Here is a 53,809-nt window from a genome sequence, read left to right on the forward strand (position 1 = left end):
GCGTCAGCCTACCTGCTGAAGTCGCACGGCATGCTGGAAGACCGCCTGCCGTCGCTCGAAGTGCTGGACGATGTGATGTACAAGGCCATCTCGATCGGCTTTGCCTTCTTCACCATCGCCACCATCCTCGGCGCCCTGTGGGCGGCGGAAGCCTGGGGCGGCTACTGGTCCTGGGACCCGAAGGAAACCTGGGCCCTGATCGTCTGGCTGAACTACGCAGCCTGGCTGCACATGCGCCTGATGTCGGGCCTGCGCGGCCGCCCTGCCGCATGGTGGGCCCTGGTCGGCCTGCTGGTCACCACCTTCGCCTTCCTGGGCGTGAACATGTTCCTCTCCGGCCTGCATTCCTACGGCAAGCTTTAATATCGGCTTCAGCAAACTGGTGTAAGGTTTAGCTATTACCTTGCACCAGTTGGAGCCGGCCATGTTGATTCTCCCTTCCGAAATCACGCCGCGCGAAGTATTCGAATCGCGCCGCAAGTTCATCAAGTTGGCCGCTGCCGGCGCCATTCTTGGCCCGGAACTGGTGCAGGCGGCCAATCTCCCGTCCAAGCTGAATCCTGCTTACGCCGTGATGGAAAAGCAGACCTCGCGCAAGGACGCCACCAGCTACAACAACTTCTACGAATTCGGCACCGACAAGTCCGATCCTGCCGAGAACGCGCATACGCTGCGCACCCGCCCGTGGACGGTGCAGATCGAAGGCGAAGTCAAAAAGCCCATGACCCTCGACATCGACAGCCTGCTCAAGCTGGCGCCGCTGGAGGAACGCATCTACCGGCTGCGATGCGTCGAAGGCTGGTCGATGGTGATTCCGTGGATTGGCTATTCTTTCTCCGAATTGATCAGGAAGGTCGAGCCGAGCGGCAATGCCAAGTTCGTCGAATTCATCACCCTGGCCGATCACCAGCAAATGCCGGGTGTGCGCAGCCGTGTGCTGGACTGGCCCTATGTGGAAGGCCTGCGCATTGACGAGGCGAACCATCCGCTGGCGCTGCTCACGGTGGGTATGTACGGCGACGTGCTGCCGAACCAGAACGGCGCGCCCGTGCGCATGGTGGTGCCATGGAAGTACGGCTTCAAATCGGCCAAGTCGATCGTCAAGATCCGTTTCGTGCGCGACATGCCGCGCACCTCATGGAACAAATCGGCGCCCAATGAGTACGGCTTTTATTCGAACGTGAACCCGGAAGTTGACCACCCGCGCTGGTCGCAGGCATCCGAGCGCCGCATCGGTGAAGACGGCTTCTTCACCAAAAAGCGCAAGACGCTGATGTTCAACGGCTACCCGGAAGTGGCGTCCCTGTACACCGGCATGGATTTAAAGAAGTACTACTGATGGCCTTTACTCCCATACCGCGCCAGCTAACGGCAATCAAGAGCATCGCCTTTGTGCTGGCGCTGGTGCCGTTCTTCGCCCTGGTATATCTGGTGGCGACGGACCAACTGGTCGAACCGCTGCAGTACATCACGCGCAATACGGGTTCGTGGACCTTGTACTTCCTGTGCATCACGCTGGCTGTCACGCCGCTGCGCCGTTTGTCGGGCTGGAACTGGCTGCTCAAGTTGCGCCGCATGATGGGGCTGTATGCGTTCTTCTACGCGCTGCTGCACTTCACCACTTTCCTCTGGTTCGATCATTTCTTCGACGTGCAGGAGATGTTGAAAGATGTCGCCAAACGCCCCTTCATCACTGTCGGCTTCACTGCCTTCGTGCTGCTGGTGCCGCTGGCCGTGACAAGCACCAACGGCATGGTGCGGCGCCTGGGCGGCAAGCGCTGGCAACTGCTGCACAAGCTGGTGTATGTGATTGCGCCGTTGGGCATCCTGCATTTCTGGTGGATGCGGGCGGGCAAGCACGACTTCAACAAGCCGATCCTGTTTGGGCTGATCGTGATTGTGCTGCTTGGGATGCGCGCCTGGTGGGCGCGCGCTGGTAAACCGGCAACCCGGGGTCTGACCCAAGGGTCGGACCCCCGATGATTTTGCGGATGGCGGGGTTGGTTTTGCTTTATCGGATAACCGACTCCAGCGCGAACAGGTCGGCTGGGTTTTCGCGCTGGCGCACGACGTGGACCTTGTCGCCGTCAACGATCAGTTCCACGGCGCGGCCGCGGGTGTTGTAGTTGGAGGCCATGGTCATGCCGTAGGCGCCGGCGGTCTTCATCACCAGCAGGTCGCCGGCATCGACGTTCAGCTCGCGGTCGCGCGCCAGCCAGTCGCCGGATTCGCAGATCGGGCCGACCACGTCGAACATGGCGGCAGCGGAGCCATTGCGCACCACCGGTTGCATATCCATCCATGCCTGGTACATCGCCGGGCGGGCCATATCGTTCATGGCCGCGTCGACGATGCAGAAGTTCTTCTCTTCGCCGTGCTTGATGAATTCCACGCGGGTCAGCAGCACGCCGGCGTTGCCGACGATGGAGCGGCCCGGTTCGAAGATCACCTTGATCGGTGCGCCGCCGTGCTTCTCGGCGCGCCAAGCGTCGATGCGCTTGAACAGGCGTGCCAGGTAGTCGCCGACGGGCACCGGTGCGCCGTCGCCGTAGTCGATGCCGAGGCCGCCGCCGATGTCCAGGTGGTGCAGGTGGATGCCTTCCGCGCCCAGCGCGTCGATCAGTTCAATGAGCTTGTCCAGCGCTTCCAGCAGCGGCGCGTCGTCCAGCAACTGCGAGCCGATATGGCAGTCGATGCCGGAGACGTCCAGGTGCGGCAGCTTGGCGGCGGTGCGGTAGGTTTCCAACGCGTCGTCGAAGGCCACGCCGAACTTGTTGGCTTTCAGGCCGGTGGCGATGTAGGGGTGGGTCTTGGCGTCCACGTTCGGGTTCACGCGCAGCGAGATGCGCGCTTTCTTGCCCATGTTGCCGGCCACTTCGTTCAGGCGGTGCAGTTCCGGGATCGATTCGACGTTGAAGCACAGGATGTCGTGTTCGAGCGCCAGGCGCATTTCTTCCACGCTCTTGCCGACGCCGGAGAAGATCACTTTATTCGGGTCGCCGCCGGCGGCGATCACGCGCAGCAGTTCGCCGCCCGACACAATGTCGAAACCTGCGCCGCGGCGGGCCAGCAGGTCGAGGATGGCCAGGTTGGAGTTCGCTTTCATCGCATAGCACACCAGCGCGTCGCGGCCGGCGCAGGCGTTGGCGTAGGAGTCGAAGTTTTCGGTGAGCTGGGACTTGGAGTAGACGTAGGCCGGGGTGCCGTAGCTTTCCGCGATGGCGTCGAGCGCAACGCTTTCGGCGTGCAGCACGCCGTTCTGGTATTCGAAGTGGGACATAAGCTTACTGTTGGGATGCTGGTGGTGTGGACGGAACCGGAGCCGCCGGTGGCGCCACGCCCGGTTTCGCCTCGGTGGCGGGCTTGGCGGGTCGCTTAGGCATGTAGAGGGGGCCGGTTTGGCCGCATCCGGCCAGCAGGGCTGCCATTGTAAGGACAGCAAGTGCGATTGGGGACTTCACGATTAAAATAGGGGCTTGATAGGAATCTTGGAGTGTAGCATGACCGAATCGGAATTTTTGGACCTGGCCGAAGCGACCCTGGATGCGATCGAGGCTTCGCTGGACCGCCTGTGCGAGCAGGATATGGTGGACGTGGAGTGCAGCCGCAGCGGGAACGTGCTGGAGATAGAGTTCGTGGGGAACGGATCGAAGGTGATCATCAACTCGCAGGCGCCGATGCAGGAGCTGTGGGTCGCGGCGAGGTCGGGCGGCTTCCACTATCGCCAGGTGGAGGGCAAGTGGGTGGATACGCGCCGTGGTACGGAGTTGTATGCGGCGCTGTCGGAGATTGTGACGGAGCAGGGTGGGGCGCCGGTGGTGGTGGCGCCCTGAAACCGGTAAACCGGTGCCTGACCCGCAGGGTCAGGCACCAGGCCTGTGGCAGCCGCGTATTGGTGTCTGACCCTGCGGGTCAGACACTGCACTGCCGGTTTTAGAACAGCTCGTTCTTGACAGCATCCTTCTGCTTCTCTTCCGCCGGCGTGCCGCGCGTCGCGCCTTCCAGGCTGTCGATGCCCACGCCCGGTGGATTCTCCGCATAGTAGTACTCGCCATCCTGGGCAATGATGCCCTGCGGAATCGGCCTTTCCTCAATTGGAATATTCTTCAGCGCCTTGCCCATGTAGCTGATCCAGATCGGCAGGGCCAAGCCGCCGCCGGTTTCCTTGTTGCCCAGGTTCTTGGGCTGGTCGAAGCCGATCCAGGCAATGCCCACCAGCTTGGCCTGGTAGCCGGCAAACCATGCATCGATCGAATCGTTGGTGGTACCGGTCTTGCCCGCGATGTCCGGGCGCTTCAGCGACAGGGCACGGGTGGCGGTACCGAAGCGCACCACGTCCTTCAGCATCGAATCCATCAGGAAGGCGTTGCGCTCGTCGATGACGCGGTTCTTTTCGTCGCCCGCCTTGTCCGGGTTGGCCTGCGACAGCACCTTGCCGTTGGCATCGGTGACCTTGGCGATCAGGTAAGGCGAAATCTTGTAGCCGCCGTTGGCAAATACCGCATAGGCGCCGGCCATCTGCATCGGGGTCACGCCGCCGGCGCCCAGGGCCAGCGTCAAATAGGGCGGGTTGCGCTCGGGGTCGAAGCCGAAGCGGGTGGTGTATTCCTGGCCGTACTTGGCGCCGATGCGGTGCAGGATGCGGATCGAGATCATGTTCTTCGACTTGGTCAGGCCGCGGCGCATGGTCATCGGGCCTTCGTACTTGCCGTCGTAGTTCTTCGGCTCCCAGGCCTGGCCGCCGGTCTGGCCGGCGTCGAACGAGATCGGCGCATCGTTGATCATGGTGGCCGGCGACAGGCCGCGCTCAAGAGATGCTGAGTAAATGAAAGGCTTGAACGAGGAACCGGGCTGGCGCCAGGCCTGGGTCACGTGGTTGAACTTGTTTCGGTTGTAGTCGAAGCCGCCCACCATGGCCTTGATCGCTCCATCTTCGGTGCTGGCCGAAACAAAGGCCGATTCCACTTCCGGCATCTGGGTAATCAGCCAGTCCTTGTCGTCCTGCATCACGCGGATCACGGCGCCGCGGCGGATGCGCTTGTTCGGCGGGTTTTTGTCCGAAAGCCAGCTCTTGCCCATGGCCAGGCCGGCGCCCTTGATGGTAATTTCCTCGCCGGAAGCGGTGACTGCCACCACCTTGTCGGCAGCGGCGCTCAACACCATGGCGGCCACGATATTGTCGCTGTCCGGATGCTCGGCCAGTTCGGTCTCCACGATTTCGTCGGCTTCCGACTTGTTGGCCGGCAGGTCGACATACGATTCCGGGCCGCGGTAAGCGTGGCGCTTCTCGTATTCCATCACGCCGCTGCGCAGCGCCAGGTAGGCGGCGTCCTGGTCGGCCTTGGTAATCGTGGTGAACACGTTCAGGCCGCGCGTGTACGTCTCTTCCTTGAATTGCTCGTAGACCAGCTGGCGCGCCATTTCCGCAACATATTCGGCATGAACACCAAACGCACTGCTGTCTGTTTTCACTTTTAACTGCTCATTCTTCGCCACCTCATACTGTGCGGGCGTAATATAGCCAAGCTGGGCCATGCGTTGCAGGATGTACTGCTGGCGCACCTTGGCGCGCTTCGGGTTGACCACCGGGTTGTAGGCCGAAGGCGCTTTGGGCAGGCCGGCCAGCATGGCCGCTTCCGCCACGCTAATGTCTTTCAGGTTCTTGCCGAAATAGATTTGGGCGGCCGATGAAAAGCCGTAGGCCCGCTGCCCCAGGTAGATCTGGTTCATGTAGACCTCAAGGATCTGGTCCTTGGTTAGGTTCTGCTCGATCTTCCAGGCCAGCAGCGCTTCGTAGGCCTTGCGCTTGAACGTCTGCTCGCTGGAGAGGAAGAAGTTGCGCGCTACCTGCTGCGTGATGGTGGACGCGCCCTGGCGGGCGCCGCCCGTCGCGTTGTGGACTGCGGCACGCAGGATGCCCCAGTAGTCGACGCCGCCGTGTTCATAGAAGTTGCTGTCTTCGATCGCCAGCACGGCCTTCTTCATGACGTCGGGGATGTCCTTGATATGCACCAGGTTGCGGCGCTCTTCGCCGAACTCGCCGAGCAGCACATTGTCGGCCGAGTAAATACGCAGCGGTATTTTCGGACGGTAATCGGTAATGGTATCCAGCGACGGCAGGTTGGGGTAGGCCAGGGCCAGGCCGAATACCACCAGCAGGACGCCGGCCAGGATCAGGCCCAGCAAAGAAATCAGGGCCATCAGCAGAAAACCCTTCGGCGATTTTTTTGCCGTGGTCTCGTGGTTGTTTGCAGTCATACGCAGCTTCAGTGAGTTTTATGCAAGGCATTATAAATGAGGCCCCAAGCCCTTGAGCGCACGTGATCTCTGGAAATATTGGCTGTAGGCAACAAGACAACTTAGTTTATTGATATGCCATTAATTGCAACATTGGGTGTGGCAAATCCCTCACAAAACATTAATGGTGCACTGGAGAAATACCTTTACACGGCGCTGACAATGTTGCTAGCATCTAATGTACTGTCTCATGTTTGCGGTCTAAACACGGGTTTTTAAACGAATTTGGATATGTAAATGTCTATGGAGTTGTCAGGAGTGCATCCATGTCATTGGACCTGAAAGCCCTGTTTGGCGGCGCCCAGGGCCCGCTGGTTGGCTTAGATATCAGCACCTCGAGTGTGCGTATGGTGGAATTGTCCGAAGCGGGCAAGGACGGCATGCGCCTTGACCGGTGCGCCTCGGAGCCCCTGCCGCGCGGCGCAGTCGCCGACGGCAATATTGAAAATATGGAGCAAGTGGTCGAGGCGGTGCGCCGCCTGATCAAGAAAAGCGGCACGCGCGCCAAACACGTCGCGCTGGGCATGCCGCCTGCTTCCGTGATTACCAAGAAAATCGTGCTGCCGGCCGGTTTGTCGGAGCAGCAGCTGGAGATGCAGGTCGAGTCCGAAGCTGCCCAGTACATCCCGTTTGCACTCGACGAGGTGAGCCTGGACTTCGACGTGATCGGGCCGGTTGCCAATTCGACGGAAGACATCGAAGTCATGCTGGCTGCGGCACGTCGCGAAAAGGTCGTCGACCGCGTGGCGATTGCTGAAGAGGCCGGCCTGAAAGCATCGGTGGTGGACGTCGAATCGTATGCCGCGCGAGCGGCGCTGGACCACGTCACCTCGCAGCTGCCGAATGCCGGCGCCGGCCAGGTGATTGCGCTGTTCCAGATCGGCGCCGTGTCGACCCAGATTTCGGTGATGCTCGATGGCACGACGGTCTATGAGCGCGAGCAGCCGTTCGGCGGCAATTCGCTGACCCAGGATATCGTGCGTTCCTACGGCCTGGCTTTCGAAGAGGCCGAGGCGCGCAAGAAGGCCGGCGACCTGCCGGAGAACTACCAGTCCGATGTGCTCGCACCGTGGCTGGAAGGCGCCGCGCTGGAAGTGACGCGCGCGATCCAGTTCTTCTTCACGTCGACGCCGTTTACCAAGATCGACCAGATTTTCCTGGCGGGCGGCTGCGCCGTGTTGCCGGGCTTGCTGGACATGATCGCCAGCCGCACCCGTATTTCCAGCGCCGTCATTTCGCCGTTCAAGGGCATGCAGCTGGCGTCCGGCGTGCGTGAACAGGCGCTGCGCAACGATGCGCCGGCATACCTGGTGGCCTGCGGCCTAGCCATGCGGAGGTTCGGCTGATGATACGCATTAACCTTCTCCCGCACCGGGAGGAAAAACGCGCGCTGCGCAAAAAAGCCTTTTACGCAATGCTTGGCATCGGCGCCATCGCCGGCGCGACGGTCGTGCTGATGGTGGGCGGCTATAACGCCCGTGCCATTTCGATCCAGGACTTGCGCAACGGTGAACTGAAGGGCGCCATCGCTGAACTGGACAAGAAAATCGTGGAAATTTCCACGCTGCGCCAGGAAATCGACGCGCTGAAGGCGCGCCAGCAAGCGGTGGAAGACTTGCAGGCTGACCGCAACCAGCCGGTCTACCTGATGGATGAACTGGTCAAGCAGACGCCACCGGGCGTGTTCTTGAAGTCCGTCAAGCAGGAAGGCCAAAAAGTCACGCTGACCGGCAGTGCCCAGTCGCAGGAACGGGTGTCCGAGCTGCTGCGCAACCTGTCCGGCAATTCGCCGTGGCTGGAACGTCCGGAACTGGTCGAAGTCAAGGCCGGCACGATCGGCGGCAAGGACAAGTCGAGCGGCCGCGCCATCGTCGAGTTCCAGCTGTCCGTCATGATCAAACGTCCGCGCGACAAGGACGAAAACCCGGACGGCAAGCCGGGCGCCAAACCTGGCGCCACGCCGAATGCCGCAGCCAAGTCCTGAGAACATAACCATGGCAACTGATTTGAAACATTTAGATGAGGTGCTCAAGGCCCAGTTCAGGGACCTGAACGGGGTGCACCCGGGCCTGTGGCCGATCCTGCCGCGCGTGCTGCTTGCGCTGGGCGTGGCGGCTCTGGCCGTCGCTGCCGGCTATTTCCTGTACTGGGAGTCCCAGTACGAGGAGCTGGAAGCGGGCGCGCAGCAGGAGCAAAAGCTGCGCGACGAATACAAGCTGAAGATCGCCCAGGCGGTCAACCTCGAGGAGCTCAAGCGCCAGAAGGAACAGGTCGACAAGTACGTGGTGCAGATGGAGAAGCAACTGCCGGGCAAGGCAGAAATGGCGGCCCTGCTGTCGGACATCAACAATGCCGGTACCGGCCGCGGCCTGACTTTTGAACTGTTCAAGCCGAACCGTGTCGAAGTCAAGGATTACTACGCCGAGCAACCGATCGAGCTGCGCGTCAATGGCAGCTACCACGATCTTGGGGCTTTCGCCGGCGACCTGGCAGGCATGGCGCGTATCGTCACGCTGAACAACGTCTCGCTGGATATCAAGCCCAAGGAGGGCAAGGAGTTGCCAGCCGGCGTGCTGCAATTGAATGCCATCGCCAAGACCTTCCGCTATCTTGATGCAGAGGAAGTGGCCGAGCAGCGCAAGGCGGCCAACGAGAAGAAAAAGGGAGGTAAGAAGTAATGAAGAAGTTTGCCCCCCTCGCCTGTGCCCTGCTGCTGACCGCCTGCGGTGAGAGCGACGTGCAGCAGGTGCGTACCTGGATGAAGGAAACCGAGGCCCAGACCAAGCCGACCGTCAAGCCGCTGCAGGAACCGAAGACCTTCGTGCCTTTTGCCTACGTGGCCGGCGACGTGCTTGATCCCTTCAACGCCAGCAAGCTGCTGACCGAACTGGCCAAGAGCCGCGCAGGCAGTTCCCAGGCGCCGGACCAGAACCGGCGCAAGGAATTCCTCGAAAGCTTCCCGCTGGATGCCATGAAGATGGTCGGCACCATGGAAAAGAACAATGTGGTGAATGGCCTGGTGCAGATCGACCGCACCGTCTACCAGGTCAAGAAGGGACAGTACGTGGGACAGAATTATGGTTTGATCACCGGGGTCACGGATGACGCGATCACGGTGCGTGAAATTGTTCAGGATGCGGCCGGCGACTGGGTCGAGCGCATGTCGAAGCTGGAACTGCAGGAAAGTAAGGAGAGCTCCAAATGATCGCCATCAGAACCCTGAAGCGCTTGTGCCGCCAGGCTAGCGTAGTGCTGGCCCTGGCCGGCAGCGCAGCCGTTGCGCAGGCCCAGCAAGGCAACGCGATCGAATCGATCACGGCCAACCAGCAGGGCAGCAATGTGATCGTGAAGATCGCAATGAAGGATACGCCGCAAAAGCTGCCGATCGGCTTTGCCATCACCAACCCGGCCCGTATCGCGCTCGATTTCGGCCAGACCAGCAATGCTACCGGCAAGACCAGCCAGGACCTGAATATGGGCGACCTGGCCAGCGTCAACGTGGTGCAGGCTGGTGATCGTTCGCGCCTGGTGTTCAACCTGAAGCGCACGCTGAACTACGCCACCGCCATCGACGGCAAGAACGTGATCCTGACCATTGATGCTTCCGGCGGCGTGGCGCAGGCAGTTGACGCGCGCGGCCTGCCGGTCGCGGCAGCCAAGCCTGCCGCGCCGGTAATTGTCGGCAAGCAAGCGCTGCGCGATATCGACTTCCGCCGCGGTAACAACGGCGAAGGCCGCGTGGTGATCGACCTGCCGAACAACCAGGTTGCCGTCGACGTGCGCCAGACCCCGACCGGCGTCGTGGTGGACTTCCTCAAGACTACCGTGCCGGATACACTGCGCCGCCGCTTGGACGTGACCGATTTCGGCACCCCGGTCAACCGCATCACCACCGTGCCGCACGGCGACAATGTGCGCATGACCGTGGAAGCGCACGGCCTGTGGGAGCAGAGCGTGTACCAGAGCGACACCCAGCTGGTGGTGGACGTCAAGCCGATCAAGGAAGACCCGAACAAGCTGGTGCAAGGCAGCCAGGGCTACCGCGGCGAGAAGCTCTCGTTCAACTTCCAGAACGTGGAAGTGCGCGCTGCGCTGCAGGCCATTGCCGATATCTCGGGCCTGAACATCATCACCAGCGACAGCGTGCAGGGCAACCTGACCCTGCGCCTGAAGGAAGTGCCTTGGGACCAGGCGCTGGATGTGGTGCTGCAAGCCAAGGGCCTGGACATGCGCAAGAACGGCAACGTGCTGTGGATCGCGCCGAAGGAAGAATTGCTGACCAAGGAAAAGCTGGAGCTGGAGCAGAAGGCCCAGATCGCCGACCTGGAGCCGCTCAAGTCCGAAATCTTCCAGCTTAACTACCAGAAGGCGGAAGCATTCAAGACCGTGTTCGGCATTGAAGGCGGCGGCGACACGAAGAACCGCATCCTGTCCAAGCGCGGCAGCGCCATCATCGAAACGCGCACCAACCAGCTGTTCGTGACCGATATCGCGTCCAAACTGGAAGAAGTGCGCAAGCTGATCCAGAAGACCGACATCGCCACCAAGCAAGTGCTGATCGAAGCGCGTATCGTGGAAGCGTCCGATACCTTTACCCGCAACCTGGGCGCCAAGCTGGGCTTTGCCGACATGCGCGCCATCCGCGGCGGCGACGCCGGCTGGGGTGTCGGCAACGGCAACAACCGCGTTGGCCTGACCGGCAACATCACCGGCATGGGCCAGGCACAAGGCATTGTAAAAGTGGATGATGGCCAGGGTTCCTACAACAATACCCAGTTCATCAACCTGCCAGCGGCATCGATCAACGGCGCGCAGGCTGGCAGCCTGGCAGTCAGCCTGTTCAATTCGGCTGCCAACCGCTTCCTGAACCTGGAACTGTCGGCACTCGAAGCTGACGGCGCCGGCAAGATCATCTCCAGCCCGCGTGTGGTGACCGCCGACAAGGCTCCTGCCGTGATCGAGCAGGGCGTGGAACTGCCATACCAGGTGGCGACTTCTTCCGGCGCGACCTCGATCGTGTTCCGCAAGGCCAACCTGAAGCTGGATGTGGTCCCGCAGATTACGCCGGACGGCAATGTGGTGCTGGATGTTGACGTGAACAAGGACTCGGTGGGCCAGGAAACCCGCGCCGGTTTCGCCATCGATACCAAGCACGTCAAGACCCAGGTGATGGTGGAAAACGGCGGCACCGTGGTGCTGGGCGGTATCTATCAGCAGGTCGAGCGCAACACCACGAGCAAGGTGCCAGTACTGGGCGATGTGCCGATCCTTGGCAACCTGTTCAAATCGAATACGCGCGTCAATGACAAGACCGAACTGCTGGTCTTCATTACGCCAAAGATCGTTACCGACCGCCTGTCCGCGCGTTGAGGCGAAACATAGTGTCATCAGAATAAAGGAAAGAACATGGCAAACGTAGTATTCCGAAAACTGTCCGGCCTGGTTGGCGCGCTGGCTTGCGCCAGCCTGCTGGCAGCTTGCGGCGGCGGCGGCGGCAACCCTGGCGTCAGCCCCACCAATCCCGATCCGCTGACGCCGAAGGCCTCCAGTGTGGTGGTGAGTTCCAGCTCCGATACCATTGCCGCCTCTGGCGTCGACGGCACGGAAGTGACGATTACTGCCACCGTCAAGGATGGCGGCAACCAGGCCGTGCCTGGCGCAACTGTACTGTTCAGTACCTCTGCAGGCACCATCAGCAACAGCGGTGCGACCACGGACAGCAATGGCCAGGTCAGCGAGAAGCTGAGCGTGAAAGGCGTTAACCAGCCGGCTGGCCTGGAAATCAAGATTTCCGCCGGCGTCAAAGGCGTCGACCACGTCAGCACCAACACCATTACCGTCAAGACGGTATAAGCGGCACCCACTGCAGCGCCTGCCCGGCGGCAGGCTGCTGCAGTGTAATTTGCGCTATCATGCGTGAATGCAAAATGTATACTTAGTCGGATTGATGGGGGCTGGCAAGACGACCATAGGTCGCCAACTGGCCCGCAAGCTGGGCTTGCGGTTTGTCGATTCCGATCATGAGATCGAAAGCCGCACCGGCGCTTCCATTCCCTGGATCTTCGAGATCGAAGGCGAGCCGGCCTTTCGCCGGCGCGAAGCGGAAGTCATCCGCGAACTGACCAGCCAGCAAGGCATCGTGCTGGCCACCGGCGGCGGCGCCATCCTCAACGAGGACAGCCGCACCCTGCTGCAACAGCGCGGCACCGTCATCTACCTGCGTGCGTCGATCAACTCGATCCTGGCGCGTACCGCGCACGACAAGAACCGGCCCTTGCTGCAAACGGCCGACCCCCGCAAGAAACTCGAAGAACTGCTGGCGCAGCGCGAGCCGCTGTACATGGACATGGCCGACCTGGTCATCGACACCGGCCGCCCCAACGTACAATCGATGGTGCAGAACATCATCAACCAGCTCGATGCGCTGGCCTGCCAGGCCGCGCCCAATTGCATCACCAAAGCACAACCCGCGATGAACGAACAAACCAACATCCTGCTCAACGTCGACCTGGCCGAGCGCAGTTATCCGATCGCCATCGGCCCTGCGCTGCTGGACGATGCCGGCCTGCTGGCCAAATACGTGGGCGGCAAGAAAGTCGCCATCGTCTCCAACGACACCGTGGCGCCGCTATACATGGAGCGCGTACGCGCGCCGCTGGCCGCCGCCGGCAAGGAGGTGATCGAAGTGGTGCTGCCGGACGGCGAGGAGCACAAGCACTGGGAATCGCTGATGAAGGTGTTCGACGCCCTGCTGGCCAGCAAGGCCGACCGCAAGACCACCCTGGTGGCGCTGGGCGGCGGCGTGATCGGCGACATGACCGGCTATGCCGCCGCCTCCTATATGCGCGGAGTCGACTTCGTGCAGGTGCCGACCACCCTGCTGTCCCAGGTCGATTCCTCGGTCGGCGGCAAGACTGGCATCAACCACCCGCAGGGCAAGAACATGATTGGGGCCTTCTACCAGCCGAAGGCGGTGATCGCCGACACCACCACGCTGGAAACGCTGCCGGTGCGCGAACTGTCGGCCGGCCTGGCGGAAGTGATCAAGTACGGCTGCATCATCGACGTGCCGTTCTTCGAATGGATCGAAGCGAACATGGGCCTGCTGATGGCGCGCGACAAGGGCGCGCTGGCCTACGCCATCGCGCGCTCCTGCGAGATCAAGGCCGATGTGGTGCGCCAGGATGAACGCGAAGGCGGCCTGCGCGCGATCCTGAATTTCGGCCATACCTTTGGCCACGCCATCGAGGCAGGCATGGGCTATGGCGCCTGGCTGCACGGCGAAGCGGTCGGCTGCGGCATGGTGATGGCGGCCGACCTGTCGCAGCGCCTGGGCTTCATCGACGCCGCCACGGTGGAACGCATCCGCGACCTGGTGTCCGCCGCCGGCCTGCCGATCGCGGCGCCGGACCTGGGCGCCGAACGCTGGCTGGAACTGATGGAGGTGGACAAGAAAAACGAGGGCGGGGCGATCAAGTTCATCCTGCTCGATCCGCTTGGCAAGGCGCGCATCACGACGGCGCCGCAAGACCTGCTGCTGCAAACCCTGGCCGCCTGCACGGAGTAATATGGAAGAGACGCTCGCCCCCTACGCAGCACATTCGGACAAGGGGCGCGGCCGCCGCTTTCCCGAAACACCGCATGCCTCGCGTTCGCAGTTCCAGCGCGACCGCGACCGCATCATCCATTCGACCGCCTTCCGCCGGCTCGAATACAAGACCCAGGTCTTCCTCAACCACGAGGGTGACCTGTTTCGTACCCGCCTGACGCACAGCCTGGAAGTAGCCCAGATCGGCCGTTCGCTGGCGCGCAACCTGCGCCTGAACGAAGACCTGGTGGAAGCCATCGCGCTGGCGCACGACCTGGGCCACACGCCGTTCGGCCATGTGGGGCAGGACGTGCTGCACGAATGCATGAAGGAGCATGGCGGCTTCGAGCACAACCTGCAAAGCTTGCGCGTGGTCGACCTGCTGGAGGAACAGTATGGTGCTTTCGATGGCCTGAACCTGATGTTCGAAACGCGCGAAGGCATCCTGAAGCACTGCTCGGTCAATCATGCCCGCCTGCTGGGCGACGTCGCCCAGCGCTTCCTCGACAAGACCCAGCCTTCGCTGGAAGCGCAGCTGACCAACCTGGCCGACGAAATCGCCTACAACAGCCACGATATCGATGACGGCCTGCGTTCCGGCCTGATCTCCATTGCGCAGCTGGAGGAAGTGGAATTCTTCGGCCGCCTGTGGCGCGAGGTACAGGATGCGCACCCGGGTCTGGCCGGCCGCCGCGCCATCTACGAAACGCTGCGCCGCCTGATCACCGCCCTGGCCGACAACCTGATCGCCACCTCGCAGGAGCGCATCGCCGCGCACCATCCGCAAAGCATGGAAGACGTGCGCGCCGCGCCGCCGCTGATCCGCTTTTCCGACCAGATGCGCAAGGATGCCACGGAGCTCAAGCGCTTCCTGCACGAGAACCTGTACCGCCACTACAAGGTCAACCGCATGCGCCTGAAGGCCAGCCGCATGGTGCGCGAGCTGTATGAAGCGTTCACCGCCGACCCGTCGCTGCTGCCGCCCGATTACCGCACCGAGCGCGGCGATGTGACCGGACAGGCGCGCCGCGTGGCAGACTACATAGCCGGCATGACCGACCGTTATGCCATCGCCGAGCACCGCCGCATCTATTCGCTGGAAAACCTCTAGCTTGCATCGGTGTACGTCACAGGTTAATCTTCTGGCAAGCTAAACTTGCCAGAAGAACCATGACCGACATCACTGCCTCCACTGCCACCACCCCACAACTCAGCAAGCACCGCATCGAAGCCCTGGTTGACGGCATCTTCGCCGTCACCATGACGCTGCTGGTGATCGAATTGCGTTTGCCGGAACACGCCACTACGCATAACAGCGCCGAATTGCTGGGAGTCTTGCAGGAATTGGCGCCGACCTTCATCTCTTGGGTGTTGAGTTTCCTGGTACTGGCGCTCTATTGGACCGCCAACCATCGCCTGTTCAGCTATGTGCGCCATGTGGATACGCCTTTGCTGTGGTACACCATCCTGTTGCTGGCAGGCGCCAGCCTGCTGCCCTTCGCTTCCGCAGTAAACAGCCGCTACCTGTCGCAACTGGCGCAAGCGGTGTATGCGGGAGTGATGTGCCTGATGTCGATCGGCTCGCTGCTGGTCGCCACGCGCATTTACCGCCATCCAGAGTTGTGCGCGCATCCGATGGACAAGGCGACCTATGTTGCGGCATGCACCCGCACCGGCATCATGGTCGTCATCGCCATCGTGACCGTCGTGGTGGCCGGCCAGGTCGCCGGCATTGCCAACTCGGCCTTCCTGCTGCTGTTCCTCGCGCGCCCCTTGAGCAACTTGCTGACGCGCCGCCTGCGCTAAGTTTGCGCTGGCTCAAGCCGATTCGCACCTGGGCCTGCTTGAAAGACCGGCTTCCAGGGACGATGATGGGACTTGGGAGGCGTAGGTGATCGAGGAACAAGAAAAGTCCGGCCTGGAACATGAGCGACGCTTTGCAGCACTCGAGCAAAACGTCGCCGTCATCATGTCCAACTACGCGACAAAAGAAGACCTTGCGAAGCTGGAAACGCAGCTGGCGCGCATGGGCACGCAAATGGCGCAAATGGAGACCCGCCTGATCAAATGGGTGATCGGCGCGATGGCAGCAAGTATCGTCAGCGTGATCGGAACCGCATTGAGCGTTGCCAAGCTGTTCATGTCATAACTGCTGTCAGAACATGCGCGCCTGGCTGCGCTCGCCGAGCAGGTCGAGCGCGAGCTTCTTGATGGGCGCGGGCAGGGCCGCGCCGGGCAGGACGGCGGCATCAAGCCAGGTATAGCGGCCTTCGCCGGCCAGGGCGGCGCGGCTTGAGAGGCTGACCAGCAGCGGGTGGATGTGCAGCTTGTAATGCGTGAAGACGTGCACTACCGGCAGCAGGCGTTCCAGCGATTCCATCACGCCAAACGGCTGCACCGCGGCAGCGACAGCTGAATCATCAGGCCCGGCGTCCTGCGCGGCGAAGGCCGCGTGGCCTGCCAGTTCAGGCAGGGACAGCAGGCCGCCCCAGATGCCGGCGGCCGGGCGCTGTTCCAGCAGCACCTGGCCGCGGTCCACCAGCAGCAGCATGTGCGCCACTTTCTCCGGCGTGGCCTTCTTCGGCTTGCGCACCGGCAGTTCGGCCGTGCGCCCGGTGGCGAAGGCGACGCAGCGCGGCTGCATGGGACAGCGTTCGCAGGAAGGGCTGCTGCGCGTGCACAGCGTCGCTCCCATGTCCATCAAGCCTTGCGTGTAGGCCTCGATGTCCTCGGCCGGCGCCAGCGCTTCCGCGCGTGCCCACATGGCTTCTTCTGTCTTGCGTTCGCCGGGATAAGTATCGATGCCGAACACGCGCGCGAATACGCGCTTCACATTGCCGTCCATGATGGCGGCGCGGCGGCCGGCGGAGAAGGCGGCAATGGCGGCGGCGGTGGAGCGTCCGATGCCAGGCAATTCGGCCAGCAAGGCAGGATCGGCAGGAAATACGCCGCCGTATTCAGCCACCACGCGCTGCGCGCACTTGTGCAGGTTGCGCGCGCGCGTGTAGTACCCAAGGCCGGCCCACTGCGCCATCACGTCTTCAACGGGAGCGGCGGCCAGCGAAGCGAGGGTAGGGAAGCGCAGCAGGAAGCGCGCGTAATAACCCAGCACTGCCGAAACCTGCGTCTGCTGCAGCATGATCTCGGACAGCCACACCAGGTAGGCATCGCGGGTGTTCTGCCACGGCAGGTCGTGGCGGCCATGTTTCTTCTGCCACGCAACCAGCGTGGCAGAAAAGCTCGGGTCTTCGTACTGCAATTACGCCGCTGCCTCCAGTACTACATGCTCGGCCGAGATCGCATCGTTGATGGCGGCGGCCAGCGCGGCCAGCTTGGCCTTTTGCGCCTCCAGCTCGGCCTGGGTGGTTTCGAAGGCCTCGATCTTCTGCTCCAGCGTATCGGTCGCATCGTGGATGCGTGCGATCGACTGCTGGCGGTGCTTCAGCTGCTCCTTGTGCTGGCGGATCTGCGCTTCCAGCGGCGCCATGATGACCTTCAGCCAGGCATCGGTATCGGCATTGGCGGCCTTGAAGCAGCGCTTGACGGCCGATGCCACCGAATCGAAGAAGCGCTCCATCAGCACCACGCGCGAAGTGGTCAGCATGACGGCGGTACCGAACTGCTTCTCGTAGATGCCGTGGGCTTCATTGATTTCATCGCGGTACTTGGCCAGCGAGAAGGCCATCGGCATCGGCAGGGTCAGGCCGTGCTCCGTCGAGAACTTCTTGTACATGGTTTCCATCATGCTGCGGATCTCTTCGATCTTGCGCTCCGATTCATCCAGGTTGGCGTGGATGCTGTCGAAGTACACCTTGATGGCATCGCGCAGGCCGGTGGTGAAGCGGCTGTTCTGCATTTCCGAACGCGCCTTGATCAGGTTGTCGCGCAGGATGCCCATGCCCAGGCTGGAATACAGCTCGGTGGACAAGCGGGTGAACACCGCGCGCGTGGCCTGCAGCTTGAACAGGCTTTCGTCGAATTCCTTTTTCTCGGCTTCGACGCGGCGCGCCATGTGCGCGATCACCGACTGGTTCTTGCCGCGCAGGCCTTTCAGCTCCAGCAGTTGCTCGACGATGCCGCGCGTCTTGGCCGACAGCGCCGCGTACTGGGCGCCGCTCAGTGCCGCCAGTTCGTCGCCCAGGCGACGGCGGATGATGTCCTTGCGGGCCGGGATCAGTTCGTTGAACAGCGCGCTCTCCAGCTGCTTCATGCGGCTCTTGTGCACCAGGTCATGGTCGCCGGTGATCTTGCCCAGCAGCGCTTTCTGCGCCGAGACCGGGAATACCTGGCGCGCGTCAAGGCCCAGCATATGGGCTGCGTGCTCGCGCTGGCGCGCGATGGCGGCTTCGATTTCTTCTTCGGTACGCAGCGGATCCCACATGGAGTCGATCTTGTTCAGCACCACCATGCGCCCGGCGCCATTGCCGATGTGGGTGCGCCATACTTCGATGTCGCTCTTGGTGACGCCGGTGTCGGCGGCCAGGATGAACAGCACGGCGTGCGCGTGCGGGATCATGTTCAGCGTCAGTTCCGGTTCGGTACCGATGGCGTTCAGGCCCGGCGTATCGAGGATCACCAGGCCCTGCTTCAGCAGCGGGTGCGGGAAGTTGATGATGGCGTGGCGCCACTGCGAAATCTCGACCAGGCCATTGTTGTCCAGCGTGGCGCCCATGTCGGGATCGTTCTCGTCGTACAGGCCGTAGCGCTTGGCTTCTTCCACCGGCACGTGGCGGGTCAGGCTGACCTGCTTGAACACTTCCTGCATCTGTTCCGCGGAATCGAGCTGCAGCGGCAGCACGGTCCAGGCATGCGGCTCGTCGCGGTAGTCGCTGGTCGACAGGTTTTCGGCGCGCGTTTCGATCGGCAGCAGGCGGATGCAGGCAGGGTAGGCCGGGTCGTACATCAGCTCGGTCGGGCACATCGTGGTGCGGCCGGCTGCCGACGGCAGGATGCGCTGGCCGAAATCGGCGAAGAAGATCGAATTGATCAGTTCGGATTTGCCGCGCGAAAATTCCGCCACAAAGGCCACCGACAGCTTGTCGTCGGCCAGTTTGGACAGCGTTTGCGCCAGGCGCTGTTCGGTCGCGGCATCGGACAGATCGGCCTGCACGATCCAGTCTCGGTAGTTTGCGACGGCGCCCATGACGCCTTGGCGCCATTGGCTGTATTGTTCCAGGTCCCGTACCATTAGCTTCTCGTTATTTCTGGCAATTTACACAATAAAAAGTGGATCTTTGGCCCTGCTTGATCTGGCGCACAGGCGCGCCGCAACAACGGCAGGGCACACCAGCACGATCATAGACGAAATATGTCTGTTGGAAATACCCTGATTGTCCATTTACCCCGATAAAGTCGCGCAAAGTGCTGCCTCCTTGCACAATTGCCTCAGCCAGCACGTCGCGGATGGCCTGCGCCAGGCGGTCGTAGCGGGCGGCACTGATGCGGTTGGCTGCGGTTTTCGGGTTGATCCCGGCGCGAAACAGGCTTTCAGAGCAGTAGATATTGCCCACCCCGACCACGATGTCGCCGGCCATCAGCACTTGCTTGATGGCCGCGCCGCGGGTACGGGTCTGTTCGAACAGCAGCTTGCCGGTAAATAGCGGGCCCAGCGGCTCCACGCCCAGGCCGCGCAGCAGCAGGTGCTCTTCCAGTGCGCCGTCTTCCGCCGCGTGCCACAGCACGGCGCCGAAACGGCGCGGATCGGTCAGGCGCAACACCTGCCTGCCATCGGCGCCTTCCACCATCATGTCGAAATGATCATGTTTTTCCGGCGGAATGCCGGTTGGCAGCACGCGCAGGTGGCCGCTCATGCCAAGGTGGATGATCAGCGAGCCATGCTCGAATTGCAGCAGCAGGTACTTGCCGCGGCGGCCGGTCGCGACGATGCGGCGGCCGGCCAGCAGCGCCGGCAAGTCGTCCGGGAAGGGCCAGCGCAAGCCTTCGCGGCGCAGCACCACGTCGCGCACGATACGGCCTTCGAGATGGGGTGCGACGCCGCGCCGGGTGACTTCTACTTCTGGTAATTCAGGCATGAGGGTGGTTTCTTGCAGGTTGGCGTAGAATCAAGTCTTGAGCCCGATTTGCAGGATCTTCCTTTGAAAAACGCATTCGCCATTGTAACCCTGTCGGCCCTCGTGTCCGCCTGCGCAGTCGTGCCACCGGAACAGGCTGCGCCTGAGCCCGCAGCACCCGTGGCGCCGGCCACGCCGGCCGCCGATGCCATTGCCAAGGCCGCCAGGCTCGACGAAAAGCTGCCCAACGTCGAACTGACCAGCGATTTGTTCTACAAGCTGACCAAGGCCGAACTCGATTTCAAACGCGGCCAGTGGCAAAGCGCCTATGTGACCATGATGGTGCTGGCACAGCAGACGCGCGACCCGCGCCTGGCGCGCCGCGCTTCCGAAATGGCGCTGTCGGCCAAGCAGGGCAATGAAGCGCTGGCAGCGATCCGCCTGTGGCGCGAACTCGCGCCCGATTCCGACGAGGCCGCACAGTATTTCCTCGGTTTTGCCGTCCTGGGCGACGACCTGGGCGAGGCGGAAACCCTGTTCGCGCAGCGCCTGAAAGCTTCGCCGCCGACGGGCCGCCCGCTGCTGATGTTCCAGATGCAGCAATTCCTGCTGCGCGCAAAGGACAAGGCTGCCGCCTTCGGGCTGATGGAGCGCGTCCTGCAGCCCTACCTGAATACGCAGGAAGCCCACCTGGTGCTGGCGCAAGGCGCCAGCGCCGCCAGCGATGCCGAGCGGGCGCGCGAGGAAGCGAAGAAAGCCGTGGCGATCAGGCCCGACTCGGAACTGGCCACGCTGACCATGGGGCAAATGCTGGGCGACCTCGATGGCGCGCAAAAACTGTTCGCCGAGTTCCTGCAGAAATACCCGGCCGCGCGCGAAGTGCGTTCGGCCTATGCCCGCCTGCTGGTGGAGCAGAAGCAGTACGACCAGGCGCGCGAACAGTTCCTGCTGCTGCTGAAAGAACAGCCTGACAATCCGGGCACCCTGTATGCGCTCGGCATCATGGCGCTGCAGGGACAGGACAGCAAGGCGGCCGAGGGCTATTTCAAGCGCTATGTGGAAGTGCTGGAGGCGGCTCCCGATCCTGAGCGCGACCCGAACAAGGCGCTGATGCTGCTGGCCCAGATCGCCGAAGAAAAGGGCGACCTCGATGGCGCGCTGGCATGGCTGGACAAGATCGACGGCGAAGATGCCCGCGCCGCCCTGCCGGCTCGCCTGAAACGCGCTCATCTCACGGCACGCAAAGGCGACGTCGACGGCGCGCGCGCACAGTTAAAAGAGATCGCCCCGGCCGACCAGGCCGAGCAGGTGCAGATCCTGCAAACGGAAGGCCAGTTGCTGCGCGACTCGGGCCGCGCAGTGGAAGCCTTCAAGACTTTGCAGGATGGCGTGCTGCGCTTCCCCAACAGCCCCGACCTGATGTACGACTACGCGCTGGCCGCGGAAAAGCTGGGCAAGGTCGAGGCGATGGAAACCGCGCTGCGCAAGGTGATCGAGTCGGTGCCCGACAACCACCACGCCTATAACGCGCTGGGCTATTCGCTGGCGGACCGCAATGTGCGCCTGGACGAAGCGTATGAGCTGATCGACAAGGCGCTGAAGATGGCGCCGGGCGACCCTTACATCATGGACAGCATGGGCTGGGTGCTGTTCCGCATGGGCAAGCTGAAAGAGGCAGAGCAATCGCTGCGCCAGGCCTATGCGCTGCGTGGCGATGCAGAAATCGCCGTGCACCTGGGCGAAGTGCTGTGGAAGCAGGGCGACAAGGCCGGCGCCGCCAAGCTGTGGCGCGAGGCCCGCGACAAGGATCCAAAAAACGACGCGCTGCGCAGCACGCTGGCGCGCCTCAACGCAGGAATTTAATGAGCTTCAAGACACTCGCCGCCATCGCCGGCGCGGCCGCCATCCTGTGCGGCTGCGCCACCACGCCAACTGCGCCGCCATCCGCTGCCGTTGTCGCGCCCTACGCCGACAGCCTGGCCGTGTCGGGGCGCCTGAACGTGCGCTATATCAAGAACGGCAACCCGGAGTCCTCCACCGTCAAATTTGACTGGAAGCAGGACGCGCAGAGCACCGAGGTCGCCTTGTTTGATCCCTTCGGCAGCAAGGTGGCCAATATCAGCGTGACGCCGGAGGGCGCCACGTTGCGCCAGGGCGGCAACAAGCCGCCGCTGACGGCGCCAAGCATCGACGCGCTGAGCGCGCGTGCGCTGGGATGGGCGTTGCCGGTAGCAGGCCTGCGCGGCTGGCTGCAGGGCCACGCCACCGCTGCCGACGGCAAGCCATGGTCGGCCAGCCCGGCCAACAGCGAAGTGACCACGCGTGAAGGCTGGCACCTGCAATATACGGATTGGCAGCCCGACAGCTCCCCGCCGCGCCCGAAACTGATCGACGCCGAGCACCCGGGCGGAGGCGATGTGCAGCAAATGGCCTTGCGGATCGTCATCTCCGAATAAACATGAAAAGCCTGTTGAACTGCCCGGCTCCGGCCAAGCTGAACCTGTTCCTGCACGTGAATGGCCGCCGCGCCGATGGCTACCATCTGCTGCAATCGGTATTCCAGATCATCGATCGCTGCGATACCCTGCATTTCTCTCTGCGCGACGATGCTGAACTGCATCGCTCCAACGATATCCCCGGCGTGCCCGTCGAGCAGGACCTGGTGATCCGCGCTGCCCGCATCCTGCAGGCCGAAGTCTTGCGCCGCACCGGCGCCATGCCGCCAGGCGTGAATATCACGGTCGACAAGATCCTGCCCATGGGCGGCGGACTGGGCGGCGGCTCTTCCGATGCGGCCACCACTTTCATGGCGCTGAACAAGCTGTGGGCTGCAGGACTGCAGCGCGAAGAGCTGATGGCGCTGGCCTTGCCGCTGGGCGCCGACGTGCCTTTCTTTATCTTTGGCCAGACCGGCTTTGCCGAAGGCGTTGGCGAAGAACTGCAGGCGGTTGATGCGCCTGACTGTTGGTATGTTGTCATCGAGCCCGGCGTGGCCTGTCCGACGGCGCAAATTTTTACCTCCGAGCATTTGACAAGGGATACGCCGCCCGTTAAGATGTCGGACTTTTCCAGCTACCATGCAAATCGACAAGATCTGCGGCAGTTCGGGAAGAACGATTTGCAACAAGTGGCGTGCCGCTTATTCCCGCAGGTAGCAGAAGCGGTAGAATGGCTGGGCGCTGCCGGCGACGCCAGGATGACTGGCTCCGGAGCTTGTGTGTTCGTCGCCCTCCATAGCGAAGAACAGGCCGATGCGGTGCTTGCGAAAGTGCCAGCCGCCTGGACCGGATGGAAAGCGAGGGCACTGAAACAGCATCCGATCATCGCAAAGTTGTGAAGCGTAAAAAGATTTGGTTTTTCGTGAAATAGGCTATATAATGTCGGCCTACTGACGGAAGACAGTCAGTTGAGAGTAGGGGAATCGCCAAGCTGGTTAAGGCACCGGATTTTGATTCCGGCATACCAAGGTTCGAATCCTTGTTCCCCTGCCACCGTTTTCCCTGGGTCTGTCGAGGCAGCAGTCTCCAGCCAGGGTTAAGACAAAAGCTCCTGTATCGCAGGAGTGCCTCAAGAATTCAACACTACCTCTCGGGACTCCCAATGGCTTACGAAAACCTGATGGTTTTTACCGGCAACGCTAATCCAGCCTTAGCAGAAGGGGTCGCAAAAAATCTCGGCATCCCACTCGGCAAAGCAGTCGTATCGAAGTTCTCGGACGGCGAAGTCATGGTCGAAATCAACGAAAACGTCCGCGGTAAAGACGTGTTCGTGCTGCAATCGACCTGCGCACCGACCAACGACAACCTGATGGAACTGATCCTGATGGTCGATGCCCTGAAACGTGCGTCCGCTGGCCGAATCACCGCTGCAATTCCTTACTTCGGCTATGCCCGCCAGGATCGCCGTCCGCGCTCCGCCCGTGTGGCCATTTCGGCAAAAGTGGTTGCCAATATGCTGGAAGAAGCCGGCGTCGAGCGCGTCCTGATCATGGACCTGCACGCAGACCAGATCCAGGGCTTCTTCGATATCCCGGTTGACAATATTTACGCTTCGCCAATCCTGCTGGGCGACCTGCAGAAAAAGGCCGAGCAAGACCTGCTGGTCGTGTCGCCTGACGTCGGCGGTGTGGTGCGTGCCCGTGCCCTGGCCAAGCGCCTCGGCTGCGACCTGGCCATCATCGACAAGCGTCGTCCAAAAGCCAACGTTTCCGAAGTGATGAACATCATCGGCGACGTGGAAGGCCGTAACTGCGTGATCATGGACGACATGGTCGACACCGCAGGTACCCTGGTCAAGGCTGCCGAAGTGCTGAAAGAGCGCGGCGCCAAGAAAGTAACCGCTTACTGCACGCACCCGGTGCTGTCCGGTCCGGCAATCGACCGTATCTCCGGCTCTTCGCTGGACGAGCTGGTGGTGACTGACACCATCCCGCTGTCCGAAGCTGCCAAGGCTTGCGGCAAGATCCGCCAACTGACCTGCGCACCGCTGCTGGCTGAGACCTTCAAGCGCATCATCAAGGGCGACTCGGTGATCTCCCTGTTCGTCGACTAAAGTTTTTCCGGCCGTGGCGCAAGCCGCGGCCGATTTCTTGAAGTGCCCTGGTCGCGGGGCACTTCGTTTATCGACAAGGCGCGAGCCTTGTTTTATTTTTTGGAGTATTCCATGAAAGTTGTAGCATTCAAACGTGATCTGCAAGGTACGGGTGCGAGCCGCCGCCTGCGTAATTCCGGCCAGACCCCTGGCATCATCTACGGTGGCACCGAAGCCCCTGTGACCATCGCCCTGGACCACAACGCACTGTTCCACGCGCTGAAAAAAGAAGCTTTCCACTCGTCCATCCTAGACATGGAAATCGACGGCAAAGTGGAAAAAGTGCTGCTGCGCGACTTCCAGATGCACGCGTTCAAGCAACTGGTTCTGCACGCTGACTTCCAGCGCGTTGACGCCAACAAGCCACTGCACGTGAAAGTTGCCCTGCACTTCGAAAACGCTGACGTGTCCCCAGCTGTGAAACTGCACGCAGCGACCATCAGCCACGTGGCCAACGAGATCGAAATCTCCTGCCTGCCAGCTGACCTGCCAGAGTTCCTGACCGTTGACCTGTCGAAGATGGATGTCGGCCAGTCGATCCACGCTTCCCAGCTGACCCTGCCGAAGGGCGTGACCATCGTGACCCACGGTTCCGATGCCACCATCGCTACCGCATCCGTGCCAGCCGGCGCTGTTGCTGCTGAAGCCGCTGCTGCTAAAGAGTAATCCTCTTTCGCCGCAATAAAAAAAGGGGACGTACCCTTTAAAGGGGTACGTCCCCTTTTTTATTGCTTACGCGCCGGGACGCGGCTGGGGCGCCGAGGGCGGCACCACGATGGCCTCGTTCAGGCGCATGAACTTGAACCCGGCCAGGCCATTGTCGGCACGTGCCTGGGTGCGTGCGATAAAGGCTTCGAACGGTTCTTCGCGCACTTCCGGCGCCGAAGAATGCAGGAAGTGGCGTGCTCCCTGTGCATCAAGCACCACCAGGCCAACGTGGGTCACCATGTGCTGGCCCTTGCGCACAGATACTACTTCCACCATATCGCCTTCGCCCAGCGTACCGAACTCCCGCAGCGCGCGCTCAACCGGCAGGTAGCTTTCCTGCGTGTCCTGCACTGGAATGTCGCGCTGTACATGGTGCTGGACCTTGAGGAACTGCGCACGATCGACGCGCATGGCATAGCTGGCGCCGCTGCTTGCATCTGAGAGCAGCCAGTGGTTGTTGATGTTCCAGTCCACTTCCATGTAGTGGTTGCGGCTGGCTACGCCGATCACGCCGTCCTTGTATCGAATGCGCTGCAGCGTCCAGAAGAACTCCTCCCACGAGGAGCTGAGCGCCATCGCATAGGTGTGCTCGGCAAAAACCAGGCAATCGCTGGCGGACAGGCTGTACATCGGCAGCGTGTCGTGCAGCTCGTAAGGGAATTCACCCAGCAGGTTCAGCTTGTACGGCTGGCCGATATTGCGCCGGCCGATGGTAGCGATGCGCTTGCGCAGGTCGGGTTCGGCACGCCGCACCTCGGCGATGAAGGCGCCCGCTTCCTGCGGCGACATCTGGTAAATCTGTTTCGGTTCCGCCGCCGCGGTGAGCGCGGCGGCGAGCATGACACTGGCAAGGAAAGGCATGTTCAGGCTGGTTTGGTTTTCGAGGGCCAGGTGAAGTAAGACTTGGCGATATAGCCCCAGGGTACGGCAATAATGGCCAGCAGCACGCCCAGGAAAGCATAGGTGGTACTTTCCGCCGGCGAGCCGGCCAGTTCGCCGCGCGACCAGAGCGGGTAGGCGACGATGGCCAGCCACATCACCTTGTAGAGGATCTCGAGCAGGATAATCGGCAGCATCTTCACCGGGCGCAGCAAGCCAAGGCCTGCCAGCGTGGCAAAAGCCGTCCATACGGTCCATGCCACAGCCTTGTTCGGCTCCCACGGGCCCTGGTGGGTCAGGATTTCAGTCCAGGTGGTTTGGCCCAGCATGAAGAACATCAGCGCATAGAGCAGGCGCAGCAGGTAGATGTTGATGCGCATGACGCCTTCATGCCGCGCATCGCGCTGCCACAGGCGGGCCAGCATCAGCCCACCTCTTTCAGCATGGTTTCGACTTCGGCCAGGCGGCCGTTCATGTTGGCCAGCGTGGCCTGCATGGCGGCCAGCGCGGCGGCGTTTTCCGCCTGGGTGGCTGCTGCTTTCGCGGCCAGTGCGTGGTAAGCCTCGGCGTTGGCCGCTTCGGCGTGCGCCTTGTGCGCGGCGGACCAGTACTTCATGCCAAAGACAATCAGTACAGTTGCCAACGGCAGGCCCAGGGTCAACAGGTAAATATGCTCGGACATACGGTCATTCCCCTTCCAGGTTGAGATGTTTGGCAGCTTCCGCGATCGCAGCGGGATCGAGCGTCAGGCGAAAATCGGCTACTTCAAAGTAGTTCAGCGCCTTGCCGTCGCTGGAAAGCTCGTGCTTGCTGGTGACAAGGCCAGCCGCCTCCAGCTTGGCAAGGTGCAGGTGCAGCAGCGGGCGGCTGATGCCTACGTCGCGGGCCAGTTGGCTGACGTAGTTGCGGCCGTCCGTTTTCAATGCAGCGATGATGCGCAAGCGGTGCGGATTGGCAAGCGCTTCCAGCACTGGCAATAGCTTTTGCATTCCACTCACTTCAACAGCAGGCGGCAGTTGGCGCTGACCGATTCGGTCGCCATCGCCCCTTTTTCGCCACGCGCTGCTTGCATGCATTGGGCGAAGCTTTCTTCCTTGGTTTTGGGACGTTCGCATTGTTCGGCCAGCAGGGTGTTCTGGGCGATCAGCATCCTGTTTTGTTCAAGCAGCTGGTCGATGCGCTCCTTGTCCGTCATTGGCGCGTCAGCGGCCAAGGCGGGGGCGGCCAGGACTGCGGCAGACATGAGGGTAGTCAGGTATTTCATGGCACGTCCTTTCTGTTTTAAATTAAAGACACGTGTAATAAATATCTTACAGGTGGAATCTGTTGTCAAGTGTTCTATGCTGAAATGACTTTTCACCACGGGAGGACGATCCAATGAAAGCGCAACTTGCAGGGGTTATGGTGCTGGTAGCCGTATGTGCTGTGCCAGCGTTGGCGGCCGACGCCAAGGCGGATGGTGCGGCGATCAAGGCGGTCGACCAGGCCTGGCTGAAAGCCTTCGCGGCAGCCGACGGCGATGGACTGGCCAAGCTGTACGACGAAAACGCGGTACTGATGCCGCCAGGTGCGCCAGCAGTCACCGGCCGTGCGGCCATCAGCGAATTCCTGCTGAAGGAGGCGCAGGGCGCCGGCAAGTCCGGCATGGTGTTCAGCTTTGGCGAGAAATCGGACAGCGGCGCAAGCGGCAACCTGGGCTGGTCGTCCGGCACCTATATGGTGAAAGACAAGGACGGCAAGGTGGTCGAGACCGGCAAGTATCTGTCGGTGGACAAGAAGGTCAACGGCAAGTGGATGTATTGGCGCGATACCTGGAACGCTGACAGCGCAGCGCCGAAATAGTTCCGCTCTTTCTTGTGCGCCAGTTCAAGGCACAAAGCGCGAGAATGGCAAACAATGGTGGCTTGCCGACAGTGGGAGGCCGCCATGGAACAGTTGACCCCGGATGACCGGACTGCCGCACAGGAGAAAGCCTTGGATGCCGTCAATTGCGAACTGGCCTTGCTGCGACAGCACATGGATGCGCGGTTCGCCAGCATGCAGGCCTCCTTCGATGCACAGTTCGCCAGCATGCAGGCCTCCTTCGATGCACAATTCGCCAGCATGCAGGCCTCCACAGACGCACAGTTCACCGGCATGCGCCAATACATTGACGACGGCTTCGTGAAGCTTCGTCTCGAAATGCAGCTTTACACAAGGGATGAGATTGCCAAGGCCGTGGCACCGCTGCCGGCCCAGATCGATGCCCTGCGCGATCACGTAGACCGTATCAGCCGCTGGGGATTCGGCATGATGGCCATGATACTGATAGGCGAACTTGCCTTGCTGGCGCGCGGACTACTCGGTTGAGGGCAAGGGTATAATCTGCGGTTTTGCACTCGCAACCGCAAGACCATGCCCATCCGCCTGATCGTTGGCCTCGGCAATCCCGGCGCCGAATACGAACAAACCCGCCACAACGCCGGCTTCTGGCTGGTGGACAACCTCGCAAACTCGCTGCCGAATGCGCGCCTGCAGCGCGAATCAGGCTTCAATGCCATGGTGGCCAAGACCATCATCGGCGGCAACCAACTGTGGCTGCTGGAGCCGCAAACCTACATGAACCGCTCCGGCCAGTCGGTCGGCGCCATTGCGCGCTTCTACAAGATCCAACCGGACGAAGTGCTGGTAGTGCACGATGAACTGGACTTGCCGCCGGGCGCCGCCAAGCTGAAAAAGGGCGGTTCGTCCGGCGGCCACAATGGCCTGAAGGACATCACGTCCGCCCTGGGCACCCAGGACTATTGGCGCCTGCGCATCGGCATCGGCCATCCGCGCACGCTGAACCTGAACCAGCCGGTGGCCGACTTCGTGCTGCACCGCCCGCGTCGCGAAGAGCAATTGCTGATCGAAGAAGCGATCGAGAAAGCGCTGCGCATCATTCCCACCGCCGTCGCCGGCGACTTCACCAAGGCGACGATGGAGCTGCATACCAATTAACTGGAGCCGGCGCCGGCCTGCCGCAGCAGGCGCCACACCATCCCCGCAACAAGCGCCACGCCCAGCACCAGCACGCCCCACAGGATCATCAAGCGGTTCTGGGCGGCGCTGTTGTCGGCGCTTGCGCGCTTGGCTGCGTTGGCCAGGGCTTCAAGCTGCTCTTGCGCTGGGCCAGCCGTAGCGTGATCCAGCGTGCGCAATTCTGCCTCGGTAAAGCCGGGCGCCACCTCCCTGATATCGCGCTCCGCCGGCGCGGCTTTGTCGCGCCCCACGGCCAGCTTGTAGGGCGGGGTGCCGCCGGCAACGAATACCAATGTGGCCGGCACCCAGCTTACGCGCAGCGCGGGTTTGATCGTCGGTGGCTGGTCGAAGCGCAGCACCCAACGGTCGCCAAGCCAGGCCGGAACCGCGATGTCGTCCGAGAGCCGTGATTTGCCATCCTTCTCCAGGCGGTAGAACGTGGTGTGCAGGGCCGGCTCGAAACGGAACTGGCCGGTGCGACGTACTTCGACGTAGTTGCCCAGCATCGCGGGCAACACCATATTGCCGCTGTCGATCTGCAGCCCGACGCGTCGAGCGGTGACGCCTGCCGGTTTGCTGTATTGAAGGTCGCGCGGGTCGCGGCCCGGTTGCGGCTGCAGCAGCAAGGATTCAAGCGGCGCTGCAGCCGGCCCCTGAACTGGCGACTGGGCGCTGATGCTGGCGAAAGGGAGGGGCTCGCCGCTGCGCCAGCTCAGGCGCGCATAGCGCATCTGGCGTGCCGGGAATTCCAGCTTGTCGTTGGCCAGCCTTTCTGCGCTGGCATTGGCCAGCCAGCTCAATTCCGCCACGCCGATGGCTTCCCAGTGTTTCAGGTCGTCGCTGGCCTCCAGCCATACCTGGCCGGTGTAGGTGTTGCGGCCTGGCGGCAGCGTGAAATGCAGGGCGTCGACGGTGGGTGCCTGCTGCAGCCCTTCCTGCCGCAGGTCCAGCACCAGTCCCGCCAGGCGTTCCTGCGTGCGGCCGGCCGGCGCGGCGCCCTGTTGCGTGGGCAGGCGGACGGAGAGCACGCGGCCATCGCTTGCAGTGCTGACTTCCAGTCCTGCCAGCGGGGCGTCGGAACGTTCCGCCATCAGTGGGAAGATACGCACCGGAAGGGCCCGGTGGCTGATGGTTGGCGCCGCATCCGGCTGGCGCAGGGCAAATGGTTGCGGCGTGCCATGCGCATCGAACATGCGCAAATCGTTGAGCGACGGCGAGCGCGCATTCAGGTAGGCATCGCGCGGCAACTGCAACTGCACCACGCTTGGCTTGCCATTCACCGATAGCGGAATGAGGTGGGTGTAATTCTGCGGCAGATCGCTTACCGCAGTGGTGGCGACAGCAGCTGCCAAAAGCAACGCGTTCATGCTGCTTCCTTTTCATTTTCGCCGCCGCGCGCGGACGGATAGGGGGCAAGGTAACCGATGCCGACCATCAGCGCGCCAACGCCGAGGAAGGATACGATGCGCTCCACGCCGCCGACGTTGGACAGGTCCACCAGGAACAACTTGGCGACCACGACACCAAGCAGTACTGCGCCGGCGATCCACAATTTCCGGTCCTGCCTGCGGGCCGCGAAGCGCATCAACAGCAGCGCGGTCACGCTCCAGACCAGCGAGAGCATGGCTTGCACGAACTGCGATGCAAACAAGTGATCGAACTGGTACGGTACGCCGACGTAGTGCGACACGGTGCGCAGCAGCGCGAGGTTGAACCACGCGTAGGCGACCAATGCTGCGCCGGCCAGCAGCTGTGGACGGTAGGGCGAGAGCTTGTCCTGCAGCATGCGGTAGGCGGCAAGCGACAGCAGCAGCGCAAAGATGCTGGTCAGGTCAAGCGGATTTGCCAGCGGGACGTAGGGCAGCGGCGCCATTGCGCCATCCTGGCCCAGGTTCCAGACTGCCACCAGCAGCAGCGACCAGCCGCAGCCCAGCGGCAGCAACACGTCGCGGTACCACTCCGCTACCGGTTTCACGGGCCAGCCGTTGGCACGCACGCGGCGCATGACCCAGGCCAGGCCGCCCATCATCAGCCAGGCCGGCAGGAAGTTGGCCCAGGCCGGATCGGCGCCGCTGCCTTCCAGCCCGCGCGAAATCCAGTAGGCGCCAACCGGCCAGATCATCAGCCAGGGACCGGTGCTGCGCAGCGTGTGCAGGACCACTTGCGGCGCCTTGCCCAGCGTTGCGCCACGCATCAGCCATTCGGAGAGCAGCCACAGGGCGGCGTAGGCAAACCATACCTCGCCGGCGGGCACCGTGATGCTGCTATACAGCGCGCCAAGCATGCCCAGCGTAGTCATGCCGAACAGCAGCCATGCCGGGAGCACTGCGGCGCGCAGGGCTGGCCAGGACAGGCGTTGCGCCAGCTTGACGAACAGCGGCGTAGTAGCGACGACCACCAGGTTGTAGGCGCTGGCACGCAACGGGCTATGCGGCTCAAAGTCGCCGGTGGTGGCGATTTCATAATGGGCCAGCAGCCAGTTGGCAATCGTCGGCACGATCACCAGCAGCCACCATACGCCGGCATACGCCAGTACCGCATTCGACCAGGCAGGCGGGTATTGCGAGCCGTGGCGCTTCAGCGTCCAGGCGCTGAACACGGCGCCGGCCAGCAGCATCACGCTGCCCAGGAAAGGCGTGGCGAACAAGTCCGGCGACATCGGTGCAACGTGCCAGTTCAAGGCGAGCAGGAAGGCCAGCACCAGGCCCGCCAGCAGTTGTATGCCCAGGGCCAGGCCGCGTGCCATTGGCCAGGCCAGGCGGCGTCCGATCAGGGCCATGACGACGGCTGCGCCAAGGGCACTGGCAACCAGCAGGTTGGCCTGTAGTTTGCCGCTGGTGCGAAGAATGACTTCGGTCCAGGCGCCGCCGACCAGCCAGATAGCGGAGCCGGCGAGAAACAGCGCCCCCAGCAGTTGCAGGCGGCCCAGGCCCTCTTCGCCGGAATGGCTGCGGAAACGCATGGCCATGATGCAGGCGCTGATCGCCAGCAGCAGGAAGCCCAGCCACAGGTTGGAATGCATGGCGGCCTCCGGATCCAGGCCGGACACCGAACCGATGAAGCTGACCCAGGCGCCCAGCTGTACCAGCAGGCCGAAGCCCCAGGCCAGCGGCTGGCGCTGGCGCAGGCCGATCCAGACGATGCCGGCGCCTTCCAGCGCCCAGGCGGCAGAGGTCCAGCGGCCGTCGAGCGCCATCGGAATGGCGAGCGTGCCGAACACCACAGCCAGTGCGGTGAAGGCATCGACCAGCAGGCCGTAGGTGGCGCGGCGGCGCGCCAGCGAGATTGCCAGCGCGGCGTAGAACAGGCCAAGTACTAGGGCGGAATAGGCCATGCCGAATTCGAAGCCCTTGACCAGGCCGAATTGCAGGCTGGCGGCGAGCATCGGCGTGCCGAAGACCAGCGTGCCGTCGACATAGCCTTTCAGCTTGGGCGCCTCGAGGTGGGCGTGGGCGTAGGCGACGGCGATGCCGACGTAGTACAGGAAGAACAGTGCCAGGAAGCCTTGCACCGACAGGTAGAACTGCGGCTCGTAGCGCAGCACGCCCCAGGCGGTGCCAATGGCAAAAGTGAACGCGAAGCCGAGCAGGTTCAGTGCGCGCCAGGAGCGCTTGAGGGCGATCGCCAGCACCCCGGCGTTAAGCAGGGCGTAATAGCTGAACAGGCCGACGTGGCTGCCCTGGCCGGTGGACGCCAGGATCGGCGCCGCGAAGCCGCCGGTAATGCCGAAGATGGCCAGCCATTGCGCATTTTGCAGCACCGCCAGCAGGCAAGTGCCAAGCGTCAGCAGGAACAGCATGACGAAGGCCATGCCGCCCGGGATCAGGTGGTAGATGCGGAAGGCGCCAAACACCACCAGCATCAGCACCGCCATGCAGGTGCCCTGCAGCGGCAGGCTGACGCCCTTGTTGCTGTTGCGGATGCGCCAGGCCCAGGCCAGCGCGGCCAAGTCGGCGAGCACGATGCCGGCCAGGCGCAGTTCGATCGGCACGGTGACGCGGGCGGCAGCATATTTCAGCAGGAAGCTGACACCGATGAAAAGGATGAGAAGGCCGATTTTCGCCACCAGATTGCCTTCGAACAGCCAGTTGCGGGCGGCGGTCAACCAGGCTGGCGGCTCGCTTGGCGGCCGGTTTGGGCGTGCGGGAGCCGGGGCTTGTTCGGCCTTGCTTGCCTTGGCAGCAGGTTCTGGACGCGGCGCGGCAGGTGGCTCGGCATTTGCGGTGGGCGATGCAGCGGCGGCTATCTCGGCCAGAGGTTCGGGCGTGGCGGCTTGCTCAATTGGCGCCGCAGGTGTGACGGCCAGTGCCGGCGCTGGCGTTGGCTGCTGCGCTTGCCCTGGGAGCACGGCGGTACGCGCTGGCAGCGGCTCGCGCTCGGCCGGCCGGGATGGCGCGACGGAAGGCGCCGCTGCAGCTGGCGGTTCCGGCGCGACGCCTGCTTGCTGGGCAGCGGTGCGTTGCTGGAGGCTGGCAAGGGCGATTTCCAACGCAGCAAGGTCGCGCTGCAACTCGAGGGCATGCTCGCGTGCCTGTCGGGCATCGCGGCGCGCGAGCCAGGCCCAGCGCGACACAAGCGCCAGCACGATAAACCACAGCAAATCCATGAATGCTCCTATATTGTACTAATGGCATTATTTTCCATTGGTAACAATATTACAAGCGCCAGCGATACCCGTATCGCCGATTGCCCAGAGGCGTATCAGGATCTGATCCTGCTCAAGCCTCCGCCTCAGGAACCAGCAACAGCAGGTCCGTCGCACCCACGTCAACGCCGGCCTGGGACAGCAGGGTGCTGGCCTGGCCGCGATGATGGGTTTGGTGATTGAAGAAATGCAGCAGCAATAGCCCGAGTTGCCGCTGGTTGGCTTCGCCGTTCATGCGGCGATAGCTGATGACGGCGTCCAGGTCCGCCTCCGTCAGGCCGGCGCTCCAGTCAAGGATCAGGCGGTCAAGCCAGGCCCGGTGCTCGCGCAGGGCGGCCAGGGAATCGAAGAGCGGCTGATCCAGCGCGATCGGCGCCGGCAAGGCCAACACAGGCGCAAGTGCGGCGGCAAAGCGCGGATGGACGCCGATGCGTTTCAGCCAGATGGTGTCTGCCACGGCGATGTGGTTCAGGGTCGCCAGCAGGGAACCAAAGAACGCGCCGCGGTCTGCCGTCAATTCCTCCGCCGGCAAGGCCGCCGCCGCTTCGTACAGCTTGTTGTTCATCCACTCGTTGTAGCGGGCCAGCAGGGCGATATGGGCGGTTCTGGACATGTTCTGGGGTACAATCTCGGTCTATTTGCGGAAAATTCCGTAGCAGAACAATATCATTTAAAGGTTTTCCATGAGTCTCAAATGCGGCATCGTCGGCCTGCCTAACGTCGGCAAGTCCACTCTTTTCAATGCACTGACCAAGGCCGGCATCGCGGCCGAGAACTACCCGTTCTGCACCATCGAGCCAAACGTCGGCGTGGTGGAAGTGCCTGATCCGCGCCTGAAGCAGCTGGCTGAAATCGTCAAGCCGGAACGCATCCTGCCTGCCATCGTGGAGTTCGTCGACATCGCCGGCCTGGTGGCTGGCGCGTCCAAGGGTGAAGGCCTGGGCAACCAGTTCTTGTCCCACATCCGCGAAACCGACGCTATCGTGAATGTGGTGCGCTGCTTCGAAGACGACAACGTCGTACACGTGGCCGGCCGCGTATCACCGCTGGACGACATCGAAGTGATCCAGACCGAGCTGGCGCTGGCCGACCTGTCGACCGTGGAAAAAACCATCGCCCGCGAGCAGAAGAAAGCCCGCTCCGGCGACAAGGATTCGGCCAAGCTGGTAGCCCTGCTGGAAACCCTGGTGCCGCACCTGAACGAAGCCAAGCCAGTGCGCGCCATGGGCCTGGGCGCCGAAGACATGGCGTTGATCAAGCCGCTGTGCCTGATCACCGCCAAGCCAGCCATGTACGTGGCCAATGTGTCCGACAGCGGCTTCACCAACAACCCGCTGCTGGACCAGCTGACCAAGTACGCCGAAGCCCAGAACGCGCCGATCGTGGCCATCTGCGCCGCCATCGAAGCGGAAATCGCCGAACTGGACGACGCCGACAAGGAAGCCTTCCTGGCCGACATGGGCATGGCCGAACCTGGCCTGGACCGCCTGATCCGCGCCGGCTTCAAGCTGCTCGGCCTGCAAACCTACTTCACCGCCGGCGTGAAGGAAGTGCGCGCCTGGACCATCCACGTAGGCGACACCGCGCCGCAAGCTGCCGGCGTGATCCACACCGACTTCGAGCGCGGCTTCATCCGCGCCCAGACCATCGCCTTCGACGACTACATCGCGTTCAAAGGGGAAACCGGCGCCAAGGAAGCGGGCAAGATGCGCGCTGAAGGCAAGGAATACGTGGTCAAGGATGGCGACGTGCTGAACTTCCTGTTCAACGTTTGATGCAGGCCAGCGCCCTCGCTGCCGCGCTGGCGGCGCTGCTGTTGACTGCGCCGGCGGTGGCGCAGCAGGGCGCCTACTTCCACAAGAAATTTGACGGCACCATCGGCGACAAGCTCAAGTTCAGCATGGACTTGAAAAATGTCGATGGCGTCATTTCCGGTACTTACCGCTATGCGGGCAAGAAATCCGAGCTCTTCCTGAAAGGCAAGGCCGCACCCGACGGCACGCTTGTGATGGACGAGCAGCTCGCATTCAATCCCACGGTCACGGGCCGCTTGCGCGCGGTGCTGCGCGACGGCAGCCTGCAGGGCAGCTGGCAATCGCCGGACGGCGGCAAGAACTTGCCGCTGGTCGCCCACCAGACTTCTGAAATCATCATCCCGCCGAAAAAGGCGCTGTTGGCCGGTGCGGTCGGCAAGTATCGCCTGTCCGCGATCCAAGGCTTTGGCGGTGCCAATACCATGTGGGACCTGAGCCGCGACAGCAAGGGGCGCTGGAGTGGCAGCGAATCTTCGATTTCCGGCGGCACGCGCCAAGGGGGCGACATGGGCTTGAGCAAGAGCGACGAAAAGCTCCTCGCCAGCACCCTGGTCGAAGTGTTGCCCGACCTGTCCGTGCGCCTCTCGGCTGGAGGCAAGTTGCTGCTTACCGTGCCGTTTCGCGAAGAAGGCATGGAGTACGGCCTGAGGGAGGCCTTCGACGACAATCTGAAGGCCTTGTCGCCCAGGACTACGGTGTGGGATGAGCAGCTGTACCTGCTGGCACAGGAAAACACCACCTTCTACCGCTCCCTCTATACCGCACTGGTCGAGGATCAACCGGCCCGGGTGCTGCTGCGCTACTCGGTCGTCAGCGCATCGTTCGAATTGACCATTAAGCCGGCCGGGTGCTGCGACAATGCGGTCCTGACCTTCGCCCGCTCCAACTGATCGAGCGGGGATTGCCGGCCCAAGTCCTGCCTTGCGCGGTGTTTCTATCGAATTTCAAAAATGGGCTATCAAGTCGAGAAGATGTCCCGCGAGGACATCGATTGGATTTATTCGGTCGCGGCGCTCGCCGGGTGGCATTGGTACCTGCACCCGCGCCAGTCGGCGGAAGTGATGTGGTTGGGTGGCGGATTCACGGTCGACCGGGCTGCGGGAAGCTTCATGTTGTGGTTGCCGCGCCGAAGGGAGATGCCCGCAGACCACTACCTGTTCCACTGTAACGAATGGACATTGCACTTGTGGCAGGAAGATCACTGCGAATATTCGGTCGAGGACATGCAAGCAGGCCCTGAGGACAACCTGGAGCAGGCGCGGGTGCTGGTCGAGAAAGCATTCCAGTCCGGCGGGTGGCACCTTACTGGCAAAAAAGACGACATTTTCGCTGTGCCTGCCAATGGTGCGTGGTACAGGCTATATCGCCGCGGACCCATCTCCAATCAAGTTGCTATTGAAGGCCAAGCCCGGATTCCGCCAAAATTGCTAAGCAGCCTGAAGGAAGAAATTACGGCGGCTTTTGCAGTATTTGGCGATTCGGGGCGCGGCCCCACGATAGGAGCTACAGGCTGGCCGATGATCCCTGTTTTCGTCGCGGAGGACAGGCGGGGTTGATTGTTACTTGGTCTTTGCCTCGTGCTCGGCGATCGCTTTGGTGAAGCTATCCATCAACGGGTTCGGCACGGCCAGCGACAGCTGGTAATGCTCGATCTTGAAGCCCTTGCCAGTATTGACCAGCACGCCGCTGGCCTGGCAAGTCCCCATCTGTGTGTTGAGCTGCTCGTCGAACCACACGTATTTCTTGTCCGGCGAGAAGTAGACATTGCGCTTTTGCGCGGTGAAGCTCCACGCCTTCTTGCGATCCCAGAAACGCTTGGCCCAGGCCTTGAATTCCTGGTAGCTCCACACCTCGCTCTTGTCGGTGCCGATGAACACGGCGTCCGGCGTGAACTTGTCCCAGTAGTCGGGGCGGGTGTTGGCTGCGTCGTCGTGCCAGCTGTCGACGAAGGCGTTGACCTGCTGGCGGAATTCGCTGTCCGGGTCGACGTCCAGAGCGCTGTGCATCATGAGGACGGTGGCGGCGGCGATCAGCAAGCGTTTCATTCGGTTGTCTCCCGGGTCAATGTTGGCGAAATAGTATAATCGTTGGATTGTGCACAGCATCCAGTAAAGAAAATGGCCTCACCCAACGAAAACGCCAGCATGGCACTGTTCTGCGACTTCGAAAACGTCGCACTGGGCGTCCGCGACGCCAACTACGAGAAATTCGACATCAAGCCGGTGCTGGAACGCCTGCTGCTGAAGGGCAGCATCGTGGTCAAGAAGGCTTACTGCGACTGGGACCGCTACAAGGGCTTCAAGGGCCCGATGCATGAGGCGAATTTCGAACTGATTGAAATCCCGCACGTGCGCCTGTCCGGCAAGAATTCGGCCGACATCCGCATGGTGGTCGATGCGCTGGACCTGTGCTACACCAAGGCCCACGTCAACACCTTCGTCATCATTTCGGGCGACTCCGACTTTTCGCCGCTGGTGTCCAAGCTGCGCGAGAACGCCAAGCGCGTGATCGGCGTGGGCGTGAAGGATTCCACCTCGGACCTGCTGGTGGCCAACTGCGACGAGTTCATTTTCTACGACGACCTGGTGCGCGAATCGCGCCGCCAGCGCCAGGCGAGCCGCGATGCGAGCGAGCAAAAGCCGAAGCGCACGCCGGAAGAAGAGAAGCGCCGCCGCGAAGAGATGGACAAGCGCCGCAACCAGTGCGTGGAAATCGCCTACACCACGTTCGATGCGCTGGCTGCCGAACGTGGCGAAGGCAAGATCTGGGCTTCCGTGCTGAAGGAGGCGATCAAGCGCCGCAAGCCGGATTTCAGCGAGTCGTATTACGGTTTCCGCACCTTCGGCAACCTGCTGGAAGAAATGAAGGCGCGCGGCCTGCTGGAATTCGGCCGCGACGAGAAGTCCGGCGCCTACGTGTACCGTAGCAGCCAGCCGGTCGTGCTGCCGGTTGAAGCGCAGGTCGAGCAGGACGCTGGAATTGTGGCGGACGCCGTTGCAGCGGAGGCGCAGGAACTCCATGAGGAAGCTTCTGCTGCCCCCGGCGAGCCGGCAGGCGACGCGCGCCGCGAACGCGAAGGCCGCGACGGCCGCCGCAACCGCGGTAACCGTGGTGGTCGCGGCCGTCGCGGCGAGGGCGATGCGGCTGCAGGAACTGCGGCCGCCCCGGTCGAGGTTCCAGCCGATGCCGAAGTCGCTGCCGTGGCTGCGCTGGAGGAGGTGGCTCCAGTGGTGGAAGTGGCGACCGAAGCCCCGGCGGAAGCGCCTGCTGAAACCCCGGCCAAGCGCACCCGCGCTGCTGCCAAGAAGCCGGCGGCCAAGAAGGCCGGCTCGCGCGGCAGCAAGGTAGCGCAGGCGGCTGCCGATGCGGCGGAAGCGGTGCAGCAGGCCGAGGCAGTGTTGGCTGCGGTTGCGGCTGATGCGGTGGTAGCCGAAGCAGCGGCACTGGAAGCGCCGCCAGCGGAAGCCGCGGCGGAAGCCAAGCAGACGGCGCAGAAGCGCGTCAGGAAGCCCGGCACGCACAAGCCGTCCGCGCGCAGCAAGCTGCCGAAGAAGCCGAAAGCAGAAGCTTAACGTTCACGATTCGCCGCGCACCGCGCGGCGAAGTTTTTTCTGCCATACTCGCAAGCACTATGCCCTTCATCTCCGAACTGACCCTTTACCCGATCAAGTCCTGCGCGGGCCTGTCGTTGAAGCACGCGACCCTGACCCGCGCCGGCCTGATGACCGAGCAGATCTACGATCGCGAGTGGATGCTGGTCGACGCCGGCGGCGTGGCGCTGACCCAGCGCGACCATCCGCGCATGGCGCTGATCGTGCCGCGCCTGAAAGCTGAAGCCATGGAGTTGCGCGCGCCCGGCATGCTGCAGCTGGAAATCCCGCTTGGCCTGCCCGACCCGGACCGCGCGCCGACGCTGCAGGTACAAGTCTGGGACGACAGCGTGCTGGCCTACGATTGCGATGAAACGACCGCCACCTGGTTCAGCAAGTTCCTCGGCATCGAATGCCGCCTGGCGCGCTTCCACGCCAACGCAAAGCGCCTGACCAGCGGCAAATGGACCAACGGCGACCAGCACCCGACCCTGTTCTCCGACGGCTACCCGATCCTGGTGATCGGCACCGGTTCCCTGCGGGACCTCAATGAAAAACTGCAGCAGCAAGGCCGCCAGCCCTTGCCGATGAACCGCTTCCGTCCCAACCTGGTGGTGGGAGACCTGGACGCCTTCGAAGAAGACTACACCGAGGAATTCCGCATCGGTGAGGCCGTCCTGAAGCCGGTCAAGCCCTGCGCGCGCTGCCCGATGCCGTCGGTCGACCAGGCCACCGGCGAATTCGGCCCGGACCCGCTGGACATCCTGCAAAGCTACCGCGCCAAGCCGGAAGTCGATGGCGGCATCTGCTTCGGCATGAATGCAATCGTAGCAACAGGTGATGGCATAAAACTATCGGTTGGCGACCCAATCGAGGTTACACTGTCGTTTTAGTAGTGAATATCGGCAGGGCGATGGAGATCACGCAGAAAATCACGGGCAAGCAGCCCACATTGGCGGAACTGGCGGCAGAAAACCAGTCTCTGCGCGCCCGTCTTGCCTACCTGATCGAGCAGGCCGAACGCAATCACTCGATCATGACGCGCCACCAGGCATTCGACCTGGAGATTGTCGGCGCGGCCAGCTTCCCCGAGCTGATTGGCACCATTTTCCGCACCCTGCCGGTGATTTCCGACCTCGATGCTGTGACCCTGTCGCTGGTCGACGTGGATGACGATATCCGCACCGTGATGGAAAAGCTGGGCGTCGATTTCGCCGACTTTCCCAACCTGGTGTTCGTGCCGGACACGGAGAGCCTGGCCTTCGAGATCGAACCGGGCCAGGCGCCCAAGCCCTGCCTTGGCATGTTCGACGCACGGAAGCACGGGCCGCAGTTCCCGCAGCCTGGCATGCGCCTGCAAAGCGTGGGCGTGGTACCGCTGCTGCGCAACAAGCGGCTGATTGGCTCGCTGAACCTGGGCAGCGCCGACCCGACGCGTTTCTCGCCGAGCCTGGGCACCGATTTCATCGAGCATATGGCCTCCATCATCGCCATCTGCCTGGAGAACGTGATCTCCAACGAAATGCTGAAGTACATGGGGCTGACCGATGCGCTGACTGGCGTGTTCAACCGCCGCTACGTCGATCGCCGCTTGCTCGAAGAAATTGCCCGCGCACGCCGGCAGTCCTATCCGGTGTCGTTCATGTACATCGACATCGACCATTTCAAGCGCGTCAACGATACAGTCGGCCACGGCGGCGGCGATGAAGTGCTGCGCGAAGTGGCCAACCGCATCAAGGCGGAGCTGCGGCTGTCGGACGCGCTGGCGCGCTTTGGCGGCGAGGAATTCGTGGTGCTGCTGATCGATGCTGACCTGGAGAGCGCGACCTATGTGGGCGAACGCATCCGCGCCGGCATCGCGGCCAGCATGATCGAGCTGTCGCACGGCGTGAAGGTGTCGATCACGGCTTCGGTCGGCGTGTCCAGCCTGGCGCAGGTGCCTGGTGACGTGTCGCCGGAAGAGCAGGCGACGCAACTGATCGAACAGGCCGACGAAGCCCTGTACCAGGCCAAGGAAGGCGGCCGCAACCGAGTGATCCGCTACGCTGCGTAGAACCGGCAACCCGGTGTCTGACCCGCAGGGTCAGACACCAAGCCTGCAACGGCCGCGCGCCAAGTGTCTGACCCTGCGGGTCAGACACTGACTTACCGGTTTTCAAGCCAGCAGGTCGTTTTCCGCACGCGCCACTTCCTCGGCCGTGCCGCGCAGTACCACCACGTCGCCGGCTTCCAGCGTGGTGCCAGCATCTGCATCCAGCCGCACTGTTCCGCGACGGATGGCGGAAATTTCGGCGCCGGTGCCATCCAGCCCCAGGTCCTTCACGCATTTGCCGATGCAGGAAGCCTGCTCGCCCAGCGGCACCGAGTGCAGGCGCACCATTTCCGACTCTTCGCCGCTGTCGCTGGCGCCGTGGAAATAGCCGCGCAGCGAAGCGTAGCGCTCTTCGCGGGCGCGCTGCACGCGGTGCACCACGCGCCGCAGCGGCACGCCCAGCATCACCAGCGCGTGCGATGCCAGCATCAGAGAGCCTTCCATCAGTTCCGGCACCACTTCGGCGGCGCCGGCTTCCTTCAGGCGGTCCAGGTCCGAATCGTCGTGCGAGCGCACGATCACCGGCAGCTCCGGCGCCAGCTCGTGCACCAGGTGCAGCACCCGCAGCGCCGAAGGCGTCGAGGCGTAAGTGATCACCACCGCCGAAGCGCGCTTGATGCCGGCTGCCACCAGCGACTCGCGCCGCGCCGCGTCGCCGTAGGACACGTTGGCGCCGGCGGCTTGCGCCTCCTGCACCCGCAGCGGGTCCAGGTCCAGCGCCTGGTAAGGAATCTTCTCTTCGGTCAGCAAGGTCGCCAGCGACTGGCCCGAGCGGCCGAAGCCGGCCACGATCACGTGCTTCTGCACCGACATCGTGCGCGCTGCGATATTGGTCAGGTTCAGCGACTGCATCATCCACTCGTTGGCGGAGAACTTCAGCACGATCTTGTCCGACTGCGCGATCAGGAAAGGCGCCAGCAGCATCGACAGCACCATCGAGGCCAGCACCACCTGCACCACGAAGGGGTCGACCAGCTTCATGCCGCCCACCACGTTCAGCAGGACGAAGCCGAATTCACCCGCCTGCGCCAGCGCCAGGCCGGTGCGCATGGCAGTCGAGGTGGAGGCGCCGAACAGTCGCGCCAGGCCCGCGATCAGGGCAAACTTCAGCAGCACGGGCCCGGTGAGCAGCACCAGTACCAGCCACCAGTTTTCCAGCACCACGCGCGCGTTCAGCAGCATGCCGACGGTGATGAAGAACAGGCCCAGCAGCACGTCGCGGAAGGGCTTGATGTCTTCCTCCACCTGGTGCTTGTACTCGGTTTCGGAAATCAGCATGCCAGCCACGAAGGCGCCCAGCGCCATCGACAGGCCGGCCTGTTCCGTGATCCAGGCCGCGCCCAGCGTCACCAGCAGCAGGTTGAGCATGAACAGCTCCTGCGAGCGCCGCAGCACGACAATGGTGAACCACTTGCGCATCACTTTCTGGCCGACAAACAGCAGCAGGAGCAGCACTACGGCCGCCTTCAGCCCGGCCAGGCCCAGGGTCTTGGGCAAGTCGGCCGGATTCTGCGCCAGGGCCGGGATCAGGATCAGCAGCGGCACCACCGCCAGGTCCTGGAACAGCAGGATGCCGATGATCTTGCGTCCATGCTCGCTCTCCAGCTCCAGGCGTTCCGTGAGCAATTTGACTACAATGGCGGTCGACGACATGGCCAGCGCGCCGCCCAGTGCGAACGAAGCTTGCCAGCCCAGCTGGATCGAGGGCGGCAGCAGGAAGTGGATGAGCCAGCCGAACAGCATGGTGGCGGCAATGGTGAGGCCGACCTGCGCCATGCCCAGCCCGAACACGATCGAGCGCATGGCCATCAGCTTGGGCAGGGAAAACTCGAGCCCGATCGAGAACATCAGGAACACCACCCCGAACTCGCCCAGCAACTCCGTCGCGTGGCTTTGCTCGGCCAACCCCATGGCATGAGGGCCCAGCAGGATGCCGACAGCCAGGTAGCCCAGCATCGGCGGCAGGTGCATCATGCGGAAGGCGACCACGCCAAGGACGGCGCTGCCGAGGAGGAGGAGGGTCAGTTCAAGGGGGGAGAACATCCGTTGTTTGTTTTGTCTGGCAAGTTTTTTGCTTATCTAATTCGGCTATACTTCGGGCATGAGTTTAACCCATGAAAAAACAATGCTGAAATCTTTTGATGCCAAGACCGCAACACGTGCCCTGGAACTGGCGCGCGAGGCCCTGCAGATCGAAACGGACGCACTGGCAGCGCTGAATGCGCGCCTGGCCACCGACGAAACTGTGGGCCGGGCGGTGTCCTTGTTGCTTCAATGCAAAGGGCGCGTCGTGGTGTCCGGCATCGGCAAGTCCGGCCACATCGGCCGCAAGATTGCGGCGACGCTGGCCTCGACCGGCACCCCGGCCTTGTTCGTGCACCCGGCCGAAGCGGCGCACGGCGACCTGGGCATGGTGACGCCGGAAGACGTGGTGATCGCCATTTCGTATTCCGGCGAAGCAGCCGAACTGATGGCCATCCTGCCCGTGGTCAAGCGCATGGGCGGCCACGTGATCGCCATGACCGGCAAGCCGGCGTCGAGCCTGGCCAGGCTGGCCGACGTGCACCTGGACGTATCGGTGGCCAAGGAGGCATGCCCGATGAACCTGGCGCCGACCGCTTCCACCACCGTCACGCTGGCGCTGGGCGATGCGATCGCGGTGGCGCTGCTGGACCTGCGCGGCTTCAAGGAAGAGGATTTTGCCCGTTCCCACCCTGGCGGCGCCCTCGGCCGCCGCTTGCTGACGCATGTGCGCGACATCATGCGCAAGGATGGCGCCATCCCGGCCGTGGGCCTGGAAACGCGGCTGCCCGATGCGCTGCTGGAAATCACCCAGAAGGGCATGGGCATGACCGCCATCGTCGACGCGGCCAACAAGCCGGTCGGGGTCTTCACCGACGGCGACCTGCGCCGCATGATCGAAAAAGTCCAGGACTTCAGCAAGGTCGTCATCAAGGACGTGATGCACCTGAACCCGCGCACCATCGGCCCCGACCAGCTGGCGGTGGACGCCGTGGCGGTGATGGAAGAATTCCGCATCAACCAGATGCTGGTGGTGGATGCCGACGGCACGCTGGTTGGCGCTCTGCACATCCACGACCTGACCCGCGCCAAGGTGATCTGATGACGCTCGAACGCGAAGACCTGCTTGCCCGTGCAGCCAGGGTGCGCCTGTTCATCTTTGACGTGGACGGTGTGCTGACCGACGGCAGCCTGACGTATGGCGCCGACGGTGAAATGGTCAAGACTTTCAATGTGCACGACGGCCTGGGCATCAAGCTGCTGCAGGAAGCGGGCATCAAGACCGCGATCATCAGCGCCCGGCGCACGCCGATCGTGCTGGCACGCGCCAAGGACCTGGGCATCGATTACGTGCACCAGGGCGGCCACGACAAGCTGACCCCGTTCAAGGCCTTGCTGGCCGACCTGGGACTGGCGGAAGAGCAGGTTGCCTTCATCGGCGACGACGTGGTGGACCTGCCGCTGTTGAGCCGTGTGGGCTTTGCGGTCAGCGTGCCGAATGGCCGCAAGGAGGCGCACGATCGCTCCCACTACATTACCGAAGCTGCGGGCGGCCGCGGCGCGGTGCGCGAGGCCTGCGAATTCGTGCTGCGCGCCAGCGGCAGCTATGACCGCGTGATGGCCCAGTTCCTGGTGTAAGGGCAAGCGATGCGTAACCAGAGGACCGCCCACCGCTTCCGCCTGTCGATCGGCATGATCTTCGTGCTGCTGGCGGCGCTTGGCAGCTTCTACCTGCTCGAGCTGCTGAACCGCGCGGACGAACAGATGCAGGCCGACAAGCGCATGAACGAGCCGGATTACATCATCCATAACTTCTCCTTCGTGCGCATGACCAAGGATGGCAAGCCAAGCTATATCATTGCCGGCGACAAGCTGACCCACCGCCCGGTCGACGATTCGTCCGAGATCGACAATCCGCGCGTGCACAGCCTGGCCGGCGAGAAGCCGCCGATGGAGATCGTGGCGAATACGGCGCGCGTGGACGACACCAACAGCCGCGTCACCCTGAACGGCAGCGTGACGATCGACCGCGCGGCATCGCCGCAATCGCAACTGCTGCACCTGGAATCGGACAAGCTGGTGATCTTCCCGGACGAAGACCGCATGGAAACCGATCATCCGGTGAAACTGCGGCTGGGGGATACGACTGCTGCGGCCAACAGCATGCGCGCCAATAATGCGACGCGCGAAATGCACCTGGCCGGCAACGGCACGCTGCAGATTCCGCCCAAGGCCGCGGACCAATAACTGAGGAATGAACATGAAACGACTACTCTTGTCGGCAGCCTTGCTGCTGGGAGTCGCCGCTCCGGCGCTGGCCGAGAAAGCCGACTCCTACAAGCCGACCAACATCAGCTACGGCTCGATGGACATCGACGACGTCAAGCAGGTCACCATCCTGCTGGGCGGCGTCAAGCTGACCCGCGGCACCCTGACCATGACGGCCGAGCGCGCCTACGTCAAGCAGACGCCGGAGGGCTTCCAGCAAGTGACGCTGTTTGGCGACGGCAAGAAAGCCACCTTCCGCCAGAAGCGCGACGGCGCCGGCGACCAGTGGGTGGAAGGCGATGCCGACCGCATCGAATACGAGGAACAGGTTGAACTGGTGAAGATGTTCAACAAGGCCACCATCCGCCGCCTGGAAGGCGGCAAGCAGAACGACGAAGTGCAGGGTGAGTTCATTTCTTACGACAGCCGCAAGGAATTTTTCAGCGTGCGCAATTCGGCCAGCGGGGAGAGCAAGCCCGGCGGCGGTCGCGGCACCATGGTGATCCAGCCGACCCGTACCGAACCCCCAGCGACGCCGACGGAGAAGAAGTAAGCATGCAAGCAAATAACTGCGCCAGCACGCTGGTCGTGCGCGGCCTCCAGAAAACCTATGGCAAGCGACAGGTGGTGCACGACGTTTCGCTGCAAGTCGATTGCGGTGAAGTGGTCGGCCTGCTCGGTCCCAACGGTGCCGGCAAGACTACCTCTTTCTACATGATCGTCGGCCTGGTGGCTTCCGATGCAGGCACCATCGATATCGGCGGCACCGACGTGTCGAGCCTGCCGATCCACAAGCGCGCCACGCTGGGCCTGTCCTACCTGCCGCAGGAAGCTTCGGTGTTCCGCAAGCTGACGGTGGAAGAAAACATTCGTGCCGTACTGGAACTGCAGAAGGTGGACGGCAAGCCTCTGCCCAAGGCGGAAATCAAGCAGCGCCTGGAATCGCTGCTGGCCGACTTGCAAATCGAGAAGCTGCGCGAGAACCCGGCCCTGTCGCTGTCGGGTGGCGAGCGCCGCCGCGTGGAAATTGCGCGCGCCCTGGCCACCAACCCGCGCTTCGTGTTGCTCGACGAACCGTTTGCCGGCGTGGATCCGATCGCCGTGATCGAAATCCAACGTATTGTGCGTTTCCTGAAGGAGCGCAATATCGGTGTGCTGATCACCGACCATAATGTGCGTGAGACCCTCGGCATTTGCGACCGCGCCTACATCATCAACCAGGGCGCCGTGCTGGCCTCGGGCCGCCCGGACGACATCATTGCCAACGAATCCGTTCGCCGCGTCTACCTCGGCGAACACTTCCGCATGTAAACGAAGGCCATGAAACAAACACTGCAACTGCGAACCTCGCAACACCTGGCGCTGACGCCGCAGCTGCAACAATCCATCCGCCTGCTGCAGCTGTCCACGCTGGAGCTGCACCAGGAGTTGGAACAGCTGCTTGGCGACAATCCCATGCTGGAGCGCCTTGACGACCCGCTCGACCACTCGGTACGGCTGCTGGCCGATGGCGCCATCAGCCAGGGCAACGGCAATGGCACCGAAGCTCCCGCCACGCCTTCGGCTGAAGGCCCGCAAGGCGAGGGCGGCGAAGCCCCGGCCGCTGCCGGCGAAAGCGATACCTATGAAGGCGGCGACCATGAAGCCGGCAACGGCAGCGACGACGCCGACTGGAGCGCCAGCGCCGGCAGCAAATCCGCCGACGACGAAGACAGCCGCCCGCAACTGGAAGCTTCCGGCTGCACGCTGCGCGAACACCTGCTCGAGCAGATGCGCGTCACCGTGCAGGAGCCGCGCGACCGCGCGCTGATGGAACTGATCATCGATGCGCTGGACGAGAACGGCTACCTGGAAGAGCCGCTGGAAGAAATCCACGAGCGCCTGCCGCCCGAGCTGGAAATCGAACTGGACGACCTGCGCTGCAGCCTGGTGCTGCTGCAAAGCTTCGATCCGCCCGGCGTCGCCGCACGCAATGCCTCCGAATGCCTGGCGCTGCAGATCAGGCGCATGCCCGGCGTGCCGCTGGTGACGCGCCGCATGGCGCTGACCATCGTCGAGAAGCACCTGACCTGGTTCGCCCAGCGCGAGTTCACCAAGCTGAAGAAAGCGCTCGACTGCGACGATGAAGACTTGCGCGAAGCACAGTGCGTGATCCGCCAGTGCAACCCGCATCCGGGCGCCGAATTTGCGTCAGGCGAGTCAGACTACGTGGTGCCGGACGTGATCGTGAAAAAGGGCCGCGGCGGCTGGATCGTCACCCTGAACAACGACGTGGTGCCGCGCCTGCGCGTGAACGCGCTGTATGCCAACCTGCTCAAGCAAGGCAAGAGCGAGTCGCAGATGAATGGCCAGCTGCAGGAGGCCAAGTGGTTGATCAAGAATATGCGCCAGCGCTTCGACACGATCCTGCGCGTCGCGGAAGCGATAGTAGAAAGACAAAAGAACTTTTTCAGTCATGGCGCAGTGGCCATGAGACCCCTTGTGTTGCGTGAAATTGCTGATACACTGGGACTACACGAGAGCACTATTTCTCGCGTAACAACTCAAAAATATATGCTCACCCCGCATGGCATGTTTGAGTTGAAATATTTCTTTGGTAGCCACGTCGCGACCGAAGCCGGGGGGGAGGCTTCCTCGACTGCGATACGGGCACTGATCGTGCAATTGACAGGAGCAGAAGACCCGAAAAATCCTTTATCCGACAGTAAGATTGCGGACATGCTGGGTGAACAAGGCATGGTGATTGCGCGACGGACTGTTGCCAAATATCGAGAAGCGTTGAAGATCCCTCCAGTTAGCCTCCGCAAATCGTTGTAGTGCAGTGCATGGGTTCCTCTGTGCGTTTCGGCGTGCACGAACTCGAGAGCGACATCATCTTTAGGAGTGTGTATGAATCTCACCATCAGTGGACATCATGTCGAAGTGACCCCAGCCATTCGCGAGTACGTGCAGAACAAGCTGGAACGAGTCAAGCGCCATTTCGATCAAGTAATCGATATTGCTGTCATCCTGACTGTAGATAACCTCACCGAGAAAGAGAAACGCCAGAAAGCCGAAATCAACCTGCGCATGTCTGGCAAAACTGTTTACGTCGAAAGCCTGTCGCAAGACCTTTACGCCGCCATCGATACCCTGATTGATAAACTGGATCGCCAGGTCATGAAATACAAGGACCGTGTGCAGAACCACAGTCATGCGGCCATCAAGCATTTCCCGGATACGTATGAGGCACCACCCACCGCCATGTAAAGGACTGGCCGTGCAGCACACCAAAGGGCGCAATTGGCGCCCTTTTTTGCGACCAGTGTGCGTTAGAATATTTGCATGAGCGAACACGTACACACCCAACTCTCCAACGGTACCGGCTTCATCACGCTGGACCGCCCCAAGACCCTCAATTCACTGTCCCTCGACATGGTGCGCGCGATGACGCAGGCGCTGCTGGCATGGCGCGACGATGCGTCGGTGGCGGCGGTCGTGGTGCGCAGCAGCAGCGAACGCGCGCTGTGCGCAGGCGGCGATATCCGCTTCTTCCACGACGTCGGCCGCGGCAATACGCAAGGCGGCAGCGCGCTGCTGGAGGACTTCTTCACCGAAGAATATGCGCTGAACCATTTAATCCATTTCTACCCCAAGCCTTATGTGGCGCTGATGGATGGCGTGGTGATGGGCGGCGGCATGGGCATCGCGCAGGGCGGGCCGGAGTGCGGCGTGCGCATCGTCACGGGCCGTACCAGGATGGCGATGCCCGAGGTGAACATCGGCCTGTTTCCCGACGTGGGCGGCAGTCACTTCCTGTCGCATGCGCCGGGCCAGCTTGGCATGTGGCTCGGCCTCACCGGGCTGACGGTCGGCGCCGCGGATGCGCTCTACCTCGACCTGGCTGACTACTTCGTGCCGGAAACTGAACTGGCCGGACTGGCCAAGCTGTTCGAGTCGACGCCCGGCAAATCGTTGCGCGATGCTGTCGCGGTCTTTGCCGGCCCGCACAACGCCTTCGCCGGCGACAGCGAACTGGAAGCGCAGCGTGCCCTGATCGATCAGCATTTCTCGGCGGGCTCGGTACCCGCCATCATGGATTCGCTGCGAGGCGACAGCACGCCTTTCGCGCAGAAATCGCTGAAGGCAATGGAATTGCGCTCGCCGCTGATGATGAGCGTGACCCACGAGCTGCTGAAGCGCGGCGCGTCGCTGGGCGTGTCCGACTGCTTGCGCATGGAGCGCAACCTGGTGCGCCGCAACTTCGAACACGGCGAGATTTTCGAGGGCGTACGCGCCCTGGTGATCGACAAGGACAACCAGCCGCAGTGGAATCCCGCAACGCTGGCCGAAGTGACGCCCGCCATGGTGGAGCGCTTCTTCGAACCATGCTGGCCGGCCTGGGCGCACCCCTTGCGCCACCTCGCATGAGGGATCTGGACCGGATCGACCGGGGCATCCTGAATATCCTGCAAGAAGATGCCAGCACGCCGTTGCGCGAGATCGCGGAGCGCTTGCATTCGTCGGTCGCGACCTGCCAGCGCCGCATCGAAAGGCTGCGCAACGACGGCGTGCTGGTCAAGGCTGTCGCGCTGGTTGACCGCGCGCTCGCCGGGCGGCCGCTGACGGTATTCGTGTCGGTCGAACTGGAGAAGCAGAATACCGACATCCTCAAGCAGTTCGAACACCGCATGCGTTCCGAGCCCGAGGTGATGTCCTGCTACGAAGTGGCCGGCGAGTTTGACTTCCACCTGATCGTCACGGTGGAGTCGATGGAAGAGTACAGCGCCTTCACGCGGCGCGTCTTCACCTCGCACCACAACGTCATCAACGTCAAGAGCCTGTTCGCGATGAACTGCTCCAAGTTCGAGACCAAGCTGACGCTGTAGTCACGGCTCGCAGCTGTAGCGCAGGCTGTCGTCCAGCGCGAGCGGCAGCACCAGCGTATGGAACTTGCGGGCGTTGGCATCGGCGCACAGCTTGGCGCGCGCTGCGGGATCGCTGCTGTATGGCGCAGCATACTCCGCATTGAATACCGGCTTGCCGCTGGCGATGAAAGCCTGGTAGCCCTCGCATTCGGCGAACTCATGGCATTGTTCGTTGACGGCAAAATCGAAATCGCCTACCAGGTCCTTCAACTGATCCGTATCGTTTTTCAATGCAATGGACATTCCCCGGCGGTGCGCTTCGCGTGCCAGGAATCGGTTGTAATCGAGCTGCGTGGCGGCGGTAAGGGCGAAGCCGCTGTTGTTCGCATAGCCGTCCACGTTGTCTGCTTCAACGCCATTGCATCCCTTGGAGACTGCCAGGTCCAACCGCGCAAGCATGATCTTCCGCACAGTTGCCGAGCGCGTGTCGAGCCATCGCTCCCCTGCCCATCCTTGCAGGTCCTTGCCCATGTCGGCTGGCGCAAAGCCGGAAAAGTCGGGACGCCAATTTTCGGAGCTGCCGGCTGAAAAATAGCAGACCACTTTCTTGCCGCTCGCCTTCAATGCCTGGACGGTAGCAGGCGCTGTATCGAACAGATCGATATCGTACACGGTTGCCGCATAGGCGGTATTGACCGTCCCTTTCAACTGCCACTGCCAGGTATCGCCCAACGCAGGTTTCCAGTAGGCGGCTGGTGCGCTTGCAGGCGGCGGCGTATCCGAACTGCTTCCGCCGCCGCATCCGCTCATCGTCGCCAGCGCCAGGCAGAAGATACTGATCGGAAGCAGCCGCCGGGTGTGTTGTCGCATCAATTCATCCTTGAAAATATTGGCCGGCAATAGTTTCACGGACGGCTTACGGCATGCTTACTCCCTGGCGCTCATGTGCTTAGGTCAGTGTCGTCCCAGTCATCTCCTGGCGCCAATGCCCAGGTGAACGAATGGCGGCGCTCATGAACGGCTCCGCCGTGCGCTATCGGATCGAAGTCTTTGGGCACGGTCATGCCCCCCATTTGCGCGCTCCTGACAGCGTTATGCGCGCAGTAGAATTTGTATTCCATGAAAATGACCTCGCCAGCCGCTCTCAATGAAGCGCCCGCCGCGAAGTCGGCGAGATTGCCGTCCCAGGCGGGCAGGAAGTCAAACAACATCGCCTCGATGACTTCGTCGGAGATTTGGCTGGCATCCAGCGTCGGCACCTGCGCAAAGCCAACGATCCACGCCAGCGCCCACATATTCTCCAGCCTCCAGCCGACAGTCTGGTCATGTAGCGCTTGGGATTCCTGGCGCGGCAGATCGATCAATGCAAGTTCGCTCTCCGTCATCGCGGCGCGCAGGTCGTTTCGCTCGATATAGCCCTGTAGTTGTGCAGTGTCGGCCAGGCGTACAGGCATTGCTGCCCAGGCAAATACGGCTTGCAGCGCCATCAGGCGTTTGCACAGCTCCTGCTTATCGCGCAGCGTGATACCCAGGTCGGGAAGGGGCAAGGAGTTCGCGGGCTGAAAGCCGAGTGCCATAAGCTCGCTGAAAACGCGCTGCTTCAGTTTCAGTGCGTTGTTGTTGCCTGCACCGGATGGAGCCGTGATGGGCGTGTATTTCGGCCATTTGGCCTGGGGATCCGATGCAGACAAATCCTCGCCATACAGCACCCTTCCGTTTGAATCCCGCATGGATGAGGGAGTGAACCAGACTGCATCGAGGGCTTCTGCGATTACCGAAATAACCTCGTACCTTTCGTCGTCGGCCTCTGCGCCGGGCTCGCAGATTGTGCCAAGCGCGAAGCCGAATTTTTCGGTCAGGGCGAGTATTCTTGCCTGTGCAGGGGCGTGCGGGAAGCGGGCGAAATAGCCGCGCATTCCGGCCATCTGGTCCTCCCACGCTTGTCCGCTGTAATAGGCTGGATCGTGAGTGATTTTCAGCCGCTTCTTCTTCAGCCATCCGCCGGTCGTCACTTCGATTTCGCTCCACGCGTCGTCGGTGCCCGTGACTTTGAACTTTGCATTCAATTTCTTCAGGACTTCGATTACTAGCCCAGGGTTTATTTCCTGAGCGAATAGCGAAACAGGTTCAGTTGCCATCGTTTGAGTTTCCTTTGTGTCGCGGACCTTTACTCCAGTCGGTCGCGAGCGATGTTGTTGCGTATGGCATAGGCGGCCACCATCGTGGATAGGCAGGGCAGCCAAACCCATAGGAGTTCAGATTTAATTACTGTCAAGCCGGCGGGGCCCAGGAAGCGCCCCATTGTCAATGGCGATACGCGGATAAACTGGACCGGGAAGAAATGCCGCTGATCGGAGAATGGCCACCAGATGGCGGCACCGAGGCCGCCGGTTGTCAGCATGTCGAGCAAGGGATGCGAAACGCAGGCAACCGACACGAACGCCATCGTCACCCATCGTTTCGCGTGCAGCCACGGTGCGGCCAGTGCAGCCAGCATTCCCAATGCAAGTGCAAACGCGATCGAATGCGATGCCCCGCGGTGGCCAAGCTGGTTCGCGTATTCGATGCCGAGCTTGAAAGCGATGACGTCCATGTCAGGCACGATTGCCGCAACCATGCCTGCGAACAGCAGCCGGCGTGAAATGCGGTCCGGGCCAAGTACGACACCGAGTGCCAGCGGAATCGCTGGGTGGGTAAGGATGGTGGGCATGGTGCAGAGGAAATTAAAGCGGCACCTGGCAGAACAGGTTCACCAAAAACGAAACGTCGAGGTATTTGCGGCCAGTCTTCTGGACTAGTGTCGGGATTCGCTCTCTGACTGCCAAATAGAAGGAGGCATCCATTACTCTTTGGGACAGTCGACCGGAGGCAACGGGCCGAATACGACCTCGGAGTCAGCCGGGCCGGAAGTCTGCAGGATGTAGACGACGTTGGCCGCGCTGTCCACATACATCATGTGGGCGCGACCGCCTGGCAGCATGCCAGGTGAATTCAGCGTCATGTGTCGCGTGTCGCGCAACTTCTCCGGCAGCTTCGGTACCGTAGGCCACTTTTCGCGGGTGCCGGAAGGCGACACGAAGCCGGCGTAGTGCGCAGCCGTGCAGCGCCAGATTGGTTCCGGCTCGGGAGGTGCAGCGCCCAGCGCTGCTGCAAGCAGTAATGAGATCGCCATATGCAGATGATAGATCAAAAAGCAGGCGTTGATTTGTTTTTAATTGTTACCGGCGGCTGAGCTGCGGCCGGGCCGGAGGCGCGCCGCTTTCCATGCGGATGCGCAGTTCTCCGTCTTCCTTGATCAGCAGAACGGCGTATGAATGGGACGTGGTCTCGAGGCCAGCCTGGTCGCTCCGTGCGACACCGCCGGTGACCATTACCGACTGGTCACCGAGTTTTTCGTATGCCAGGCCTTGCCAACGGAACGTGACAGGCGGCTTCCAGCTTTTCGCGTATTCGTTGGA

58 protein-coding genes and 1 tRNA gene (2 of these 59 only partly in view) are annotated in these 53,809 nt (G+C 62.4%); 38 read left to right on the top strand and 21 right to left on the bottom strand.

What is annotated here, in order from left to right; genetic code table 11:
* From ccsB to ACN9MY_RS04390, 3 genes are all read left to right on the top strand, one after another.
* Positions 1-363: the final stretch of a c-type cytochrome biogenesis protein CcsB gene (gene ccsB, locus ACN9MY_RS04380; protein WP_426167807.1), read on the top strand. Its footprint begins 783 nt before the window's first position; the window shows 363 of its 1,146 coding nt (coding positions 784-1,146); the start codon falls outside the window, past its left edge; it ends in the stop codon at positions 361-363.
* A gap of 61 nt (positions 364-424) precedes the next feature.
* Complete coding sequence (msrP, locus tag ACN9MY_RS04385; RefSeq protein ID WP_426167809.1) at positions 425-1,339, top strand: protein-methionine-sulfoxide reductase catalytic subunit MsrP; 915 nt, start codon at positions 425-427, stop codon at positions 1,337-1,339.
* Positions 1,339-1,983 (top strand): sulfite oxidase heme-binding subunit YedZ, encoded by a 645-nt coding sequence (locus ACN9MY_RS04390; protein WP_426336871.1) that lies wholly within the window; start codon positions 1,339-1,341, stop codon positions 1,981-1,983. The genes msrP and ACN9MY_RS04390 overlap by 1 nt, the downstream gene beginning before the upstream one ends.
* 28 nt (positions 1,984-2,011) lie before the next feature.
* Here ACN9MY_RS04390 and lysA read toward each other — a convergent pair whose 3' ends face one another.
* Positions 2,012-3,280: a diaminopimelate decarboxylase gene (lysA, locus tag ACN9MY_RS04395; RefSeq protein WP_426336872.1), complete on the bottom strand. Its 1,269-nt coding sequence runs from the start codon at positions 3,278-3,280 to the stop codon at positions 2,012-2,014.
* Positions 3,281-3,284: 4 nt separating this feature from the next.
* Positions 3,285-3,428 carry an LPS translocon maturation chaperone LptM gene (lptM, locus tag ACN9MY_RS04400; protein WP_082507583.1) on the bottom strand — a complete coding sequence of 48 codons (144 nt, stop codon included), beginning with the start codon at positions 3,426-3,428 and terminating at the stop codon, positions 3,285-3,287.
* 72 nt (positions 3,429-3,500) lie between these two features.
* Between lptM and cyaY the strand changes: the two genes are divergently transcribed.
* A complete protein-coding gene (gene cyaY, locus ACN9MY_RS04405) occupies positions 3,501-3,833 on the top strand; it encodes an iron donor protein CyaY (protein WP_426167815.1) in 333 nt (110 codons plus the stop codon).
* Between the two features lie 100 nt (positions 3,834-3,933).
* On the opposite strand, the gene ACN9MY_RS04410 is transcribed toward cyaY, so the two are convergent.
* Positions 3,934-6,201: a penicillin-binding protein 1A gene (locus tag ACN9MY_RS04410; protein WP_426172113.1), complete on the bottom strand. Its 2,268-nt coding sequence runs from the start codon at positions 6,199-6,201 to the stop codon at positions 3,934-3,936.
* Between the two features lie 362 nt (positions 6,202-6,563).
* On the opposite strand from ACN9MY_RS04410, the gene ACN9MY_RS04415 reads away from it, so the two are divergent.
* From ACN9MY_RS04415 to ACN9MY_RS04460, 10 genes are all read left to right on the top strand, one after another.
* Positions 6,564-7,643, top strand: coding sequence for a pilus assembly protein PilM (locus tag ACN9MY_RS04415; protein WP_426167817.1), 1,080 nt, complete (start codon positions 6,564-6,566; stop codon positions 7,641-7,643).
* A complete protein-coding gene (locus ACN9MY_RS04420; protein ID WP_426167819.1) occupies positions 7,643-8,281 on the top strand; it encodes a PilN domain-containing protein in 639 nt (212 codons plus the stop codon). Before ACN9MY_RS04415 ends, ACN9MY_RS04420 begins: the two co-directional genes overlap by 1 nt.
* A gap of 10 nt (positions 8,282-8,291) precedes the next feature.
* Positions 8,292-8,975 carry a type 4a pilus biogenesis protein PilO gene (locus tag ACN9MY_RS04425; protein WP_426320744.1) on the top strand — a complete coding sequence of 228 codons (684 nt, stop codon included), beginning with the start codon at positions 8,292-8,294 and terminating at the stop codon, positions 8,973-8,975.
* Complete coding sequence (locus ACN9MY_RS04430; protein WP_426167823.1) at positions 8,975-9,502, top strand: pilus assembly protein PilP; 528 nt, start codon at positions 8,975-8,977, stop codon at positions 9,500-9,502. Before ACN9MY_RS04425 ends, ACN9MY_RS04430 begins: the two co-directional genes overlap by 1 nt.
* Positions 9,499-11,667, top strand: a complete 2,169-nt coding sequence (pilQ, locus tag ACN9MY_RS04435; RefSeq protein WP_426167825.1) for a type IV pilus secretin PilQ — start codon at positions 9,499-9,501, stop codon at positions 11,665-11,667. Before ACN9MY_RS04430 ends, pilQ begins: the two co-directional genes overlap by 4 nt.
* 36 nt (positions 11,668-11,703) lie before the next feature.
* The gene (locus ACN9MY_RS04440) at positions 11,704-12,150 is read left to right on the top strand and encodes an Ig-like domain-containing protein (RefSeq protein ID WP_426167827.1); all 447 of its coding nucleotides are present in this window, start codon (positions 11,704-11,706) and stop codon (positions 12,148-12,150) included.
* Between the two features lie 94 nt (positions 12,151-12,244).
* Positions 12,245-13,864: a bifunctional shikimate kinase/3-dehydroquinate synthase AroKB gene (aroKB, locus tag ACN9MY_RS04445; RefSeq protein WP_426323682.1), complete on the top strand. Its 1,620-nt coding sequence runs from the start codon at positions 12,245-12,247 to the stop codon at positions 13,862-13,864.
* 1 nt (position 13,865) lies between these two features.
* Positions 13,866-14,996, top strand: coding sequence for a deoxyguanosinetriphosphate triphosphohydrolase (locus tag ACN9MY_RS04450; RefSeq protein ID WP_426167829.1), 1,131 nt, complete (start codon positions 13,866-13,868; stop codon positions 14,994-14,996).
* A 59-nt stretch (positions 14,997-15,055) separates the two neighbouring features.
* Complete coding sequence (locus ACN9MY_RS04455; protein WP_426320747.1) at positions 15,056-15,691, top strand: TMEM175 family protein; 636 nt, start codon at positions 15,056-15,058, stop codon at positions 15,689-15,691.
* A gap of 85 nt (positions 15,692-15,776) precedes the next feature.
* Complete coding sequence (locus ACN9MY_RS04460) at positions 15,777-16,034, top strand: hypothetical protein (RefSeq protein WP_426320749.1); 258 nt, start codon at positions 15,777-15,779, stop codon at positions 16,032-16,034.
* Between the two features lie 6 nt (positions 16,035-16,040).
* Here ACN9MY_RS04460 and mutY read toward each other — a convergent pair whose 3' ends face one another.
* From mutY to mutM, 3 genes are read right to left on the bottom strand one after another with little or no spacing between them, the layout of a single operon-like run.
* Positions 16,041-17,144, bottom strand: a complete 1,104-nt coding sequence (gene mutY, locus ACN9MY_RS04465) for an A/G-specific adenine glycosylase (RefSeq protein ID WP_426320751.1) — start codon at positions 17,142-17,144, stop codon at positions 16,041-16,043.
* The gene (locus tag ACN9MY_RS04470; protein WP_426167837.1) at positions 17,145-19,073 is read right to left on the bottom strand and encodes a dynamin family protein; all 1,929 of its coding nucleotides are present in this window, start codon (positions 19,071-19,073) and stop codon (positions 17,145-17,147) included.
* A gap of 10 nt (positions 19,074-19,083) precedes the next feature.
* Positions 19,084-19,917 (bottom strand): bifunctional DNA-formamidopyrimidine glycosylase/DNA-(apurinic or apyrimidinic site) lyase, encoded by an 834-nt coding sequence (gene mutM / locus ACN9MY_RS04475; RefSeq protein ID WP_426167839.1) that lies wholly within the window; start codon positions 19,915-19,917, stop codon positions 19,084-19,086.
* A gap of 63 nt (positions 19,918-19,980) precedes the next feature.
* Here mutM and ACN9MY_RS04480 point away from each other — a divergent pair, with 63 nt between their 5' ends.
* The 6 genes from ACN9MY_RS04480 to ACN9MY_RS04505 all read left to right on the top strand — a co-directional run bounded on the left by ACN9MY_RS04480 (position 19,981) and on the right by ACN9MY_RS04505 (position 25,152).
* Positions 19,981-21,759: a tetratricopeptide repeat protein gene (locus tag ACN9MY_RS04480; protein WP_426336873.1), complete on the top strand. Its 1,779-nt coding sequence runs from the start codon at positions 19,981-19,983 to the stop codon at positions 21,757-21,759.
* A complete protein-coding gene (locus tag ACN9MY_RS04485) occupies positions 21,759-22,352 on the top strand; it encodes a lipoprotein insertase outer membrane protein LolB (protein WP_426167843.1) in 594 nt (197 codons plus the stop codon). The genes ACN9MY_RS04480 and ACN9MY_RS04485 overlap by 1 nt, the downstream gene beginning before the upstream one ends.
* A 2-nt stretch (positions 22,353-22,354) precedes the next feature.
* A complete protein-coding gene (gene ispE, locus ACN9MY_RS04490) occupies positions 22,355-23,233 on the top strand; it encodes a 4-(cytidine 5'-diphospho)-2-C-methyl-D-erythritol kinase (protein WP_426320758.1) in 879 nt (292 codons plus the stop codon).
* 77 nt (positions 23,234-23,310) lie between these two features.
* Positions 23,311-23,387 (top strand) — tRNA-Gln (locus ACN9MY_RS04495).
* Positions 23,388-23,496: 109 nt separating this feature from the next.
* The gene (locus ACN9MY_RS04500) at positions 23,497-24,447 is read left to right on the top strand and encodes a ribose-phosphate pyrophosphokinase (protein ID WP_057264651.1); all 951 of its coding nucleotides are present in this window, start codon (positions 23,497-23,499) and stop codon (positions 24,445-24,447) included.
* A 111-nt stretch (positions 24,448-24,558) separates the two neighbouring features.
* Positions 24,559-25,152, top strand: coding sequence for a 50S ribosomal protein L25/general stress protein Ctc (locus tag ACN9MY_RS04505; protein WP_426167847.1), 594 nt, complete (start codon positions 24,559-24,561; stop codon positions 25,150-25,152).
* A gap of 66 nt (positions 25,153-25,218) precedes the next feature.
* Here ACN9MY_RS04505 and ACN9MY_RS04510 read toward each other — a convergent pair whose 3' ends face one another.
* Genes ACN9MY_RS04510 through ACN9MY_RS04530 form a run of 5 tightly spaced genes read right to left on the bottom strand, consistent with a single transcriptional unit; the run spans position 25,219 to position 27,337 of the window.
* Positions 25,219-26,055, bottom strand: coding sequence for an N-acetylmuramoyl-L-alanine amidase-like domain-containing protein (locus ACN9MY_RS04510; RefSeq protein WP_426336874.1), 837 nt, complete (start codon positions 26,053-26,055; stop codon positions 25,219-25,221).
* Between the two features lie 2 nt (positions 26,056-26,057).
* Positions 26,058-26,498: a hypothetical protein gene (locus tag ACN9MY_RS04515; protein WP_426167851.1), complete on the bottom strand. Its 441-nt coding sequence runs from the start codon at positions 26,496-26,498 to the stop codon at positions 26,058-26,060.
* The gene (locus ACN9MY_RS04520; protein ID WP_426336875.1) at positions 26,498-26,755 is read right to left on the bottom strand and encodes a hypothetical protein; all 258 of its coding nucleotides are present in this window, start codon (positions 26,753-26,755) and stop codon (positions 26,498-26,500) included. The genes ACN9MY_RS04515 and ACN9MY_RS04520 overlap by 1 nt, the downstream gene beginning before the upstream one ends.
* Positions 26,756-26,759: 4 nt before the next feature.
* Complete coding sequence (locus tag ACN9MY_RS04525; RefSeq protein ID WP_426167855.1) at positions 26,760-27,062, bottom strand: ArsR/SmtB family transcription factor; 303 nt, start codon at positions 27,060-27,062, stop codon at positions 26,760-26,762.
* A 5-nt stretch (positions 27,063-27,067) separates the two neighbouring features.
* A complete protein-coding gene (locus ACN9MY_RS04530; RefSeq protein WP_426336876.1) occupies positions 27,068-27,337 on the bottom strand; it encodes a hypothetical protein in 270 nt (89 codons plus the stop codon).
* A gap of 113 nt (positions 27,338-27,450) precedes the next feature.
* Here ACN9MY_RS04530 and ACN9MY_RS04535 point away from each other — a divergent pair, with 113 nt between their 5' ends.
* From ACN9MY_RS04535 to pth, 3 genes are all read left to right on the top strand, one after another.
* Entirely contained in the window at positions 27,451-27,915 is a 465-nt protein-coding gene (locus tag ACN9MY_RS04535) for a YybH family protein (RefSeq protein WP_426320763.1), read from the top strand.
* An 84-nt stretch (positions 27,916-27,999) separates the two neighbouring features.
* On the top strand, positions 28,000-28,422 hold the full coding sequence (locus tag ACN9MY_RS04540; RefSeq protein WP_426336877.1) for a hypothetical protein: 423 nt from the start codon (positions 28,000-28,002) through the stop codon (positions 28,420-28,422).
* A gap of 45 nt (positions 28,423-28,467) precedes the next feature.
* Positions 28,468-29,052 (top strand): aminoacyl-tRNA hydrolase, encoded by a 585-nt coding sequence (gene pth / locus ACN9MY_RS04545; RefSeq protein ID WP_426167863.1) that lies wholly within the window; start codon positions 28,468-28,470, stop codon positions 29,050-29,052.
* Here pth and ACN9MY_RS04550 read toward each other — a convergent pair.
* From ACN9MY_RS04550 to ACN9MY_RS04560, 3 genes are all read right to left on the bottom strand, one after another.
* Positions 29,049-30,440: a DUF3999 family protein gene (locus ACN9MY_RS04550; protein ID WP_426336878.1), complete on the bottom strand. Its 1,392-nt coding sequence runs from the start codon at positions 30,438-30,440 to the stop codon at positions 29,049-29,051. The genes pth and ACN9MY_RS04550 overlap by 4 nt on opposite strands.
* Positions 30,437-33,679 carry a DUF2339 domain-containing protein gene (locus ACN9MY_RS04555; protein WP_426336879.1) on the bottom strand — a complete coding sequence of 1,081 codons (3,243 nt, stop codon included), beginning with the start codon at positions 33,677-33,679 and terminating at the stop codon, positions 30,437-30,439. Before ACN9MY_RS04555 ends, ACN9MY_RS04550 begins: the two co-directional genes overlap by 4 nt.
* A gap of 112 nt (positions 33,680-33,791) precedes the next feature.
* On the bottom strand, positions 33,792-34,331 hold the full coding sequence (locus ACN9MY_RS04560; RefSeq protein WP_426167869.1) for a DinB family protein: 540 nt from the start codon (positions 34,329-34,331) through the stop codon (positions 33,792-33,794).
* Positions 34,332-34,401: 70 nt separating this feature from the next.
* Here ACN9MY_RS04560 and ychF point away from each other — a divergent pair, with 70 nt between their 5' ends.
* Genes ychF through ACN9MY_RS04575 form a run of 3 tightly spaced genes read left to right on the top strand, consistent with a single transcriptional unit; the run spans position 34,402 to position 37,088 of the window.
* Positions 34,402-35,493, top strand: a complete 1,092-nt coding sequence (gene ychF, locus ACN9MY_RS04565; protein WP_426320770.1) for a redox-regulated ATPase YchF — start codon at positions 34,402-34,404, stop codon at positions 35,491-35,493.
* Positions 35,493-36,422: a hypothetical protein gene (locus ACN9MY_RS04570; protein WP_426336880.1), complete on the top strand. Its 930-nt coding sequence runs from the start codon at positions 35,493-35,495 to the stop codon at positions 36,420-36,422. Before ychF ends, ACN9MY_RS04570 begins: the two co-directional genes overlap by 1 nt.
* Positions 36,423-36,482: 60 nt before the next feature.
* The gene (locus tag ACN9MY_RS04575) at positions 36,483-37,088 is read left to right on the top strand and encodes a hypothetical protein (RefSeq protein ID WP_426167875.1); all 606 of its coding nucleotides are present in this window, start codon (positions 36,483-36,485) and stop codon (positions 37,086-37,088) included.
* Between the two features lie 3 nt (positions 37,089-37,091).
* Here ACN9MY_RS04575 and ACN9MY_RS04580 read toward each other — a convergent pair whose 3' ends face one another.
* Positions 37,092-37,577 carry a nuclear transport factor 2 family protein gene (locus ACN9MY_RS04580; RefSeq protein ID WP_426336881.1) on the bottom strand — a complete coding sequence of 162 codons (486 nt, stop codon included), beginning with the start codon at positions 37,575-37,577 and terminating at the stop codon, positions 37,092-37,094.
* A gap of 72 nt (positions 37,578-37,649) precedes the next feature.
* Between ACN9MY_RS04580 and ACN9MY_RS04585 the strand changes: the two genes are divergently transcribed.
* From ACN9MY_RS04585 to ACN9MY_RS04595, 3 genes are read left to right on the top strand one after another with little or no spacing between them, the layout of a single operon-like run.
* Positions 37,650-39,104 (top strand): NYN domain-containing protein, encoded by a 1,455-nt coding sequence (locus tag ACN9MY_RS04585; protein ID WP_426167879.1) that lies wholly within the window; start codon positions 37,650-37,652, stop codon positions 39,102-39,104.
* A 59-nt stretch (positions 39,105-39,163) separates the two neighbouring features.
* Positions 39,164-40,015 carry an MOSC domain-containing protein gene (locus ACN9MY_RS04590; RefSeq protein WP_426167881.1) on the top strand — a complete coding sequence of 284 codons (852 nt, stop codon included), beginning with the start codon at positions 39,164-39,166 and terminating at the stop codon, positions 40,013-40,015.
* Between the two features lie 20 nt (positions 40,016-40,035).
* Positions 40,036-41,175: a DUF484 family protein gene (locus tag ACN9MY_RS04595; RefSeq protein ID WP_426167883.1), complete on the top strand. Its 1,140-nt coding sequence runs from the start codon at positions 40,036-40,038 to the stop codon at positions 41,173-41,175.
* A gap of 102 nt (positions 41,176-41,277) precedes the next feature.
* Here the strand turns inward: ACN9MY_RS04595 and ACN9MY_RS04600 are convergent, their stop codons facing one another.
* On the bottom strand, positions 41,278-43,257 hold the full coding sequence (locus ACN9MY_RS04600; RefSeq protein WP_426167885.1) for a cation:proton antiporter: 1,980 nt from the start codon (positions 43,255-43,257) through the stop codon (positions 41,278-41,280).
* Positions 43,258-43,339: 82 nt separating this feature from the next.
* Between ACN9MY_RS04600 and ACN9MY_RS04605 the strand changes: the two genes are divergently transcribed.
* From ACN9MY_RS04605 to ACN9MY_RS04645, 9 genes are all read left to right on the top strand, one after another.
* Positions 43,340-44,338, top strand: coding sequence for a KpsF/GutQ family sugar-phosphate isomerase (locus ACN9MY_RS04605; protein ID WP_426167887.1), 999 nt, complete (start codon positions 43,340-43,342; stop codon positions 44,336-44,338).
* Complete coding sequence (locus ACN9MY_RS04610; protein ID WP_426167889.1) at positions 44,338-44,874, top strand: KdsC family phosphatase; 537 nt, start codon at positions 44,338-44,340, stop codon at positions 44,872-44,874. The genes ACN9MY_RS04605 and ACN9MY_RS04610 overlap by 1 nt, the downstream gene beginning before the upstream one ends.
* 9 nt (positions 44,875-44,883) lie before the next feature.
* The gene (gene lptC, locus ACN9MY_RS04615) at positions 44,884-45,483 is read left to right on the top strand and encodes an LPS export ABC transporter periplasmic protein LptC (RefSeq protein WP_426336882.1); all 600 of its coding nucleotides are present in this window, start codon (positions 44,884-44,886) and stop codon (positions 45,481-45,483) included.
* A 13-nt stretch (positions 45,484-45,496) separates the two neighbouring features.
* The gene (gene lptA / locus ACN9MY_RS04620) at positions 45,497-46,057 is read left to right on the top strand and encodes a lipopolysaccharide transport periplasmic protein LptA (protein WP_426167893.1); all 561 of its coding nucleotides are present in this window, start codon (positions 45,497-45,499) and stop codon (positions 46,055-46,057) included.
* A gap of 2 nt (positions 46,058-46,059) precedes the next feature.
* Positions 46,060-46,815 (top strand): LPS export ABC transporter ATP-binding protein, encoded by a 756-nt coding sequence (gene lptB / locus ACN9MY_RS04625; RefSeq protein WP_426167895.1) that lies wholly within the window; start codon positions 46,060-46,062, stop codon positions 46,813-46,815.
* Between the two features lie 9 nt (positions 46,816-46,824).
* Positions 46,825-48,321, top strand: a complete 1,497-nt coding sequence (locus ACN9MY_RS04630) for an RNA polymerase factor sigma-54 (RefSeq protein ID WP_426167897.1) — start codon at positions 46,825-46,827, stop codon at positions 48,319-48,321.
* Between the two features lie 72 nt (positions 48,322-48,393).
* The gene (hpf, locus tag ACN9MY_RS04635; protein ID WP_426167899.1) at positions 48,394-48,753 is read left to right on the top strand and encodes a ribosome hibernation-promoting factor, HPF/YfiA family; all 360 of its coding nucleotides are present in this window, start codon (positions 48,394-48,396) and stop codon (positions 48,751-48,753) included.
* Positions 48,754-48,828: 75 nt separating this feature from the next.
* Positions 48,829-49,914, top strand: coding sequence for an enoyl-CoA hydratase/isomerase family protein (locus ACN9MY_RS04640; protein ID WP_426336883.1), 1,086 nt, complete (start codon positions 48,829-48,831; stop codon positions 49,912-49,914).
* Positions 49,911-50,372 carry an Lrp/AsnC family transcriptional regulator gene (locus ACN9MY_RS04645; RefSeq protein WP_426336884.1) on the top strand — a complete coding sequence of 154 codons (462 nt, stop codon included), beginning with the start codon at positions 49,911-49,913 and terminating at the stop codon, positions 50,370-50,372. The genes ACN9MY_RS04640 and ACN9MY_RS04645 overlap by 4 nt, the downstream gene beginning before the upstream one ends.
* Here the strand turns inward: ACN9MY_RS04645 and ACN9MY_RS04650 are convergent, their stop codons facing one another.
* The 5 genes from ACN9MY_RS04650 to ACN9MY_RS04670 all read right to left on the bottom strand — a co-directional run.
* On the bottom strand, positions 50,373-51,221 hold the full coding sequence (locus tag ACN9MY_RS04650) for an endo alpha-1,4 polygalactosaminidase (protein WP_426320789.1): 849 nt from the start codon (positions 51,219-51,221) through the stop codon (positions 50,373-50,375). It lies immediately after the preceding gene.
* 71 nt (positions 51,222-51,292) lie between these two features.
* Positions 51,293-52,489, bottom strand: a complete 1,197-nt coding sequence (locus ACN9MY_RS04655) for a DUF4272 domain-containing protein (protein ID WP_426336885.1) — start codon at positions 52,487-52,489, stop codon at positions 51,293-51,295.
* Positions 52,490-52,518: 29 nt separating this feature from the next.
* A complete protein-coding gene (locus ACN9MY_RS04660) occupies positions 52,519-53,061 on the bottom strand; it encodes a metal-dependent hydrolase (RefSeq protein ID WP_426320793.1) in 543 nt (180 codons plus the stop codon).
* 132 nt (positions 53,062-53,193) lie between these two features.
* Positions 53,194-53,523, bottom strand: a complete 330-nt coding sequence (locus ACN9MY_RS04665) for a hypothetical protein (RefSeq protein WP_426167910.1) — start codon at positions 53,521-53,523, stop codon at positions 53,194-53,196.
* A gap of 46 nt (positions 53,524-53,569) precedes the next feature.
* On the bottom strand, positions 53,570-53,809 hold the 3' end of the coding sequence (locus tag ACN9MY_RS04670) for a hypothetical protein (RefSeq protein WP_426336886.1). 489 nt of this gene lie beyond the right edge of the window; the window shows 240 of its 729 coding nt (coding positions 490-729); its start codon lies off the right edge, out of view; its stop codon occupies positions 53,570-53,572.

The sequence above is a fragment of the Pseudoduganella sp. R-31 genome (assembly GCF_049913235.1).
GTDB lineage: Bacteria > Pseudomonadota > Gammaproteobacteria > Burkholderiales > Burkholderiaceae_D > Rugamonas.

What these genes read in the sequence shown, in the direction of transcription:
- msrP (WP_426167809.1), top strand. Translation starts at nt 425, where the DNA reads ATGTTGATTCTCCCTTCCGAAATCACGCCGCGCGAAGTATTCGAATCG.
- ACN9MY_RS04390 (WP_426336871.1), top strand. Translation starts at nt 1,339, where the DNA reads ATGGCCTTTACTCCCATACCGCGCCAGCTAACGGCAATCAAGAGCATC.
- lysA (WP_426336872.1), bottom strand. Translation starts at nt 3,280, where the DNA reads ATGTCCCACTTCGAATACCAGAACGGCGTGCTGCACGCCGAAAGCGTT.
- lptM (WP_082507583.1), bottom strand. Translation starts at nt 3,428, where the DNA reads ATGGCAGCCCTGCTGGCCGGATGCGGCCAAACCGGCCCCCTCTACATG.
- cyaY (WP_426167815.1), top strand. Translation starts at nt 3,501, where the DNA reads ATGACCGAATCGGAATTTTTGGACCTGGCCGAAGCGACCCTGGATGCG.
- ACN9MY_RS04410 (WP_426172113.1), bottom strand. Translation starts at nt 6,201, where the DNA reads ATGGCCCTGATTTCTTTGCTGGGCCTGATCCTGGCCGGCGTCCTGCTG.
- ACN9MY_RS04415 (WP_426167817.1), top strand. Translation starts at nt 6,564, where the DNA reads ATGTCATTGGACCTGAAAGCCCTGTTTGGCGGCGCCCAGGGCCCGCTG.
- ACN9MY_RS04420 (WP_426167819.1), top strand. Translation starts at nt 7,643, where the DNA reads ATGATACGCATTAACCTTCTCCCGCACCGGGAGGAAAAACGCGCGCTG.
- ACN9MY_RS04425 (WP_426320744.1), top strand. Translation starts at nt 8,292, where the DNA reads ATGGCAACTGATTTGAAACATTTAGATGAGGTGCTCAAGGCCCAGTTC.
- ACN9MY_RS04430 (WP_426167823.1), top strand. Translation starts at nt 8,975, where the DNA reads ATGAAGAAGTTTGCCCCCCTCGCCTGTGCCCTGCTGCTGACCGCCTGC.
- pilQ (WP_426167825.1), top strand. Translation starts at nt 9,499, where the DNA reads ATGATCGCCATCAGAACCCTGAAGCGCTTGTGCCGCCAGGCTAGCGTA.
- ACN9MY_RS04440 (WP_426167827.1), top strand. Translation starts at nt 11,704, where the DNA reads ATGGCAAACGTAGTATTCCGAAAACTGTCCGGCCTGGTTGGCGCGCTG.
- aroKB (WP_426323682.1), top strand. Translation starts at nt 12,245, where the DNA reads ATGGGGGCTGGCAAGACGACCATAGGTCGCCAACTGGCCCGCAAGCTG.
- ACN9MY_RS04450 (WP_426167829.1), top strand. Translation starts at nt 13,866, where the DNA reads ATGGAAGAGACGCTCGCCCCCTACGCAGCACATTCGGACAAGGGGCGC.
- ACN9MY_RS04455 (WP_426320747.1), top strand. Translation starts at nt 15,056, where the DNA reads ATGACCGACATCACTGCCTCCACTGCCACCACCCCACAACTCAGCAAG.
- ACN9MY_RS04470 (WP_426167837.1), bottom strand. Translation starts at nt 19,073, where the DNA reads ATGGTACGGGACCTGGAACAATACAGCCAATGGCGCCAAGGCGTCATG.
- mutM (WP_426167839.1), bottom strand. Translation starts at nt 19,917, where the DNA reads ATGCCTGAATTACCAGAAGTAGAAGTCACCCGGCGCGGCGTCGCACCC.
- ACN9MY_RS04485 (WP_426167843.1), top strand. Translation starts at nt 21,759, where the DNA reads ATGAGCTTCAAGACACTCGCCGCCATCGCCGGCGCGGCCGCCATCCTG.
- ispE (WP_426320758.1), top strand. Translation starts at nt 22,355, where the DNA reads ATGAAAAGCCTGTTGAACTGCCCGGCTCCGGCCAAGCTGAACCTGTTC.
- ACN9MY_RS04500 (WP_057264651.1), top strand. Translation starts at nt 23,497, where the DNA reads ATGGCTTACGAAAACCTGATGGTTTTTACCGGCAACGCTAATCCAGCC.
- ACN9MY_RS04505 (WP_426167847.1), top strand. Translation starts at nt 24,559, where the DNA reads ATGAAAGTTGTAGCATTCAAACGTGATCTGCAAGGTACGGGTGCGAGC.
- ACN9MY_RS04510 (WP_426336874.1), bottom strand. Translation starts at nt 26,055, where the DNA reads ATGCCTTTCCTTGCCAGTGTCATGCTCGCCGCCGCGCTCACCGCGGCG.
- ACN9MY_RS04515 (WP_426167851.1), bottom strand. Translation starts at nt 26,498, where the DNA reads ATGCTGGCCCGCCTGTGGCAGCGCGATGCGCGGCATGAAGGCGTCATG.
- ACN9MY_RS04520 (WP_426336875.1), bottom strand. Translation starts at nt 26,755, where the DNA reads ATGTCCGAGCATATTTACCTGTTGACCCTGGGCCTGCCGTTGGCAACT.
- ACN9MY_RS04525 (WP_426167855.1), bottom strand. Translation starts at nt 27,062, where the DNA reads ATGCAAAAGCTATTGCCAGTGCTGGAAGCGCTTGCCAATCCGCACCGC.
- ACN9MY_RS04530 (WP_426336876.1), bottom strand. Translation starts at nt 27,337, where the DNA reads ATGAAATACCTGACTACCCTCATGTCTGCCGCAGTCCTGGCCGCCCCC.
- ACN9MY_RS04535 (WP_426320763.1), top strand. Translation starts at nt 27,451, where the DNA reads ATGAAAGCGCAACTTGCAGGGGTTATGGTGCTGGTAGCCGTATGTGCT.
- ACN9MY_RS04540 (WP_426336877.1), top strand. Translation starts at nt 28,000, where the DNA reads ATGGAACAGTTGACCCCGGATGACCGGACTGCCGCACAGGAGAAAGCC.
- pth (WP_426167863.1), top strand. Translation starts at nt 28,468, where the DNA reads ATGCCCATCCGCCTGATCGTTGGCCTCGGCAATCCCGGCGCCGAATAC.
- ACN9MY_RS04550 (WP_426336878.1), bottom strand. Translation starts at nt 30,440, where the DNA reads ATGAACGCGTTGCTTTTGGCAGCTGCTGTCGCCACCACTGCGGTAAGC.
- ACN9MY_RS04555 (WP_426336879.1), bottom strand. Translation starts at nt 33,679, where the DNA reads ATGGATTTGCTGTGGTTTATCGTGCTGGCGCTTGTGTCGCGCTGGGCC.
- ACN9MY_RS04560 (WP_426167869.1), bottom strand. Translation starts at nt 34,331, where the DNA reads ATGTCCAGAACCGCCCATATCGCCCTGCTGGCCCGCTACAACGAGTGG.
- ychF (WP_426320770.1), top strand. Translation starts at nt 34,402, where the DNA reads ATGAGTCTCAAATGCGGCATCGTCGGCCTGCCTAACGTCGGCAAGTCC.
- ACN9MY_RS04570 (WP_426336880.1), top strand. Translation starts at nt 35,493, where the DNA reads ATGCAGGCCAGCGCCCTCGCTGCCGCGCTGGCGGCGCTGCTGTTGACT.
- ACN9MY_RS04575 (WP_426167875.1), top strand. Translation starts at nt 36,483, where the DNA reads ATGGGCTATCAAGTCGAGAAGATGTCCCGCGAGGACATCGATTGGATT.
- ACN9MY_RS04580 (WP_426336881.1), bottom strand. Translation starts at nt 37,577, where the DNA reads ATGAAACGCTTGCTGATCGCCGCCGCCACCGTCCTCATGATGCACAGC.
- ACN9MY_RS04585 (WP_426167879.1), top strand. Translation starts at nt 37,650, where the DNA reads ATGGCCTCACCCAACGAAAACGCCAGCATGGCACTGTTCTGCGACTTC.
- ACN9MY_RS04590 (WP_426167881.1), top strand. Translation starts at nt 39,164, where the DNA reads ATGCCCTTCATCTCCGAACTGACCCTTTACCCGATCAAGTCCTGCGCG.
- ACN9MY_RS04595 (WP_426167883.1), top strand. Translation starts at nt 40,036, where the DNA reads ATGGAGATCACGCAGAAAATCACGGGCAAGCAGCCCACATTGGCGGAA.
- ACN9MY_RS04600 (WP_426167885.1), bottom strand. Translation starts at nt 43,257, where the DNA reads ATGTTCTCCCCCCTTGAACTGACCCTCCTCCTCCTCGGCAGCGCCGTC.
- ACN9MY_RS04605 (WP_426167887.1), top strand. Translation starts at nt 43,340, where the DNA reads ATGCTGAAATCTTTTGATGCCAAGACCGCAACACGTGCCCTGGAACTG.
- ACN9MY_RS04610 (WP_426167889.1), top strand. Translation starts at nt 44,338, where the DNA reads ATGACGCTCGAACGCGAAGACCTGCTTGCCCGTGCAGCCAGGGTGCGC.
- lptC (WP_426336882.1), top strand. Translation starts at nt 44,884, where the DNA reads ATGCGTAACCAGAGGACCGCCCACCGCTTCCGCCTGTCGATCGGCATG.
- lptA (WP_426167893.1), top strand. Translation starts at nt 45,497, where the DNA reads ATGAAACGACTACTCTTGTCGGCAGCCTTGCTGCTGGGAGTCGCCGCT.
- lptB (WP_426167895.1), top strand. Translation starts at nt 46,060, where the DNA reads ATGCAAGCAAATAACTGCGCCAGCACGCTGGTCGTGCGCGGCCTCCAG.
- ACN9MY_RS04630 (WP_426167897.1), top strand. Translation starts at nt 46,825, where the DNA reads ATGAAACAAACACTGCAACTGCGAACCTCGCAACACCTGGCGCTGACG.
- hpf (WP_426167899.1), top strand. Translation starts at nt 48,394, where the DNA reads ATGAATCTCACCATCAGTGGACATCATGTCGAAGTGACCCCAGCCATT.
- ACN9MY_RS04640 (WP_426336883.1), top strand. Translation starts at nt 48,829, where the DNA reads ATGAGCGAACACGTACACACCCAACTCTCCAACGGTACCGGCTTCATC.
- ACN9MY_RS04645 (WP_426336884.1), top strand. Translation starts at nt 49,911, where the DNA reads ATGAGGGATCTGGACCGGATCGACCGGGGCATCCTGAATATCCTGCAA.
- ACN9MY_RS04650 (WP_426320789.1), bottom strand. Translation starts at nt 51,221, where the DNA reads ATGCGACAACACACCCGGCGGCTGCTTCCGATCAGTATCTTCTGCCTG.
- ACN9MY_RS04655 (WP_426336885.1), bottom strand. Translation starts at nt 52,489, where the DNA reads ATGGCAACTGAACCTGTTTCGCTATTCGCTCAGGAAATAAACCCTGGG.
- ACN9MY_RS04660 (WP_426320793.1), bottom strand. Translation starts at nt 53,061, where the DNA reads ATGCCCACCATCCTTACCCACCCAGCGATTCCGCTGGCACTCGGTGTC.
- ACN9MY_RS04665 (WP_426167910.1), bottom strand. Translation starts at nt 53,523, where the DNA reads ATGGCGATCTCATTACTGCTTGCAGCAGCGCTGGGCGCTGCACCTCCC.